The 57671-nt window shown below is 37.7% G+C and carries 56 protein-coding genes, 1 pseudogene and 1 riboswitch; of the genes and pseudogenes, 38 read left to right on the top strand and 19 right to left on the bottom strand.

Annotated elements, in window-relative coordinates; translation table 11 throughout:
* The first annotated feature begins 115 nt into the window (after positions 1-115).
* The 3 genes from AB1284_RS22235 (at position 116) to AB1284_RS22225 (ending at position 3638) form a co-directional block, all read left to right on the top strand.
* A complete protein-coding gene (locus tag AB1284_RS22235; protein WP_429752951.1) occupies positions 116-2191 on the top strand; it encodes a carbon starvation CstA family protein in 2076 nt (691 codons plus the stop codon).
* On the top strand, positions 2184-2387 hold the full coding sequence (locus AB1284_RS22230) for a YbdD/YjiX family protein (protein WP_336482094.1): 204 nt from the start codon (positions 2184-2186) through the stop codon (positions 2385-2387). Before AB1284_RS22235 ends, AB1284_RS22230 begins: the two co-directional genes overlap by 8 nt.
* Before the next feature lie 195 nt (positions 2388-2582).
* Positions 2583-3638, top strand: a complete 1056-nt coding sequence (locus AB1284_RS22225) for a diguanylate cyclase (protein WP_429752952.1) — start codon at positions 2583-2585, stop codon at positions 3636-3638.
* 91 nt (positions 3639-3729) lie between these two features.
* Here AB1284_RS22225 and pdxK read toward each other — a convergent pair whose 3' ends face one another.
* Positions 3730-4554 (bottom strand): pyridoxine/pyridoxal/pyridoxamine kinase, encoded by an 825-nt coding sequence (gene pdxK, locus AB1284_RS22220; RefSeq protein WP_429752953.1) that lies wholly within the window; start codon positions 4552-4554, stop codon positions 3730-3732.
* Positions 4555-4739: 185 nt separating this feature from the next.
* Positions 4740-5984 (bottom strand): chloride channel protein, encoded by a 1245-nt coding sequence (locus tag AB1284_RS22215; RefSeq protein ID WP_429752954.1) that lies wholly within the window; start codon positions 5982-5984, stop codon positions 4740-4742.
* A gap of 414 nt (positions 5985-6398) precedes the next feature.
* Positions 6399-6502: riboswitch (SAM riboswitch) on the top strand.
* An 87-nt stretch (positions 6503-6589) separates the two neighbouring features.
* Between AB1284_RS22215 and AB1284_RS22210 the strand changes: the two genes are divergently transcribed.
* The 5 genes from AB1284_RS22210 (at position 6590) to thrB (ending at position 12185) form a co-directional block, all read left to right on the top strand.
* Positions 6590-7885: a bifunctional O-acetylhomoserine aminocarboxypropyltransferase/cysteine synthase gene (locus tag AB1284_RS22210; protein WP_429752955.1), complete on the top strand. Its 1296-nt coding sequence runs from the start codon at positions 6590-6592 to the stop codon at positions 7883-7885.
* Positions 7866-8771, top strand: coding sequence for a homoserine O-acetyltransferase MetA (gene metA, locus AB1284_RS22205; RefSeq protein WP_429752956.1), 906 nt, complete (start codon positions 7866-7868; stop codon positions 8769-8771). Before AB1284_RS22210 ends, metA begins: the two co-directional genes overlap by 20 nt.
* 140 nt (positions 8772-8911) lie before the next feature.
* Entirely contained in the window at positions 8912-10207 is a 1296-nt protein-coding gene (locus AB1284_RS22200) for a homoserine dehydrogenase (protein ID WP_429752957.1), read from the top strand.
* Positions 10207-11265 (top strand): threonine synthase, encoded by a 1059-nt coding sequence (thrC, locus tag AB1284_RS22195; protein ID WP_429752958.1) that lies wholly within the window; start codon positions 10207-10209, stop codon positions 11263-11265. The genes AB1284_RS22200 and thrC overlap by 1 nt, the downstream gene beginning before the upstream one ends.
* Positions 11262-12185 (top strand): homoserine kinase, encoded by a 924-nt coding sequence (gene thrB, locus AB1284_RS22190; RefSeq protein ID WP_429752959.1) that lies wholly within the window; start codon positions 11262-11264, stop codon positions 12183-12185. Before thrC ends, thrB begins: the two co-directional genes overlap by 4 nt.
* A gap of 3 nt (positions 12186-12188) precedes the next feature.
* Here thrB and AB1284_RS22185 read toward each other — a convergent pair whose 3' ends face one another.
* On the bottom strand, positions 12189-12809 hold the full coding sequence (locus AB1284_RS22185; RefSeq protein WP_429752960.1) for a YczE/YyaS/YitT family protein: 621 nt from the start codon (positions 12807-12809) through the stop codon (positions 12189-12191).
* Between the two features lie 129 nt (positions 12810-12938).
* On the opposite strand from AB1284_RS22185, the gene AB1284_RS22180 reads away from it, so the two are divergent.
* The 5 genes from AB1284_RS22180 (at position 12939) to AB1284_RS22160 (ending at position 17441) form a co-directional block, all read left to right on the top strand.
* A complete protein-coding gene (locus AB1284_RS22180; protein ID WP_429752961.1) occupies positions 12939-13916 on the top strand; it encodes a LacI family DNA-binding transcriptional regulator in 978 nt (325 codons plus the stop codon).
* A 120-nt stretch (positions 13917-14036) separates the two neighbouring features.
* A complete protein-coding gene (locus AB1284_RS22175) occupies positions 14037-14846 on the top strand; it encodes an SGNH/GDSL hydrolase family protein (protein WP_429752962.1) in 810 nt (269 codons plus the stop codon).
* Positions 14843-15760 carry an ABC transporter ATP-binding protein gene (locus tag AB1284_RS22170; protein WP_429752963.1) on the top strand — a complete coding sequence of 306 codons (918 nt, stop codon included), beginning with the start codon at positions 14843-14845 and terminating at the stop codon, positions 15758-15760. The genes AB1284_RS22175 and AB1284_RS22170 overlap by 4 nt, the downstream gene beginning before the upstream one ends.
* Positions 15753-16745, top strand: coding sequence for an ABC transporter permease (locus AB1284_RS22165; protein WP_429752964.1), 993 nt, complete (start codon positions 15753-15755; stop codon positions 16743-16745). The genes AB1284_RS22170 and AB1284_RS22165 overlap by 8 nt, the downstream gene beginning before the upstream one ends.
* Before the next feature lie 18 nt (positions 16746-16763).
* Positions 16764-17441, top strand: a complete 678-nt coding sequence (locus tag AB1284_RS22160; protein WP_429752965.1) for a uracil-DNA glycosylase — start codon at positions 16764-16766, stop codon at positions 17439-17441.
* Positions 17442-17510: 69 nt separating this feature from the next.
* Here the strand turns inward: AB1284_RS22160 and AB1284_RS22155 are convergent, their stop codons facing one another.
* The 3 genes from AB1284_RS22155 to AB1284_RS22145 all read right to left on the bottom strand — a co-directional run bounded on the left by AB1284_RS22155 (position 17511) and on the right by AB1284_RS22145 (position 20387).
* Positions 17511-17810 (bottom strand): DUF3817 domain-containing protein, encoded by a 300-nt coding sequence (locus tag AB1284_RS22155; RefSeq protein ID WP_429752966.1) that lies wholly within the window; start codon positions 17808-17810, stop codon positions 17511-17513.
* 234 nt (positions 17811-18044) lie between these two features.
* Positions 18045-18866, bottom strand: a complete 822-nt coding sequence (locus AB1284_RS22150; RefSeq protein WP_429752967.1) for a Cof-type HAD-IIB family hydrolase — start codon at positions 18864-18866, stop codon at positions 18045-18047.
* Between the two features lie 237 nt (positions 18867-19103).
* Positions 19104-20387, bottom strand: a complete 1284-nt coding sequence (locus AB1284_RS22145; RefSeq protein ID WP_429752968.1) for a purine/pyrimidine permease — start codon at positions 20385-20387, stop codon at positions 19104-19106.
* A gap of 96 nt (positions 20388-20483) precedes the next feature.
* Between AB1284_RS22145 and AB1284_RS22140 the strand changes: the two genes are divergently transcribed.
* The 3 genes from AB1284_RS22140 (at position 20484) to AB1284_RS22130 (ending at position 22195) form a co-directional block, all read left to right on the top strand.
* The gene (locus tag AB1284_RS22140) at positions 20484-21476 is read left to right on the top strand and encodes a potassium channel family protein (RefSeq protein ID WP_429752969.1); all 993 of its coding nucleotides are present in this window, start codon (positions 20484-20486) and stop codon (positions 21474-21476) included.
* A 6-nt stretch (positions 21477-21482) separates the two neighbouring features.
* Positions 21483-21764: a YwdI family protein gene (locus tag AB1284_RS22135; RefSeq protein ID WP_429752970.1), complete on the top strand. Its 282-nt coding sequence runs from the start codon at positions 21483-21485 to the stop codon at positions 21762-21764.
* A 62-nt stretch (positions 21765-21826) separates the two neighbouring features.
* On the top strand, positions 21827-22195 hold the full coding sequence (locus tag AB1284_RS22130) for a DUF423 domain-containing protein (protein WP_429752971.1): 369 nt from the start codon (positions 21827-21829) through the stop codon (positions 22193-22195).
* Between the two features lie 87 nt (positions 22196-22282).
* On the opposite strand, the gene gerQ is transcribed toward AB1284_RS22130, so the two are convergent.
* From gerQ to hemQ, 3 genes are all read right to left on the bottom strand, one after another.
* The gene (gene gerQ / locus AB1284_RS22125; protein ID WP_429752972.1) at positions 22283-22699 is read right to left on the bottom strand and encodes a spore coat protein GerQ; all 417 of its coding nucleotides are present in this window, start codon (positions 22697-22699) and stop codon (positions 22283-22285) included.
* A 26-nt stretch (positions 22700-22725) separates the two neighbouring features.
* Positions 22726-23148, bottom strand: coding sequence for a cell wall hydrolase (locus AB1284_RS22120; RefSeq protein WP_429752973.1), 423 nt, complete (start codon positions 23146-23148; stop codon positions 22726-22728).
* Between the two features lie 202 nt (positions 23149-23350).
* Positions 23351-24094 carry a hydrogen peroxide-dependent heme synthase gene (hemQ, locus tag AB1284_RS22115; RefSeq protein WP_429709746.1) on the bottom strand — a complete coding sequence of 248 codons (744 nt, stop codon included), beginning with the start codon at positions 24092-24094 and terminating at the stop codon, positions 23351-23353.
* 224 nt (positions 24095-24318) lie between these two features.
* Between hemQ and pta the strand changes: the two genes are divergently transcribed.
* On the top strand, positions 24319-25290 hold the full coding sequence (gene pta, locus AB1284_RS22110; RefSeq protein WP_429752974.1) for a phosphate acetyltransferase: 972 nt from the start codon (positions 24319-24321) through the stop codon (positions 25288-25290).
* 32 nt (positions 25291-25322) lie between these two features.
* On the opposite strand, the gene AB1284_RS22105 is transcribed toward pta, so the two are convergent.
* Both AB1284_RS22105 and AB1284_RS22100 read right to left on the bottom strand, forming a co-directional pair.
* Positions 25323-26168 carry a lipoate--protein ligase family protein gene (locus AB1284_RS22105; protein ID WP_429752975.1) on the bottom strand — a complete coding sequence of 282 codons (846 nt, stop codon included), beginning with the start codon at positions 26166-26168 and terminating at the stop codon, positions 25323-25325.
* A gap of 580 nt (positions 26169-26748) precedes the next feature.
* Positions 26749-27438 (bottom strand): RsfA family transcriptional regulator, encoded by a 690-nt coding sequence (locus tag AB1284_RS22100; protein ID WP_429752976.1) that lies wholly within the window; start codon positions 27436-27438, stop codon positions 26749-26751.
* Positions 27439-27708: 270 nt separating this feature from the next.
* Between AB1284_RS22100 and AB1284_RS22095 the strand changes: the two genes are divergently transcribed.
* From AB1284_RS22095 to AB1284_RS22070, 6 genes are all read left to right on the top strand, one after another.
* Positions 27709-27933: a DUF1450 domain-containing protein gene (locus AB1284_RS22095; RefSeq protein WP_429717804.1), complete on the top strand. Its 225-nt coding sequence runs from the start codon at positions 27709-27711 to the stop codon at positions 27931-27933.
* Positions 27934-28168: 235 nt separating this feature from the next.
* Positions 28169-29215, top strand: a complete 1047-nt coding sequence (locus tag AB1284_RS22090; RefSeq protein WP_429752977.1) for a FecCD family ABC transporter permease — start codon at positions 28169-28171, stop codon at positions 29213-29215.
* Positions 29212-30228, top strand: a complete 1017-nt coding sequence (locus AB1284_RS22085) for a FecCD family ABC transporter permease (protein WP_429752978.1) — start codon at positions 29212-29214, stop codon at positions 30226-30228. The genes AB1284_RS22090 and AB1284_RS22085 overlap by 4 nt, the downstream gene beginning before the upstream one ends.
* A 14-nt stretch (positions 30229-30242) precedes the next feature.
* Positions 30243-31031, top strand: a complete 789-nt coding sequence (locus AB1284_RS22080) for an ABC transporter ATP-binding protein (protein WP_429752979.1) — start codon at positions 30243-30245, stop codon at positions 31029-31031.
* Between the two features lie 450 nt (positions 31032-31481).
* Positions 31482-32423, top strand: a complete 942-nt coding sequence (locus AB1284_RS22075; RefSeq protein ID WP_429752980.1) for an ABC transporter substrate-binding protein — start codon at positions 31482-31484, stop codon at positions 32421-32423.
* A gap of 139 nt (positions 32424-32562) precedes the next feature.
* Positions 32563-33867, top strand: a complete 1305-nt coding sequence (locus tag AB1284_RS22070) for an HD domain-containing protein (protein WP_336482125.1) — start codon at positions 32563-32565, stop codon at positions 33865-33867.
* 35 nt (positions 33868-33902) lie between these two features.
* On the opposite strand, the gene AB1284_RS22065 is transcribed toward AB1284_RS22070, so the two are convergent.
* Complete coding sequence (locus tag AB1284_RS22065; RefSeq protein WP_336482126.1) at positions 33903-34091, bottom strand: 2-hydroxymuconate tautomerase; 189 nt, start codon at positions 34089-34091, stop codon at positions 33903-33905.
* A 112-nt stretch (positions 34092-34203) separates the two neighbouring features.
* On the opposite strand from AB1284_RS22065, the gene AB1284_RS22060 reads away from it, so the two are divergent.
* The 3 genes from AB1284_RS22060 (at position 34204) to AB1284_RS22050 (ending at position 36405) form a co-directional block, all read left to right on the top strand.
* The gene (locus AB1284_RS22060; RefSeq protein WP_429752981.1) at positions 34204-34878 is read left to right on the top strand and encodes a site-2 protease family protein; all 675 of its coding nucleotides are present in this window, start codon (positions 34204-34206) and stop codon (positions 34876-34878) included.
* 16 nt (positions 34879-34894) lie between these two features.
* Entirely contained in the window at positions 34895-35401 is a 507-nt protein-coding gene (locus AB1284_RS22055) for a YwhD family protein (RefSeq protein WP_429752982.1), read from the top strand.
* A 458-nt stretch (positions 35402-35859) separates the two neighbouring features.
* A complete protein-coding gene (locus tag AB1284_RS22050; protein WP_429752983.1) occupies positions 35860-36405 on the top strand; it encodes a GNAT family N-acetyltransferase in 546 nt (181 codons plus the stop codon).
* Positions 36406-36481: 76 nt separating this feature from the next.
* Here the strand turns inward: AB1284_RS22050 and AB1284_RS22045 are convergent, their stop codons facing one another.
* On the bottom strand, positions 36482-38539 hold the full coding sequence (locus AB1284_RS22045; RefSeq protein WP_429752984.1) for a transglycosylase domain-containing protein: 2058 nt from the start codon (positions 38537-38539) through the stop codon (positions 36482-36484).
* Positions 38540-38617: 78 nt separating this feature from the next.
* Complete coding sequence (locus AB1284_RS22040; protein ID WP_429752985.1) at positions 38618-39343, bottom strand: glycerophosphodiester phosphodiesterase; 726 nt, start codon at positions 39341-39343, stop codon at positions 38618-38620.
* Between the two features lie 219 nt (positions 39344-39562).
* Here AB1284_RS22040 and AB1284_RS22035 point away from each other — a divergent pair.
* The 6 genes and pseudogenes from AB1284_RS22035 to argS form a co-directional block, all read left to right on the top strand.
* Positions 39563-39688: pseudogene (locus tag AB1284_RS22035) on the top strand (MFS transporter); the annotation flags it as partial.
* 185 nt (positions 39689-39873) lie between these two features.
* Positions 39874-40701, top strand: a complete 828-nt coding sequence (gene speE, locus AB1284_RS22030) for a spermidine synthase (RefSeq protein WP_377880385.1) — start codon at positions 39874-39876, stop codon at positions 40699-40701.
* 324 nt (positions 40702-41025) lie between these two features.
* Complete coding sequence (gene speB / locus AB1284_RS22025) at positions 41026-41901, top strand: agmatinase (protein WP_429752986.1); 876 nt, start codon at positions 41026-41028, stop codon at positions 41899-41901.
* 231 nt (positions 41902-42132) lie between these two features.
* Positions 42133-42492, top strand: a complete 360-nt coding sequence (locus tag AB1284_RS22020; protein ID WP_429752987.1) for a YxeA family protein — start codon at positions 42133-42135, stop codon at positions 42490-42492.
* 351 nt (positions 42493-42843) lie between these two features.
* Positions 42844-43281, top strand: a complete 438-nt coding sequence (locus tag AB1284_RS22015) for a DUF1934 domain-containing protein (RefSeq protein WP_336482137.1) — start codon at positions 42844-42846, stop codon at positions 43279-43281.
* Positions 43281-44951 (top strand): arginine--tRNA ligase, encoded by a 1671-nt coding sequence (gene argS, locus AB1284_RS22010; protein WP_336482138.1) that lies wholly within the window; start codon positions 43281-43283, stop codon positions 44949-44951. The genes AB1284_RS22015 and argS overlap by 1 nt, the downstream gene beginning before the upstream one ends.
* A 128-nt stretch (positions 44952-45079) precedes the next feature.
* Here the strand turns inward: argS and map are convergent, their stop codons facing one another.
* On the bottom strand, positions 45080-45874 hold the full coding sequence (map, locus tag AB1284_RS22005) for a type I methionyl aminopeptidase (RefSeq protein WP_429752988.1): 795 nt from the start codon (positions 45872-45874) through the stop codon (positions 45080-45082).
* A 147-nt stretch (positions 45875-46021) separates the two neighbouring features.
* On the opposite strand from map, the gene AB1284_RS22000 reads away from it, so the two are divergent.
* Genes AB1284_RS22000 through AB1284_RS21985 form a run of 4 tightly spaced genes read left to right on the top strand, consistent with a single transcriptional unit; the run spans position 46022 to position 49383 of the window.
* Positions 46022-46924 carry an ABC transporter ATP-binding protein gene (locus tag AB1284_RS22000; RefSeq protein ID WP_429752989.1) on the top strand — a complete coding sequence of 301 codons (903 nt, stop codon included), beginning with the start codon at positions 46022-46024 and terminating at the stop codon, positions 46922-46924.
* The gene (locus AB1284_RS21995; protein WP_429752990.1) at positions 46921-47655 is read left to right on the top strand and encodes an ABC transporter permease; all 735 of its coding nucleotides are present in this window, start codon (positions 46921-46923) and stop codon (positions 47653-47655) included. The genes AB1284_RS22000 and AB1284_RS21995 overlap by 4 nt, the downstream gene beginning before the upstream one ends.
* A gap of 1 nt (position 47656) precedes the next feature.
* Positions 47657-48784 (top strand): sensor histidine kinase, encoded by a 1128-nt coding sequence (locus tag AB1284_RS21990; RefSeq protein WP_429752991.1) that lies wholly within the window; start codon positions 47657-47659, stop codon positions 48782-48784.
* The gene (locus tag AB1284_RS21985) at positions 48781-49383 is read left to right on the top strand and encodes a response regulator transcription factor (protein WP_429752992.1); all 603 of its coding nucleotides are present in this window, start codon (positions 48781-48783) and stop codon (positions 49381-49383) included. Before AB1284_RS21990 ends, AB1284_RS21985 begins: the two co-directional genes overlap by 4 nt.
* Before the next feature lie 91 nt (positions 49384-49474).
* On the opposite strand, the gene AB1284_RS21980 is transcribed toward AB1284_RS21985, so the two are convergent.
* A complete protein-coding gene (locus tag AB1284_RS21980; protein WP_429752993.1) occupies positions 49475-51235 on the bottom strand; it encodes a M4 family metallopeptidase in 1761 nt (586 codons plus the stop codon).
* A gap of 169 nt (positions 51236-51404) precedes the next feature.
* On the opposite strand from AB1284_RS21980, the gene AB1284_RS21975 reads away from it, so the two are divergent.
* Together AB1284_RS21975 and AB1284_RS21970 are read left to right on the top strand one after the other, a co-directional pair.
* Positions 51405-52262, top strand: coding sequence for a helix-turn-helix domain-containing protein (locus tag AB1284_RS21975; protein WP_429752994.1), 858 nt, complete (start codon positions 51405-51407; stop codon positions 52260-52262).
* A 97-nt stretch (positions 52263-52359) separates the two neighbouring features.
* Complete coding sequence (locus AB1284_RS21970) at positions 52360-52506, top strand: quorum-sensing peptide PapR (RefSeq protein WP_429752995.1); 147 nt, start codon at positions 52360-52362, stop codon at positions 52504-52506.
* Positions 52507-52554: 48 nt separating this feature from the next.
* Here the strand turns inward: AB1284_RS21970 and AB1284_RS21965 are convergent, their stop codons facing one another.
* The 3 genes from AB1284_RS21965 to cls all read right to left on the bottom strand — a co-directional run bounded on the left by AB1284_RS21965 (position 52555) and on the right by cls (position 57500).
* Positions 52555-55245, bottom strand: a complete 2691-nt coding sequence (locus AB1284_RS21965; RefSeq protein ID WP_429752996.1) for a DUF4084 domain-containing protein — start codon at positions 55243-55245, stop codon at positions 52555-52557.
* Positions 55246-55330: 85 nt separating this feature from the next.
* Positions 55331-56284, bottom strand: coding sequence for a UV DNA damage repair endonuclease UvsE (gene uvsE / locus AB1284_RS21960; RefSeq protein ID WP_429752997.1), 954 nt, complete (start codon positions 56282-56284; stop codon positions 55331-55333).
* Between the two features lie 22 nt (positions 56285-56306).
* Positions 56307-57500, bottom strand: coding sequence for a cardiolipin synthase (cls, locus tag AB1284_RS21955; RefSeq protein ID WP_429752998.1), 1194 nt, complete (start codon positions 57498-57500; stop codon positions 56307-56309).
* Between the last annotated feature and the right edge of the window lie 171 nt (positions 57501-57671).

The following is a 57671-nucleotide window of genomic DNA, read 5'->3' as shown; positions in this document are numbered from 1 at the left end:
GGAAGAATTTGGACATGTTAAAATAAAAAACCTTCATCATAAGGAATATTATATTTAACTATTCTGAAAATTTAGTACAATTCCCTCTAAGGCATAACATTAGGGGGGATTTTTGTTGAAAGCATGGAAATCTATTTTACTTTGGGGTGTGATTACGGCTTTAGGAGCAGCTGGATTTGCTGTTTTAGCGTTATCTCGCGGTGAAACAATTAATGCAGTTTGGTTGCTTGTTGCCGCTGTTTCCGTATATGCTGTTGCATATCGCTTTTATAGTAGATTTATCTCCAGAAAAGTTTTTGAATTGGACGACAATCGAAAAACGCCAGCAGAGCTTTTGAATGATGGGAAAGATTATGTTCCGACAAATAAATGGGTTTTATTTGGGCACCACTTTGCTGCAATTGCTGGAGCCGGGCCGTTAGTTGGTCCAATCTTAGCTGCACAAATGGGATATTTACCAGGAACGCTCTGGATTATTGTTGGAGTTGTGTTAGCTGGAGCTGTACAAGATTTCGTGATTTTATTTGCGTCTATGCGTCGCAACGGGAAGTCGCTTGGTGAAATGATTAAAGAAGAGATTGGTCCAGTAACAGGTTTTATCGCGATGATCGGTATTTTGGGAATTATGATTATTTTATTAGCGGTATTAGCTCTTGTTGTGGTGAAAGCTCTTGTAGGAAGCCCATGGGGAATGTTTACGATTGCCGCAACAATTCCAATTGCAATTTTAATGGGTGTATATATGCGTTACATTCGTCCAGGTCGTGTTGGAGAAGGTTCAGTTATCGGTATTATTTTACTTCTTTTATCGCTTGTAGCGGGTCAGTATGTAGCAGAAAATCCAACGCTTGCTACTATGTTTACATTTAAAGGTGAAACAATTGCAATTATGCTTATTATTTATGGATTTATTGCTTCTGCATTGCCTGTTTGGTTATTACTTGCACCGCGTGATTATTTAAGTACGTTTTTAAAGATTGGAACAATTGTTGGCTTAGCGCTTGGGATTGTGATTGTTGCACCAGATTTACAAATGCCGGCAGTTTCAAAATTTATTGATGGAACGGGCCCAGTATTTGCAGGAAATTTATTCCCTTTCTTATTTATTACAATTGCTTGCGGAGCTGTATCTGGCTTCCATGCACTTGTTTCTTCTGGTACGACCCCGAAAATGATAGAAAGGGAAGGACATGCACAGCCAATTGGTTACGGTGCTATGCTTATGGAATCATTTGTTGCAGCGATGGCAATGATTGCAGCTTGTGTACTAACGCCAGGTACATACTTTGCAATTAATAGCCCTCCGGCAGTCATTGGAACGGATGTAACACAGGCAGCACAAGTAATTAGTTCTTGGGGGTTCACTGTGACGCCAAATGAGCTGAAAGAACTAGCTGTAAACGTTGGAGAACAAACGATATTATCTCGTACAGGCGGGGCACCGACGTTCGCGATTGGGATGGCTCATATTTTCTCTCAAGTAATTGGCGGAAAAGCATTAATGGCATTTTGGTATCACTTTGCAATTTTATTTGAAGCGCTCTTCATCTTAACAACTATTGATGCAGGAACACGTGTTGGCCGGTTTATGATTCAAGACATTTTAGGGCACATTTATAAACCATTTGCAAAAACAGATTCTATGCTTTCCAATATTGTTGCAACAACGCTGTGTGTGCTAGGATGGGGATATTTCTTATATCAAGGGGTAATTGATCCGCTTGGTGGCATCAATACGCTATGGCCGCTCTTTGGAATCGCAAATCAAATGTTAGCTGGGATTGCATTATTACTTGGAACGACTATTTTGTTTAAAATGGGAAAAAAGGCATATGTTTGGGTGACGCTCATTCCGACAACGTGGCTATTGATTGTTACAATGACAGCTGGCTATCAAAAGTTATTTCATGAGAATCCGAAAATTGGCTTCCTCTCTCATGCAAAATTGTTCCAAAGTGCACTGGATAAAGGGAAACTATTAGCACCGGCGAAAAACGTAGCACAAATGAAACAAATTATTCTTAATGATTATATTGATGCGGCGCTTTGTGGAATTTTTATGCTTGTTGTAATCGCGGTACTGATATCGGCTATTAGAATATGGATACAAGTATTGAACAATAAAGCAACTCCATTAAAAGAAGCGGCGTATGTTCCACGCGATGAAAGTGAGGTACAGCATTATGCTTAAAACGATAATAAGCATGTGGAGATACCGAAAACAGTTTATTAGTTTGCTTGTTGGTGTACCTAGCTATGAGAAGTATGTTGCTCATATGAAACAACAACATCCCAATGAAATTGTATTATCTCGAAAACAATTTTTTGCTGAAGCGCAAGAAGCAAGATTTAATGCGAAGGGCGGTAAAGTTTCGAGATGCTGTTAAAGAGAATATAGTATAAAAAGGAGCGATATCTCGCTCTTTTTTTTATTCCAAAGTTTCACGTGAAACATATAAAGAAAGGTTTGGGAATTATAGGAATATAATATACAATAGTAAATAGGAAAAGGGTACTCAAAATGGATAGAGATGAAAGTTTTATGTGAACTGTCAAGTTGTAGAAAGGCCGGGTATATTTTTATGCTAAATGATCTATTTATTAATACAACTATTATTCTTTCTTTTATTTTCGTTGGTGCTCAACTTTTTAAAAATATTTCATTAAAAGAGCCGCTATCATTTGAAGTAAAATGTTTTGTTGGTATTGTAATGGGAGCTTTAGGTGCCCTGCTTATGAAGTTTGGTGTTCATATTGAGGATGTGATGCTAGATTTACGATATCTTTCTGTTATATTAGCTGCAGTTATTGGAGGACCTATTGCAAGTTTACTAGCTTCCATCATTATTTTGATTGTACGTTTATTGTTAACGGGTTATTCAATAGGAGCACAAATAGGTGTGTATGTAATTTTGTTAACAGGTATAGGTTGTACGATTATTTCAATGTTTCGTATTTCTGTTTTCAAAAAGTGGATTTGGTTACATGTTTATTGCTTAACAGTTTCATCGATTGGAATTTATATTGTTTTTAAAGATGTTCTTGTCCTAGGTTTATATTTAGTTGTTAGCATTATGACAGGATATATGACTTTTTTAAGTGCACATTATGCTTTGCAGTCAAACGAATTGTTTCGTAAGATGAAACAGTATGCAACAATGGATCCTTTAACTGGATTAGGAAATGTTCGTAAATTTGATACGGAATTGAATAGAAATATTGAGGATAAGAAAAAAAATAACAATCCACTTTGTTTATTGCTGGTAGATATTGATTATTTCAAGGATGTGAATGACAAGTATGGACACCCTGCCGGTGATGAAGTTTTACAGCAATTAGGGGCAATTTTAAAGAATAGTTCTCCATTTCCACACTTAGTATTTCGAAAAGGCGGAGAGGAATTCGCTTTATTATTACCAAAATCAACATTACAATATGCTGTGGATATAGGAGAAAGAATTCGAGCAGCTGTAGAGAAGCATGTGTTTCGATTACCAAATGATATTTGTTTACATATCACGATTTCAGTAGGTGCTTCAATCTATGTAGACTCACCACAGCAATTTATTCAACTTGCAGATGATGCATTATACTCTTCCAAACGAAATGGAAGAAATCAAGTGAATGCTGTTTCATGAAAAATAAAGTCGTCACTATGGACGACTTTATTTTTTGTTCTTATCCCGTTACTTTTGGACAGTAAGACCCCCTACTGGTGGAAGTTTCACTTTATACAAGCTCTTTTCCAGCTCCAAATTTACGGTATGCACCGTGATGGGTTGGTCCCACATATTCGTTCAATTTGAATGAGTGGCAAATTGCAGCAGTAATAAATTCTTTTGCTACTTGTACTGCTTCTTTTACAGATTTTCCTTTTGCTAGCTCTGCTGTAATTGCAGCAGCATATGTACAACCTGCGCCGTGTGTATATGTTGTTTCAATTTTTTCAGATTCTAAAATTTCAAATGTTTCTCCATCGTATAATAAATCAATTGCTTTTTCTGAACCTAGCTTGCTGCCACCTTTAATAAGTACGTATTTTGTACCTAGAGCATGCATTTTTTCAGCAGCTTGCTTCATATCTTCAAGTGAGTTAATTTTTACGCCGCTTAGTTGATACGCTTCAAATAGGTTTGGTGTTACAATCAATGCTTTTGGAACGAGCGTATCGCGTAAGCATTCGTTTGTTTCTGGATGAAGCGCTTCATCTGCCCCTTTACATACCATAACAGGGTCTACTACTACGTTTTGTAGATTATGTTTTTCAATTGTTTCAGCGACAAGCTCAATAATTTCAACAGATCCAAGCATACCTGTTTTTAATGCATCAACGCCAACGCCTTCAATTGTCGTTTCTAATTGTGGTTTTAATGTAGACGCTGGAATTGGGAATACATTATGTGCCCATCCGTTATGTGGATCCATTGTCACGATTGTTGTAAGAGCTGTCATGCCGTATACACCAAGCTCTTGGAACGTTTTTAAATCGGCTTGCATACCAGCACCGCCGCTTGTGTCAGAACCAGCGATTGTAAGTGCTTTGTTTAATGTCATTGTGAAAGCCCCCTCAAGTAATATAATGAAAACTACATTTTTATCCATTATATCAATGTTATGAATAAGTACAAAGCGAAAAAGTTACTTGAACTGCCCGTAAAAGCCCGATTGGTGAGAGCCTTTCATCAGGAGGGAATAAAGAAAAACCCCCATTGATGGGAGTTTCACTTTATTTTACTATTTTATTTTTGTACTAGTTCCTCTTGTTCATTATGATTAGGAAGTGGAAATGCATTACCAATCATTGCAGCTCCAATCATTGGTAACAATAAATTAATTGGGAAGAACATAAGTAATAATAATGTAATAGCGATTGGTTTTCGTACTGCATAGCTTGAAATGGCTGTCGTTACAATAGCTACAGAAGCAACTGGATCTAACGACGGTATGACAGTAGCCACAGCATATCCAATACTTGCACCAGCAAATACAATTGGGAAAATATGTCCGCCACGCCAACCTGTAGTTAAACAAACTGCCGTTATACATAACTTTAAAATCCCTGAAAGAAGCAGTATCCCAAATGATAATTCTGTCCATTCATTTACTAATTCTTTTAATTGGTGTTCTCCTGAAAATAGTGTATACGGAAGTATAGTTCCTGCAATCCCTAAAAGAATACCACCTATAATTGCTAATGTTAGCTTATATTCTTGAAAAGGCCGTACTATTTTTTCTAATATATGTTCCACTTTGAAATAAAAATAGCCTACACCAGCGCCTATGCAAATAAGAGGCAGAAAGGCAATCCATTCATGGAGAGCAAAAGATCCTTCTCCAAATTTAACAATAAAAGATCCTCGATTATCGAACTGACTAAGCAATAAATAAACAGAAAAACCAGCGAAAGTAGTAGCAAGATATACAATAGTCTTTTTCCCTTTAAAAGCTTCAGTGATTTGTGTATCCTCATGTTCGTTTGGAGCTAAATAACCGAATAGCGGTGCATTAAAAATAACACTTAAAGCAGCGCCAATCCCAATTTCTGTTAGTTCATGCATTCCTTTTAAAGTAAACTTAAAGCGATCACCAACCCACGTACAAAGGCCACCTATAATCCCAACAAGTGCTGCTTCTGGTCCTAAGCTTGCGCCAAATACTAAAACAATAACAGCTGTTAACGTAGCTTTATGCACAAATTGGTACTCAATTCTGCCTGTTTTCTTATATTCAGCCATGGTCTCTGGCATTAAACGAGGGTATGTACCGAAGTATTTCTGTGACAGGCCGACAAAAATACCGCCAATTACTGTTACACAAATTGTGTAATAAGGAGGTAATCCCAATTCTTTAGGTAAATATCCCCAAACAAGCTGAATTCCAGCATTTGTGACAACTAAAAATAACCAGACTACAGCACCAACTATAGCACCTAGAAACATACCGTACATGATGAGTAAATAGTGCATGTTTCTCCTAATAGTCATTCTTTATGCCTCCTTTATGTTATATTCTATTATGAAAAAGTAAGAGATTCTAATACGGAAATAGTTGGATAACCAATTCAATATGCGTATTATTTTTTTAAGGGAACTACTTGTTCAAGATACATTATAAAAATTAGCATTATTATTTTATGAACCTGTAAAACATTTGTAAGTGTACTTGCTTTTTTGTATGTGCTTCGATGGCTACTAAAATGCAATGTAACTCTTTAATTTTACATAGTAAGTGGAGTTTTTAAAATGTATTTTTGTCTATTTTTGAAACATTAATGTTATTTTTGTATAATTTGAATATTGTTAATAAATAATTAAATTCATCTATATTTTTCGTGAAGATTCAGAAAAATTGATTGACACTAGGAAATATTTGCTATAAAATCAACGGTAATTGCATAAGTCTTATCAAGAATAGGTGGAGGGACCGGGCCCTATGAAACCTTGGCAACAGCCGTAAAGCGGAATTGTGCCAAATCCTGCAGGTATTTCCTGAACGATAAGAAAGGCTACATGTCGAGCGTTTATCTAAACTGCTTCTTTCTTATTTAGGAAAGAAGCAGTTTTTTTATGTTAAGAAAGGGGATTGAGAGATGAGCGATACAAGGGGAAAAGGAACAATTTGTGTTCAAGGCGGCTATACGCCGAAAAATGGTGAACCGCGTGTTTTACCACTTTATCAAAGCACGACGTATAAATATGATACATTTGATGATTTAGCAGCTCTCTTTAATTTAGAGGCAGAAGGTTATATTTATACTCGTATTGGTAACCCAACGCTTGCAGCATTTGAGCAGAAACTGACAGAGTTAGAAGGCGGCGTCGGTGCGGTTGCAACTGCATCAGGGCAAGCAGCAATTATGTTAGCGATATTAAATATTTGCGGCAGCGGCGATCACCTGCTTTGCTCATCAACAGTATACGGCGGTACGTTTAACTTATTTGCAGTTAGTCTGCGGAAACTTGGCATTGAGGTTACTTTCTTTAATCCAAACTTAACTGCTGATGAAATTGTTGCCCTCGCAAATGAGAAAACAAAGCTTGTGTATGCAGAATCGCTTGGAAATCCAGCGATGAATGTTCTTAATTTTAAAGAGTTTTCTGATGCGGCAAAAGAGCTTGAGGTGCCATTTATCGTCGACAATACGTTAGCGACGCCGTATTTATGTCATGCTTTTGAACATGGTGCAAACATTGTCGTTCATTCTACAACGAAATATATTGATGGTCATGCAAGCTCACTTGGCGGTATTGTCATTGATGGCGGTAATTTCGATTGGAGTAAATTTCCTGAATTTGTTGAACCAGATCCAAGTTATCATGGTGTGAGTTATGTGGAAAGGTTCGGGCAAGCGGCATACATTGTGAAAGCTCGTGTGCAGTTATTAAGAGATTATGGAAATTGTATGAGTCCATTCAATGCGTATGTAAGTAATATTGGCTTAGAAACGTTGCATCTTCGTATGGAGCGTCATAGTCAAAACGCACTAGCTGTTGCACAGTGGTTATCGCAGCATGAACGCGTTGAGTGGGTCAATTACCCAGGACTTAAAGATAATGAAAATTATGCATTAGCACAAAAATATTTACCGAAAGGCGCGAGCGGTGTTTTAACGTTTGGAGTAAAGGGAGGTATTGAATCTGCTAAGCAATTTATTGCAAATGTGAAGCTCGCAGCATTGGTGACGCATGTTGCAGATGCAAGAACTTGTGTGATTCATCCTGCAAGTACAACGCACCGTCAGCTTAGTGAAGAGCAGCAGCGTCTGGCAGGTGTAACGCCTGATTTAATTCGGTTATCTGTTGGTATTGAAGATGCGGCGGATATTATTGTTGATTTAGCAGAAGCACTTTCTGGAGGAAAACAGTATGCCGATCATCATTGCTAAAGATTTACCCGCTCGTAAAGTATTACAAAATGAAAATATTTTCGTAATGACGAAAGAACGAGCAGAAACACAAGATATCCGTGCTTTGAAGATTGCTATTTTAAATTTGATGCCAACAAAGCAAGAAACTGAAACGCAGTTGCTTCGTTTAATTGGAAATACGCCGCTTCAGCTCGATGTACATTTACTTCATATGGAATCTCATACATCAAGAAATGTGGCACAGGAGCATTTAACAAGTTTCTATAAAACATTTCGAGATATTGAAGGGGAAAAATTTGACGGGTTAATCATTACTGGTGCTCCGGTTGAAACACTTCCTTTTGAAGAGGTGGATTATTGGGAAGAATTGAAGCGAATTATGGACTATTCGGAGAAGCATGTTACATCGACGCTTCACATTTGTTGGGGAGCACAAGCAGGGTTGTATTATCACTACGGTGTTCCAAAATATCCGCTTCAGCAAAAGATGTTTGGTGTGTTTGAGCATGAAGTGCAGCAGGAGAATGTGAAACTGTTACGCGGTTTTGATGAAAGCTTTTTTGCGCCGCATTCTCGTCATACGGAAGTCCGTGCATCTGATATTCAAAAAGTACAGGAACTCGATATGTTAGCGATATCTGAAGAAGCTGGTGTTCATCTTGTTATGAATAAAGATGGAAAGCATATTTTTGTTCTTGGTCATAGCGAATACAGCTGTGAGACGTTAAAGCAAGAATATGAGCGAGATCAACAAAAAGGGCTCGATATTGCTATTCCAAAAAACTATTTTAAAGATGACAATCCATTGGAAAAACCGGTGGTAAAGTGGCGTAGCCATGGGAACTTACTATTTTCAAATTGGTTGAATTACTATGTGTATCAAGAAACCCCTTATATTTTGTAAAGAAGCCATATAACACTTGGTAGCGTTTTCTTCGTAAGGAGCAACCTTTATTATTCGGAATGTTCCAAATATATTGTTTTTTTGAATTTTACCTTATATAATGGCACCTAAATACAATTTTTAGAGGGGTGGACAGTATTATGAACGAAATTCGAGTTGGCTTATTAGGTCTTGGAACTGTAGGAAGCGGTGTGGTGCGCATTATTGAAGATCATCAAGATCGTTTAGCGCATCAAATCGGTTGTCCTGTCAAAGTAACAAAAGTGTTAGTACAAAACATAGAAAAAGAACGTGAGGTCCAAGTAACTCCTACATTATTAACGAAAAATCCAGATGATATTATAAATAATCCAGATGTTGACGTTGTGATTGAGGTGATGGGCGGTATAGAAGATACGAAAGCATATATTTTACAATCGCTGCAAAACGGAAAGCACGTTGTAACAGCAAATAAAGATTTAATGGCACTTCACGGTGCAGAACTTCTTACTGTGGCAAAAGAAAATCAAGCTGATTTGTTTTATGAAGCAAGTGTAGCAGGCGGTATTCCGATTTTGCGAAGCATTGTGGAAGGTCTTTCTTCTGATCGAATTACGAAAATGATGGGAATTGTGAACGGGACAACGAATTTTATTTTGACAAAAATGTCTGAAGAAGGGAGAGCATACGAAGACGTGTTAAATGAAGCGCAGCAACTTGGATTTGCAGAGGCAGATCCAACATCAGACGTTGAAGGGTTAGATGCGGCACGAAAGATGACGATCTTAGCAACACTGGGCTTTTCTACAAATGTAGAACTTCATGATGTGACTGTAAAAGGGATTACATCCATTACGGAAGATGATATTACATATAGTAAGAGCTTAGGTTATACAATTAAATTAATCGGCGTAGCGAAGCGTGATGGCGAAAAGTTAGAGGTGACAGTAGAACCAACACTGCTGCCAAATGCGCACCCGCTTGCGGCTGTTCAAAATGAATACAATGCGGTATATGTATATGGCGAAGCGGTAGGAGAAACAATGTTTTATGGACCAGGTGCAGGAAGTTTACCAACAGCAACAGCTGTTGTATCTGACTTAGTTGCGGTTATGAAAAATGTACGTCTTGGTGTAACGGGAAATAGTGCTGTAACTCCGCAATATGAGAAAGTGTTAAAAGAGGAAGATGAAATTTATGTGAAGAAGTTTCTACGCCTTCATGTAAAAGATGAGGTAGGTGTGTTTGCCAAAATTACATCTCTGTTCTCTGAACGCGGTGTAAGCTTCGAAAAGATTATTCAAATGCCATTACAAGAGAAAGGAGCAGCTGAGATTGTCATCGTTACCCATCGCGCATCCCTTGCAGACTATGCGTATATTTTAGAAACGTTAGAAACGTACGAAGAAGTGGATTGCGTAAAAGCGAATTACCGTATTGAAGGAGATGCTCGCTAATGTGGAACGGACTACTTGCTGCTTATAAAGAATATTTACCGATTACTGATCAGACGCCGGCGCTTTCGTTATCAGAAGGAAATACACCACTTATTTTATTAGAAAACCTTTCAGAAAAATGGGGTGTTTCTATTTATGCGAAAGTAGAAGGAGCAAACCCGACAGGCTCCTTTAAAGACCGCGGGATGGTTATGGCGGTAGCAAAGGCAAAAGAAGCTGGCAGCAAAACAGTTATTTGCGCTTCAACAGGAAATACATCTGCGTCTGCGGCTGCTTATGCAGCGCGCGCAGGTTTATCTTGCATTGTTATGATTCCGAACGGAAAAATTGCATATGGTAAGTTAGCTCAGGCAGTCATGTACGGAGCTGAGATTATTAGTATTGACGGGAATTTTGATCATGCTTTGCAAATGGTGCGGAAGTTAAGTGATTCATCGCCCATTACACTTGTAAATTCAGTGAATCCGTATCGTATTGAAGGGCAAAAAACAGCAGCATTTGAAATTTGTGATGCACTCGGAAAAGCGCCTGATATTTTAGCCATTCCAGTTGGGAATGCGGGCAATATTACAGCATACTGGAAAGGGTTTACGGAGTATAACGAAAAGCATGGTACAGGTTTACCGGAAATGCGCGGTTTTGAAGCGGAAGGAGCAGCGGCGATTGTACGCGGATATAAAATTGAAGATCCTGAGACAGTTGCCACTGCAATACGCATCGGTAACCCTGCAAGCTGGGATAAAGCCGTTACTGCTGCCCATGATTCAAATGGAAAAATTGATGAGGTAACAGATGCAGAAATTCTTCAGGCTTATGAATGGCTTGCCAAGTATGAAGGAATTTTTGCAGAGCCTGCTTCTTGTGCGTCGCTTGCTGGTATTTATAAGCAAGTACAAACAGGAGAAATAACAAAAGGAAGTAAAATCGTCGCTGTTTTAACAGGAAATGGTTTAAAAGATCCTAACATTGCAATTGATACAAAAAAAATTCAGCCGCTTGTTTTGCCAAATGATGAAAAAGTTGTATTTGAACACATTCAAGGAGCTGTCCTGCGATGAAGGCGGCTCCCCTGTTTACAATTCGTGTGCCTGCCAGTACAGCAAATCTTGGACCAGGCTTTGATTCAATTGGTCTTGCGGTAAGTAAGTATTTAACGGTAGATGTATGTTCGCATTACAGATGGGAGTGCAAGGCGAAAACACCACTTCTTCAAGGTGTTCCAGAAGATGAGAATAATTTACTGATTGAGACTGCTAGGGGAATAGCCGCTCGTTATAATAAGGAGCTTCCATATTGTAGTCTCTATCTCGATAGTGATATTCCATTAGCAAGGGGACTTGGAAGCAGTGCCTCGGCAATTATTGCCGGAATTGAACTTGCCGATCAGCTCTGTGAATTGCATTTATCTAGAAGAGAAAAGTTATTAATTGCAACGGAAATAGAAGGACATATCGATAATGTTGGAGCGGCATTATATGGTGGACTTATAGTAGGAACATATGATGGAAAAGATATTTCATTTGTTTCACAACCCATTCATGACATAGAACTTGTTGCAGTTATTCCTTCATATGAACTAAAAACAGTTCATGCAAGAGATGTGCTTCCGAGTAGGTTGTTATATATGGACGGTATTCGCGGCAGCGGTGTTGCCAATGTGCTTGTAGCTGCTTTATGTAAAGAGGATTGGGTGCTTGCTGGGGAAATGATGAAACGGGATGTGTTTCATGAACCTCACCGTAAGCAGCTCGTTCCTGAATTACAAAAACTTCATGAATTAGAGCATGAGAATGTATATGGTGTTTCTTTAAGCGGTGCCGGGCCAACTGTGCTTTGTTATGTGAAAAAAGGAAGTGCTGACGAAGTGAAGGTATGGCTGCAATCTATTTTTAGTCATTGCGTGGTAGAAACGCTTCAAGTTGTCAACGAAGGGGTTCATATTATACATGAACAACAAAAGCCCATTGAAAGTATATAACTTTCAATGGGCTTCTTGCGTACGATAACTTTGTAATACCTTTGAGCCGATTTGAATAAATGCTTGAATGATCCAGCCTGTTGTAAAAGATAGAATAATGGTACCGAAATAAATGGGACCATGTAGCATGAAACTACCAACTAAAAATAGACAAGCTAGAGAAATTTCTGTTTTTCGAAAGGACCACTTTGTTTTTTCAGAGATTGTTAAAACAAATGCTTCTTGCGGCGCAGTGCCAAGCTGTGATGAAACATAGATACCGATACCTGATCCAACAAATAAATTTCCGCATACAAGTGTTATATACTTCGGAAGAGCTCGAATGCCATCCATTATAAATGCAACTGAGCCAATCATATCAACAAAAACGGAGATTAGCACCATCGTCACGATTGTACCAATTGTAATGCGCTTTCGGTTCATAGATAGTACGATAAGGGTAAAGATGAAATTAATAATAAACATCCAAGAGCCGATGCTTAAACCAAAATTTTGATATAAGGCAATGAAAAGGGAATCATACGGACTAAGACCAAATGAAGTAATCGTTGTCATCATATTGATACCTAGAGAAAGTAATAGTAATCCACCTATGAAAAATATGTGCTCTAATTTTAAAATCATAATAAAATATAAATCCTTTCTTATTTAGTTTGCTATCACAGGTTATAATGTGGAAAGCTTACCAGGTCAAGGAGACATTTATAAAATTTTTTGTATGCGTTAATATGTAGTGGGAAGGGAGAGAGTATGATGCCAAATATAAAAAAAATCGCAGAAATGGCGAGGGTCTCGGTTTCTACTGTTTCTCGTGTTTTAAATAATCATCCGTATGTAAATGAACAAAAACGAAAAGAGATATTAGCAATTATCGAAAAGTTAAATTACACGCAAAATTCGAATGCGATTCATTTAGTACGAGGAAAAACGAATGTTATCGGTGTGCTTCTTCCATTTGTAAATAATCAATATTACAGTGCAATTATAGAAGGTATTTCAAGAGAGGCTGCAAAACATAATTACAATATAATGCTCTGCCAAACGGGTTATAGCGCGGATAAAGAAATAGAGATTTTGAATATGTTAAAGATGAAAAAATTAGACGGAGTCATTATATGTTCGAAAGTCAATGCCTGTCAGGAGATTGAAAAGTACACAAAATTTGGTCCAATTGTGACGTGTGAAGATACAGCATCAGGCACAATTTCTAGCATTCATATTGATCATTACAAAACGTTTGCACTAGGAATGGAATATTTAATAGAAAAGGGACATACACGAATTGGTTACTGCGTTGGACGAAGTAATAGCTTCAACAGTCAAAATCGAAAACAGGCGTACCAGGACGCTTTATCCTCTATTCATGTTAGGCCGAAAGAAGAGTGGGAGTTTGTAGACTGCTTTACAATAGAGGACGGGACACGTGTTGTTCAATCACTGCTTCATATGAAAGAGCGTCCAACAGCCCTTCTCGTATCTTGTAATCATATTGCAGCGGGTATTGTAACTGCCGCCAAAAAAAGCGGACTTTCTATTCCAGGTGATATCACGATTATTGGTTGTGATGATCAGCAAGTTGCAGAGATACTAGATATTACAACAATTGCTCATTCGAGTGTGGAGGTTGGTGCAGGTGCATTTACAATTTTGCATGACCAAATTGCGAGTAGAGAAAAAGAAGGAAAAAGAATTGAGTTATTTGCGAAATTAACGGAAAGACTGACAACATAAGGAGTAAAGCACAATCTTCATTAAAGTGATTGTGCTTTTTTCGTAGGCTGATGAAAATCGCTTTTCGAATTTTCGTTTGGTATAATATGGTCAATCTATAAGGGGATAAGGGGTTTTAGCATGAGACAGAAATTTGTGAAAGTTATTTTATTCGTTACACTTGCATCTTTTTGTTTATTTGCTTACGGCTTTATTGTCGGTGCAAATGATGTTCTAAATCCGAAAGCTTCTAAGTTAACTCCGGCCGTGCAAAAAGAAGCAAAAGGGAAACAACAAAAAGGAACGTTACAAATTGTTAGTTTAGGTGATTCTTTAACGCGCGGTGTTGGAGATAAAGAAGGTATTGGATATATTGGACGTATGAAGAATGAATTGCAAACAAAATACAAACAAAAGGTGGCGCTTACAAACTTAGCGGTGAGTGGAGCGAAAATGCCTGATTTACTGAAACAAATGGAAAGCGGCGGTGCCGAGTATGCAATTAAGCAAGCTGATGTGCTTGTTCTGACAATTGGAGGAAACGACTTATTTCCGGGATGGGAATCGCTTGGGAATCTTGATTTAACTATATATCATCCTGATACAGTAACATTTCAAAATAATGCTAAGCAAATTTTATCCAAGCTGCGACAGTTAAATCCAAACAGCCCAATTTTCTGGATTGGTTTGTATAATCCATTTGAAGATGTGGAAGAGTTAAAAGGCTCGTCTTCGATTGTTGTTGATTGGAATGCGTCATTAGAAAAAATTGCACTCGATTATCAAAACGTATATGTTGTCCCGACATTTGATATGTTCCAACATCGCGGCAAGGATTTATTGTATTCTGATCACTTTCACCCGAATGAAACAGGCTATACATTCATAGCGGATCGTTTATTACAAAATGTTGTGAGTCAATTAAAGCTTGCTGGGGGTGAAGAGAAATGACGATAGTGTTGTCTGTACGAAATTTAAAAAAAGTAATCAAGAAAAAAACGCTTGTTGAAAATGTGTCGTTTGATATACAGCAAGGAGAAGTATTTGGTTTTTTGGGGCCGAACGGGGCGGGGAAAACAACAACGATTCGTATGCTTGTCGGTCTTATTCAAGCAACAGAGGGAACAATTTCAATCGGTGGTTATGATATAAAAGAAAATTTTCGCGGAGCGATGAGGCAAATTGGAAGTATTGTTGAAAACCCAGAACTGTATACATATTTGACTGGCTTTGAAAATTTAAAGCAATTCGCTCGCATGCTAGGCGGGATTTCTGATGGGCGTATTATAGAAATTGCAAAAATGGTACATCTTGATGAACGCATTCATGATAAGGTGAAAACATATTCACTTGGAATGAAGCAACGCCTTGGGATTGCGCAGGCCCTTCTTGGGAATCCGAAACTTCTTATATTAGATGAACCGACAAATGGACTTGATCCAGCTGGTATTCGAGAACTTCGTGAATTTGTGCATACGCTTGTGAAAGAGGAAAACATTAGTGTATTCATCTCTAGCCACTTGTTAAGTGAAGTGCAAATGATTTGTGACCGCGTTGCGATTATTAATAAAGGGAAAGTGATTACGGTAGCAAGGGTTGAAGAATTAGTGAAGCAAGCGAGTGGCCGTATGGAATGGGTTGTGACACCGCTTGAAAAAGCAAAGGCATTGCTTGAAAAATCTGATGAAGTGACAGAACTTGTAGTAGAAGAAGGGCGATTATTATGCCGTATGAATCAAGAACGTGTAAGCTTTTATAATAAAAAATTAGTAGAACATGATGTAGACGTTCATAGTGTAAAAGAAATTGTATTTACATTGGAAGATTTATTTATGGAACTGACAAAGGGGGAGCAGCATGCGTGAATTTGCGAACCTCGTCTATAATGAGGCGGAGAAAATATATCGAAAGAAACGTATTGTAGTAGTCATGCTCATTTTGGCAATTTTAATTCCAATTTTTGTTTATGCACAGTATCGGGAAGTACAGACGACCATAAAACGTCTTGGTACAAGTGATTGGAAAGTATCATTGCAGCAGCAAATTGTTGATTCACAAAATCGTTTAAATAATTCGCGTCTTCCCGAAGAATGGAAAGCGTGGTTAAAGGTAAAAGTGGAACAGCAGCAATATTATTTGGAGCATAATATTAATCCAAGCTCGCCAGGAGCACCGACATTTGTACGCGCGTTTATTGAACAAGGAATTACATTATTTATTCCGCTTCTCGTCATGATTATAGCAATTGATATTGTATCGGGAGAGCGAAGTGACGGAACGATGAAAATGCTCCTTACTCGGCCAATTCGGCGCTGGAAAATTCTTTTAAGTAAATACGTAACGATGGTGCTGTTTATTTCGCTCATTTTATTGCTTGTTGGTATTCTTTCTTACGTAATATCAGGAATTGTATTTGGTTATTCAGGGTGGAACCTACCAATGCTGACAGGGTTTGTAACTGAAAAGGATACACTAAACACAAACTTTGTTCATCTTATTCCGCAGTGGCAATATATTATTATGGCTTACGGGCTTGCTTGGTTTGTTGCGGTTGTCGTCGGCACAATCTCATTTATGGTTTCCGTACTGATTCGCAATACACCAGCTGGCATGGGGGTTATGCTGGCAGCGTTAATTGCTGGAGGTATCTTAAATAATTTTGCAACATCTTGGGAAGGTGCAAAATATATTTTTAGTGTTAATTTATCATTAACAGATTATTTATCAGGACAGCTCCCCGCGTTGCAGGGATTATCAATGAGCTTTTCATTACTTAATCTAACAATATGGGCAGTTGTATCGCTTATTATTGCTTTTGCGGTATTTACAAAACAAGATATGGTCAATTAATCGATAGGAAGTGAAAGAATGGAACAAATGCTGAAGAATGATTGGGCACCCTTACTGGCACCTGAATTTGAGAAACCATACTATCAACAATTACAATCATTTTTAAAAGAAGAATATCATACACATGTTGTGTATCCGAAGCAGGAAGATATTTTTAATGCTTTGCATTATACAAGCTATCAAGATACGAAGGTACTTATTTTAGGACAAGATCCATATCATGGACCAAATCAAGCACACGGTTTAAGTTTTTCAGTGCAACCTGGCGTACGCACGCCGCCGTCACTGCAAAATATGTACAAAGAGCTACAGGATGATCTAGGTTACCCAATACCGAATAACGGCTATTTAGTAAAATGGGCAGAACAAGGTGTGCTTTTACTAAATACTGTATTAACTGTACGTCAAGGAGAAGCCAATTCTCACAAAGGAAAGGGATGGGAAATTTTCACGGATCGGATTATTGAGTTGTTAAATGAACGGGAAAAGCCAGTTATCTTTGTGTTATGGGGACGACCTGCTCAGGCAAAGAAAAAGCTCATTACAAATCCAAATCATTATATTATCGAATCCGTTCATCCAAGCCCATTATCAGCACGCAGAGGGTTCTTTGGCAGCAAACCATTTTCAAAAATAAACAACTTCTTAGTAGAACAAGGAGAGCAGGAGATTGATTGGCAAATTCCAAATATCTAAATAAGAGTTCTTTCATTTAGATATCTATACGTGCAAAAGCAGATCACTACATATGTAGTGATCTGCTTTTTATTTATTTTCTTCTTCTTTTTTTAATTTCGCATCTAGTACGAACGTACCAAATGGAATAACAGATGCAACAAGTGCACCAAATGTCCATGACTTTGATTTATGATGAATAGTGGTTACTTGAAAGACAGCGTAGATGAATAGTATAAACAAGACACCATGTGCCATACCTGCTACAGTAACGGCTTTTGAAAAGCCCGCAAAATATTTCAGCGGCATTGCGATGAATAGAAGGATTAGAAAAGAAATTCCTTCAAGTAATCCAATGACTCTCAAACGCCCAATCGGTGTTGATAACATAAAATGACCTCCTTATATAAGCTTGTCTATAGTAAATTTGTATTCTTTTTATGAATAAAATAGTCTATTTTGTCCCATTATAAACCAAAATAAACTTTACACTATGAAAATAGTGTAAAGTTCAAAATATCTTCACAAGCTGGTAAAAATAAAAAATAAATCCAGCTGAAATATTTGACTTCAGCTGGATTTTATAGATGGTTCGTTCAACTAATCCTCAACAAGCAAGCTGTTCTATACAAGCACTTCACTGTTTAAAACAAATTGTTCTACGACTTTTGCAACACCGTCATTCATGTTTGTGTCTGTTACATAATTAGCAATGGCTTTAATGTCATCAGGTGCATTGCCCATTGCAACGCCAAGACCAGCAAATTCAATCATTGCTAGATCATTATAACTATCGCCCATTGCGATAACCTCTTCACGTTTAATACCCAGCTTTTGGATGAGTTGGTTTAAGCTTGTACCCTTTGTTACGCCAGCTTCTGTGAATTCTAAGAAGAATGGCTTTGAGCGCATAACACTTAATTGGCCGTCAAGTTCTTGTTGTAATTTTTTTTCAACTTCTGCAAGGCGTTCTGGTGCTTCCATCATTAATACTTTTACAACAGGTTCTTTCACTGCATCTACAAAACTATCAACTTCAATAATTGGCATACCCGTAATATGAGCTTCAACTTCTGTATATTCATTATTTTCCTCTGTTACAATGTTATCACCGATGTACGTATGAATCCAAACGTCCTCGTTTTGGCTTGTTTTATATAAATTATGAACGATTTCAGGTGATAGTGTACTGCTAAATAATTCTTCGTTTGTTTTGCAATTAATAATTTTTGCACCGTTAAACGATAAAATAAAACTTCCGTATTCTTCTAAATTAAGTTCTTTTGCAACCGCCCACATCGCAAATGTTGGACGGCCAGAAGCTAGTACAACTTTCACGCCGCGCCCTTGTGCTTTCATCAGAGCTTCTTTTGTACGCGGTGAAATGGTATGGTCATCACGAAGTAATGTATCATCTAAGTCTAGTACAATCATTTTATAAGGCATTTGAATGGTCCTTCCTATATGAATTTAACATAAATTATAAGGCATCGAATTTCTTTGTAAATGGAATCGATTCCGTATGAATCCATATACGAGCAGAAGAATCTTGTCTGCTCATATATGTCTCTATTATCGTAACAACACTTAAAATAGACTGCAATGCTTGAAGTTTACCAATTTAGTTTACATTTCGTGTCGATTTATTTAATTAACCTAGGCAGGAAGGGTGTTTGTTAAGATTTATGATGCCTGTTTGCCCGTTGAACGAGAAAATAAAACTTCTAGTATAATGGCCATTACAGAACCGAGTACAAGGCCGTTGCTTAAAAAGGATGCAAGAAACGGTGGAAGTGAAGAAAAGGATCCTGATGGGATAAACATGACACCAATCCCGGTAAATAGAGCGAGACCGGAAACTTTGAATAAGCGCTCTTTATCTTTCACAGTTTCATATTCTCGAAAAGCTAGCCCAATCATGCTTGCAAATACAGGATAAATAGCTGCATAACCAACAGCTACTGGAATTGCTGCAAAGAAAGATGTAACTTTCGGAAATAAGCTAATAAGAATAATAAAGGTTGAACCTAGAATAAACGGTAATCGTTTATAAATATTTGTTGTTGAAATAAAACCAGCTGATCCAGAAATAGCAACAGGCCCAATTGCTGAAAAAAGGCCCCCTAGAATCTGGTTGATGCCGGTAATAATCCCTGCTTGTTTAAAACGATTTTGCATTGCGGTTTCTTCATGTTTTGAAACGACTTGTTGCACAACGCGAATACTTGCAAGCATGTTTGTAAGCAATAGTAGTGTTACGAAAATAACAGTAATAACCATATTCCATTCAGCGCGTGGCATACCGAAAACAAAGATAGAAGGAAGATGGACGATATCATTTACTGGTGTAATCGGATTAGAGAGCCCGAAGTAAGCAAATAGTACCCAACCGATTACGATACTACATAAAACAGAATATTGTCCGATAACAGGTAGCTTCATAATAAAGAATGATAGTAAAATAATAATGAGAGAAAGAAGAAGTACTTTTCCTTGTATTTCTTTATGTTGTCCATCAAGACCAAACATCCCTTTCAAAAAGGAGCCGCTTAGCTGGGCAACGAGAAGAAATAAATATGTTCCGACGACAGTTGGTGTAAAATAGCGTACGAGCTTATCGATAAGTCCCAATACACTAAGAAGGATACAAATGAGACCACTTAGTAAAAAGGAATATTGCAGTACACGAAGTGTTTCACCACTTGATCCAAATAACACAATTCCGAGGCTTGCGTATAACGAAAATATACCCCACCAAAGTCCAGCAGGCCCCTCTTGAATTGGTAAGCGGTGTCCAAATACAGCTTGTAATATGCCGGCAAAGCCAAGAACAAATAATGTTCGTTGTACAAAAGCGATAGCCTCTGCCCCTTCAAGTCCGTAACTAGCAGCAACACTAATCGGGACAATAAGACTACCGGCTAAAATAAATAATGCCCATTGTAAGGCAGACAGCAATGTTTTCATCTTATCGACCTCTTTCTTGTATTCCGTTTCTAGTATATATGTATTTGATTTGTTGTGGCAAAGATTGAACATAGAGAAAAGAGATGAAAGAATATCATGAGTGCACGTAAACAATTGACTATTGCAATTATATGTATGTGTTTCGTTGTAATTGTTGGAACAATCGGGTTTATGATAATAGAAGAGATTAGTATGTTTCAAGCATTTTGGATGACAATGATTACTGTATTAACAGTTGGATATGGAGATGCCGTTCCATTAACGAAAGCAGGGAAGATTTTTGCTCTTTTAATTATTCCGCTTGGCGTTGGTATTGTGACGTATGCGATCGGGGTAGTAGCGGCTATGATTGTTGAAGGGAATTTATTTCAGGCGGTGCGGAGGAAGCAGATGGAGAAACAAATTGCAGAAATAAAAGATCATATTATTGTGTGCGGATGTGGCAGGGTTGGCTTGCAAGTTGTGCAAGAATTACGGGAAAAAAACATGCCTTTTATTGTTGTCGATAGAGAAGAGTCCGTATTAACGGAACAAAAGCTTTTATATGTACACGGAGATGCGACAGATGATGAAGTGTTACATAAGGCTGGTATTACGAGGGCAGCTGGTTTAGTGGCAATCGTTGCGAGTGACGCAGAAAATGTGTTTATTACATTAACCGCAAGAGGCCTAAACCCGAATATTAAAATTATAGCTCGGGCAGAAAAACAAGAGTCAGAAGAGAAATTACGCCGCGCTGGTGCGAATAAAGTCATTAATCCTTCTAGTATGGCGGGAATTCATATTGCAAAAGGAATTGCGAACCCGTTCACTGTCCATTATATAGATACGGTGTTATATGGAACGGACCAGAATTTTGCTATTGAAGAAATTGAAATAGCTGCAGGGTCATCCTTAATTGGAAAAACATTAATGGAAGAAAATATAAGGAATCGTTTTGATGTTACGATTTTAGCGATTTTACGAGATGGACATATTATTCATAACCCAACAGGGGCGGAAAAATTAGCAGAACGTGATATGATAATAGTATTTGGTCCAGTAGAGAAATTGGAGCAATTTGAGAAAGAATTACAAAACACGAGGTGATAAAGAATGCAAATATCTAGTGATAAGATTTTGAATAAAATGGCAAGCGAAATTGCAAAAGCGAAAGGAAGCGAATCACATAAAACGAAAGAACATCTTCTAGTCGTTCGCGCATTATGCGATTTATTGCTCGAAGAACAGACGGAAGCTCCTGCGTATGTTGAGACGAAAATACAAACGCATGTTATATCGCCGCAAATGCCGATTCAACCAACTGCTACATTTTCAGGAGAGCCTGTATATATAAAAGAAGAGGATGCAAACGGAAACTCTCTTTTTGATTTTTAAAAGTTAAATAGTTGGATTGTGTGTAAAAATTTTTTATTATAAAAATAAAAAGGGGAATTCCAATGAAAATTTTCTTCTTATTAGGTTGTATTGCAGCTGCATTATCTGTTGCGCTTGGTGCATTTGGAGCGCACGGACTTGAAGGGAAAATCTCTGCGAAAATGTTAGAAGTTTGGAAAACAGGTGTTACGTATCAAATGTTTCATGCAGTTGGATTATTTGTTGTAGCTTTGTTAATGGACAAGATTCAATCTTCTCTTGTAAGCGCAGCAGGCTGGTGTATGGTGGCAGGTATTATTCTGTTTTCCGGAAGCCTATATGCATTAAGTACAACTGGCATGAAATTTTTTGGCCCAATCACTCCGCTTGGCGGCGTAGCGTTTATTGTAGGCTGGATTTTACTAGGAACTGCGGTTGTAAAAGGTTTATAAAGTGAAACTTCCATCAGTGGGGGAACACCGCCCGCAAATAGCGGGATAAAAATAAAACAAAAGCTGGCATTTGCCAGCTTTTTCTTATTATCTTGGAGGATAAGTTGCTGGTTGTTGTCCTGGGAAGTAGGTGATTTCTCCAGGGAATTCTACATAATCAAGATAGATCATAAGCAGTAAATAACGTTTTCCCGACTTAGGTTCACTTACAATGATATGATCGCGTCCTGCGGCCTCAATGATGCCTGTATAGGATTGTGTACCAAGTGTGCTGCCGCGCTCATATGTCATGAAAAAAGTCGCTGGTTTTCCTTTGTTTAAACGAAGGATATTTTCAATATACGATTGCTCAAGTGGAAGCATGCCTTGAGAAGCGGCAAGTTGTGCTTGAGCAGTTTGTTGTGTTTGCTGTGTTGGCATTTGCTGCCCTGGTTGCGGCTGCATATATCCGCCAGATGGTTGATAAAATCCTCCCCCATAGTATGGGTTTTGTTGCTGTGCCATACAAAATCCCTCCTCTTTTCAGTTCACTAATATACACCTGGACAGTTTTCACCAGTTGGTTGAAAAAAGCAATGGTTTTTAAAACGACCAGAATTTTCTTGATTAAACCAAGTTGGTGGACAATCACCTACCGGCCGGAAAAACCATAAAGAAAAATTAGCAGGCCAGAAGCGTTCACCTTGAACTGTACGCCTTGCTAAGGCGAGATCACTTTCACGGGCACGCTGATAGAAGTAACCTTTTTGTGTAGCCTCAAATCCACCAGGACTTTGAAATACCATTTGACGAAGGTTTCGAATCTTTTTAAAGTCTAAGCAATTCCCTCTTACGCGATTGACGCCGACATTTCCAACCATAAGCATTCCTTTAGGTCCTTCTCCTTCTGCTTCTGCTCGCATTAACCTTGCGAGTAGTTTTAAGTGTTCTTCTGTGTAGGCAATAACACCCATCTGTGTCACCTCTCTTATTACTCTGCTAGAGAAAAGAAAGTGTAGAACAATCACTAATTCATACGTATGAAAAAAAGAGGGCAGATATGACAACTAAGCCATGTTTTGTGATGAGGGATAATCTTTAGTTTTGTTAGGAGGTTATTCAACCGGGAGTGTTAGTAGGGTATAAAAAAAGGAACGAAAATCGTTCCTTTTTAGCTTACACGTGTAAAAATTTTGCGACCTTCTCGCTTGGTAAAATGTTTCCAACGAAAAATGTTCCAAATTCACCGTAACGTGCACTTACTTCATCAAAGCGCATTTCGTATACAAGTTTCTTAAATTGAAGAACATCATCAGCGAATAATGTTACGCCCCATTCATAATCATCAAAACCTACAGAACCAGTAATGATTTGACGTACTTTTCCTGCATATTGACGACCGATTTTGCCGTGGCTATACATTAATTTTTTGCGCTCTTCCATCGGTAACATGTACCAGTTATCATCACCTTGGCGGCGCTTGTCCATCGGATAGAAGCAAACGTGATTTGCTTTTGGTAATGTTGGGTATAGACGCGCAAGAATTTGTGGATTTTGGTACGGATCTTCTTCAGCAGGAAGATAGTTACTTAACTCCACAACAGATACGTAAGAGTATGTAGGAAGCATATACTCTGCTAGTGTTGTTTTATTGAATTCTGCTTCAATTTCATTTAATTCTTCCATTGTTGGACGTAAAATCATGAACATGATATCAGCCTTTTGCCCAACGATTGTATACATTGCATGGCTACCTTGTTTTGCAGTTTCTGTTTTGTTCCATTTTTCAACGATGTTTAAAAATTCGAACATTGCTTGCTGACGCTCGTCACTAGATAATGTTTTCCAAGCCGCCCAGTCCATAGAACGGAAATCGTGTAAACAATACCAACCATCTAACGTTTTTGCTGCTTCACTCATTAGGTTCACCTCAAATAATCAAGTTTTACACGTTAACTATATCATATATAGATGAAAAAGCATGTATCGGAATCTTGGGAGCACAAAATTGTCACATTTCATGGCGGAATTTTAAGAAAATATAATCATTTTCATTTTACCTATTTTTTAGAAGCAATAAGTTTAAAATATAGATAAAAAGCGGTATTCTTAAATATGGATTTGAATTTGTAGGAGGGTTATTGGTGAGCGATTTATTTACAACAGTAAAAGAAAAAGTTCAAGGTAAAGGCATTTCTATCGTACTTCCTGAAGGAACTGATGAAAGAATTTTAGGCGCTGCAGAGCGTTTAGCAAAAGAAGAATTAGTAAAACCAATCTTAGTTGGTAATAAAGAAGAAATTAGCGCGAAAGCTGCTAGCATGAACTTAACATTAGCAGGCGTTGATATTTACGATCCAGCTACATATGAAGAAATGGATGCAATGGTAGCATCTTTTATTGAACGCCGTAAAGGTAAAGCAACAGAAGATGCTGCTCGTGAAATCCTAAAAGACGAAAACTATTTCGGTACAATGCTTGTATACATGGGCAAAGCACACGGTTTAGTAAGTGGTGCAGCTCATTCTACGGCTGATACAGTTCGTCCAGCACTTCAAATTATCAAGACAAAACCAGGCGTTACAAAAACTTCTGGCGTATTTATCATGGTACGTGAAGAAGAGAAATACGTATTCGCTGACTGCGCAATCAATATTGCACCAAACAGCCAAGATTTAGCTGAAATTGGTATTGAAAGTGCAAAAACAGCTGAATTATTCGGTATTGATCCACGCGTTGCAATGTTAAGCTTCTCTACAAAAGGATCTGCAAAATCTTCAGAAACAGAAAAAGTTGTAGAAGCAACTCGCATCGCGAAAGAAATGGCTCCTGAATTAACATTAGACGGTGAGTTCCAATTTGACGCTGCATTTGTACCATCTGTAGCTGAAAAGAAAGCACCAGGTTCTGTTATTAAAGGTGACGCGAATGTATTCGTATTCCCAAGCTTAGAAGCTGGAAATATCGGTTACAAAATTGCACAGCGCTTAGGTAACTTCGAAGCAGTAGGACCAATCTTACAAGGCTTAAATATGCCAGTAAATGATTTATCTCGTGGTTGTAACGAAGAAGAAGTGTACAAGCTTGCTTTAATTACAGCAGCTCAAGCATTATAATCATGAAAAAAGCCCCGCATTTGCGGGGTTTTTTAGTTTTCTAATATAAGTGATTTGTTGTTTCGATCAATAATGCGCTGTAAGTGATGCTCGTATAGTGGTATCTCGTCTATTGTAAGCTGAGATGGCATTAACTGCGGTGTAAAGTGTTGTAATGTTTGTAAAAGGCGCATCATTAAATCTTGAACGGTAATGTTTTTACCAAGTAATTCTGATAATGAAGCCATCGTACTTGGAATAATTTCAGGATAGGTAAACTTTGTTTCCTCTCCTTGAATAGCCAAGTTATAAAAATCACGAACAAGTGCAGCACGTTCTGAACCGCTATTTGTAGCACATAAGTAAATTTGTACAGCAACACCTCCGCGAATACGACGCTGTGAAATACCCGCAAATTTTTTATCGTTAATGCTTAAATCATAGCTGCCGGGACAGTAAGAGCCGACGATTTCTTTTGCTTCAATATTAACATCGTAATCTTTTAGCATTTCTTTAATTAAATGCCACATTGTATCATAGCCAAGATCGATGTCAATGCCTTTTTCCGTTTCTTGGAATAGAAGAGAGACGTTCAAAACACCCTCATCTAATACAACAGCGAGCCCGCCTGAATTACGAACAATAACATGGAAGTCTTTACTCTTTAAAAATTCAATTCCCTGTTTTAAATAAGGTAATCGTGTATCTTGAATGCCAAGAACAATTGTATTGTGATGAACCCAAGAGCGCATTGTTGCAGCGGATGTACCGTTTCCAACTGTTGTACATAACGTATCATCCATTGCGAAAGACTGCAGCGCGTGGAATTGTGGACCTAAGCTTGATTGGTCAACAATGCGCCACTCTGGTTGAGATAAAATCGAACGAGAATCGCTCATGTAAATAACCCCTTATCTATAAAATAACAATATTTATCCCGCTATTCGTGGGCAGTAAAACCCCCACCTCAAGATTCAGAGAAAAGCATTTTCTAGCTCTAGCGGCTAGAATCTCCGGCCGTTTCGACCCCTCGGACGAGGCAAAAAGCACCTCTCTGCCGGGTGCTCCAACGTCCTGCGATTCTGAGCGAGCCGCTTCCGCTTTTCTTAAGAAGCTAGGTGGGGGATAACTGCCCGTAAAAGCCCGATTGGTGAGAGCTTTCCATCAGTGGGAGATGAAAAAACCCCCACTGATGGAAGTTTCACTTTATTATAGCAAAAAAGAGAGAGTAGAGAGGAATGTTGTCAAAAAGAACCTGAAGGGATTGAAAATGGTGTGAAGAAACTAGAGTTAAAAGAAAATCTGAAAAAAGAGAGTTATCGCGATCTTAGTAGAGAATCTAAGATGAAAGAATTTCAAACGGTGAGCCAATCCTGCATATGTTAGCAGCTATCACTCACGTTTCTCTGTAACTCTTGAGGTAGAGGGCCTTACTGTGATAAAAGCAATAATAAAAAGGATGCTATAATGGCATCCTTTTCATTCTGCAATCTTCTCTAAATTTCCATTTCGATCCATGCGAAACGAGGTTTGTGTACGCTCTTCATCGTCCATTAATGCAAGTTTACGCGCACGGTTCATAATTTTCATCAGTGTCTCGTAATCTTCTTGAACTGTAGTTGATTGTTGTTCTAGTTTTTCCACTTTCTTTTCTAATTCAGCATTTATTCGCATATACTCGGCAATTTCTTGTTTCAATCTCTCATTCTCTCTTTCAAGCGCGGATACTTTTACATTAGAAGTTCCAAGTGACTGTAGAAAATGGATAACGTCGTGCATAGCAATGGAAGAAGTTGTTGACGTTACTTGTGCAGTTTGAACAGGCTGCATAGGTTGAATAGGTTGCTCAATTTCAATAGTTATGTTCTCATCAGTTGTTACAGTAGATGAAATCGGCGGTGTATATAGAAGGCGTTTTTTCGCCTGTTCGCCGCCATTTGCACGCATTTTATCCTTACGATGTTTTTTCGCAAGTTGTAATGCTTGATCATAACTATAGCGCACAACAGCATTCCAACGAAATCCACAAGCTGCTGAGGTACGATTTAATTTATCACCAACTTCTTCAAAGGCATTTAATTGTGTACTTCCTTCGCGAACATGGCGCAAAACAGTTTCAGCAAGAAGTAAATCGTCTTCTTCAGTCCAAGCATCTTGTCTTACTTTCATAGATTCATCTCCCTTTCTTTTTATCAATATCTTATTTTTAGAATGGACAAAATAAATCGCTTTTATACAAAGCTTTTAAAATTATGGTAGATTTTGAGCGGGAGTGTGCTTATAGGTTATATATGCTGTGCGAAAAAGCGAGAGTATGTGATTGATTTGGTGGCAGGAAGAAAACTTGCATCGCATCGAAAAGAAAGGTAAAATACCATTTAGTGTTTATTGTTATATGTACTTGGGAAAAGTTTCAAAATAGAGGAAGTGTTATATAAAATGGGAAACGAATTTCGTGTGTGTGATGATTGTCAGGCAACGAATATTAAGACGTTAGTACCGCGTTTAAAAAAAATAGATGAATGTGCAGATATTCAAATTGGATGTCAATCGTATTGCGGTCCTGGTCGTAAGAAATCATTTGCATTTGTAAATAACCGTCCAGTTGCAGCACCAAATGAAGATGAGTTAATTAAAAAAATTGAAACAAAATTAAACAAGTAAAAAGATACGATGTCGTATCTTTTTTTTGTACATTAAAGTTTTGTAGAGCGTAAAAAAGTTTTGTATAACGAAATTAGTGGTTGACAAATTTTAGTGTAAATTTATAAAATGATATTGATAATCATTATCGAAATCAAGAGTTGTTCTTGGTTTTCTTTTTTTACCATGTGATGAGAATGAATTTCATTATTGTTTATGTATATTAAAAGTTAGGATGTTGTAGATGGAAGCGAGTATGAAAAAGCCTTACGAAGAAGAATTGGTGGACGTAAAAGAGATAAAAAGTCGTCCCTTTATTGCCTTAATGATTTTAATTGTTGGGACTGCTTTATTAGCTTTAAGTATGGCAACTTCTATATCGTTTGGTGCTGCCGATATTAGTTTGAAAACAGTATGGCAAGCTGTGTTTCAGTTTGATGAATCGATTACATACCATAATGTTATTCAAGAGTTGCGGCTTCCAAGAGCGATTGGAGGAGCAGTTGTTGGAGCATTTTTAGCGGTATCGGGTGCGATTATGCAAGGAATGACACGAAATCCTCTTGCATCTCCGTCACTTATGGGGATTACAGATGGTGCTGTATTTGGAATTGCGATTATGTTTGCATTCTTTCCGAATTCGCCATATTTTATGTTCGTAATTGCTTCCTTTATTGGTGCAGCATTTGGTGCGAGTATCGTGTATGGAATTGGTGCAGCATCTCCGGGGGGATTAACGCCAATTAAGTTAGCGTTGTCAGGTGCGGCGATTAGTGCTTTATTAGGCGCAATTTCATCTGGGATTGCATTATATTTTAACTTAGCGCAAGAAGTTAGTATGTGGCATGCAGGCGGTGTTGCTGGTGTAAAATGGACAAGTTTACACATGTTACTTCCAATCGGTCTCGTTTGTCTTATGATTGCTATTATGCTAGCAAGGTATATTACCATTTTAAGTTTCGGTGAAGACATTGCTATTGGGCTGGGGCAAAATACGAAGCTCATTAAGTTTATCGGAACCATCCTTGTACTTGTATTAACAGGTTGTGCAGTTTCGATGGCCGGATCTGTTGGGTTTGTTGGTCTTGTTATCCCGCACTTAACGCGCTTTCTTGTAGGTTCAGATTATCGTTGGGTGATTCCATGCTCTGCTGTCTTAGGCGGTTTGCTTATTGAGTGCACCGACATGATCTCCCGCGTTATAAATCCGCCATTTGAAACGCCAATTGGTGCTGTAACAGCGATGGTTGGCGTACCATTCTTTCTTTACTTAGCGCGTAAAGAAGGGAGAGGGAAAATGTGAATCAAGGAATTGTAACGAAAAAAAATATTTCAATTTTATCTAGTATTAGCATTTTAATTTGTACAGTATTTTTTATTAGTTTACATACAGGTACATTCAAAATGTCACCAGTTGAAGTATTGAAAACACTCGTTGGGCTTGGAGCAGAAGATCAAACAACAATTTTATTTGATTTTCGTATGCCGAGAATGATTGTTGCTCTTTTAGTAGGATCAGCATTAGCGGTATCTGGTGCAATTATGCAAGGATTATCGCGAAACCCACTTGCTGATCCAGGGATTATGGGGATTAATGCCGGAGCAGGATTATCAGTTGTAGTCTTTGTTTATTTTTTCTTTGGAAAAGTAACGATGCATTCCATTTTATCTGTATTTATTTTGCCGTTTTTTGCTTTAGTTGGTGCAATATTGGCGGCGGTTATTATTTATGCGCTCGCTTGGAAGGACGGGGTTTCTCCGATTCGTTTAATTCTTGTCGGGATTGCCGTAGCAGCTGGGTTTGGCGCCGTGAATCTAGTATTCTCGATGAAAATGACATCGAATGATTTTCGTTTTGCTACGATTTGGTTATCGGGAAGTTTATGGGGGACAGATTGGAAGTTTGTATTAAGTGTTTTGCCGTGGATGCTTATTTTCTTACCGATTGCCTTTATGAAGGCACATGCATTAAATGTGATGAATTTAGGAGATGCGGCTGCCATTGGTCTCGGTTTGAACGTTGAGAAGGAACGCCGCAAGTTACTATTTATTGCTGTTTGTTTAGCTGGTGCCTCTGTTGCAGTAGCAGGGGGAATTAGTTTTATTGGATTAATGGCTCCCCATCTTGCGCGCCGCTTAGTAGGTGGAAAGCATCAAATCATGTTACCAACTGCTGCGTTAATTGGAACATTATTGCTATTGTTTTCTGATCTTCTTTCACGCAGTTTACTTACAACATCAGAAATACCAGTTGGTCTTGTCATTTCAGTGATAGGCGCACCGTATTTTATTTATTTACTTGTAAAAACAAGATAAGGGGGACGATCTATATGCCATCTTTATCGGTTGAGTCGATATCTGTTGGATATAACGAAAATTTCATTATTGATGGGTTATCTGTTGAAATACCTGAAGGGAAAATTACGACAATTATTGGTCCGAATGGGTGCGGGAAATCCACGCTTCTTAAAACAGCTTCCCGTGTTTTAAAAGCAAGACGAGGCACTGTTTATTTGGACGGGAAAGCAATTGAGAAACAGCCGACGAAAGAAATTGCGAAAAAGATGGCAATCTTGCCGCAGACGGCAGAAGTGCCAACAGGTTTGACTGTATTTGAGCTTGTTTCATATGGACGTTTCCCGCATCAAAAAGGGTTCGGTACATTATCAGAAGAAGACTATCGTTACATTCGCTGGGCGCTTGATGTGACTGGCATGAGAGAGTTTGTAAATCGGCCAGCCGAGGCACTCTCAGGAGGACAACGTCAACGTGTTTGGATTGCGATGGCGCTAGCACAAGGAACAGATTTGCTTGTGCTAGATGAGCCGACAACATATCTTGATATGGCACATCAACTTGAAGTACTGAACCTATTAAAAAAGTTAAATGAAGAAGAAGGACGGACGATTGTAATGGTTATTCATGATTTGAATCACGCTTCCCGTTTTTCTGATTATATGATCGCGTTAAAAGATGGGAGCTTGATGAAACAAGGAACGCCTGATGAGGTAATGACATCTGAAACGCTTCGCGAAGTGTTTGAAATTGAAGCACAAATGGTTCGGTGTCCTGTCAATGGCAAACCAATTTGTCTTACTTACAATTTAACAAGTGCGTAAGCAGGCTTAAGTTGGTTCTAGCGGGCAGTAAATGGCTGACGATAGAGTGGGAGATTTACTGCCCGTAAGAGCCCGATTGGTTCAACTAACCATCAGTGGGGGATAAAGAAAACCCCCGCTAATGGAAGTTTCACTTTATAGAAATGGTTATTTTGGGTTCGTTATCGCAACTTGGGGTTGATTTTTTGAAAATGAATCATTTTTAATACACGGAACGGAGAGTGGCGACTCTTGCGGGAATAGCGAGGAAAGTGAGACCCCGCAGGCTTGCCGAGGAGGCTTGCTCTCGCCCGCGGAAAGTGTCCACTCGGAGTGGAGTGTACATCTATCTATAGTCACCCTCGTCTTTTGGTGATGAATCTTATTTTGACAAAATAACTTTTGTAAGGAAGAGTTTCGTAGCACTGTCTATTTAGAATGAGAATTACAATAAGGTAAGGAGAGGGAATCATGAAGAAAATCAAAGTAACTCTACTAGTTTTCTTGTTAGCTATTACTTCTGTATTATTCGCTGCATGTTCTTCTGATAAGAAAGAAGAAAAGAAAGCAGATGCAAAAGGTGAAGAACGCGTTGTGAAACATGCAAAAGGAGAAATTAAAATTCCTGCAAACCCAAAGAGAATTGCTGATTTAAGCGGATCAACAGAAGAATTATTAATCTTTGGTATGAAGCCTGTTATTACAGCAAATACGACGCAAGAGAAAATTGATGCACATATTGCAAATCAATTAAAAGATGTGAAAGCAGTTGGTTCTGCTTGGGGCGATAAAATTAATATCGAAGCAGTAGCTGCTGCAAAACCAGATGTAATTTTGGTGAACAATCGTCAAGAAAAAATCTATGATCAATTATCTAAAATTGCACCAACAGTCATGTTAAGTACGCCATTAGATCAGTGGCGTCCAAAGTTTGAAGAGGTAGGTAAAATCTTCGGTAAAGAAAAAGAAACAGCTGCATGGCTGAAGAAATATGATGAAAAAGCAGGCCAATTACATGATAAAATCGTTGCAAAAACTGGTGATGCGAAATTCATGGTAATGGCTGCATATCCGAATGCATTCCGTGTATACGGTGATTACGGTTACGGTAGTATTCTATTTAAAGATTTAAAATTACCAGCAGTTAATGGTACACCAACAGACAAGCCGTTAGTACAATTGCAAAAAGAAGCATTAATTGATTATAATCCAGACTTTTTATTTGTGTTTACAACAGGTGATGGAGCACAGCGTCTAAAAGAATTCCAAGAAGAAGCAATTTGGAAAAACATGAATGCTGTGAAAAACAATCATGTGTATATGATTAAAAACGAAGACCTCAATAAAGCATATTTCCCACTTGGTAAAGAGATGTTATTAGATGAATTATCTAATTTTATTTTAGAAAAATAATGATGATAGAGCAAATCACCTTCGTTTTTTGAAGGTGATTTGCTTTTTATGCAAGTAATATGCCGTCTTTCATTTCTTTCTGTTTCGCCTTTCGTTTATAATAGAGATAAGAATGTATAATGGAGGGCGGTGAATTTTAATGGCATATGTAAGTGACAAATTAAATGAAACGAAAGTGTTTAAAGACCCAGTGCATAAATATGTGCATGTACGTGACCGCGTGATTTGGGATTTAATCGGGACGAAAGAGTTTCAACGTCTGCGCCGCATTAAGCAGCTAGGGACGACATTTTTTACATTTCACGGTGCGGAGCATAGTCGCTTTACTCATTCATTAGGTGTCTATGAAATTATCCGCCGTATGATTGACGATGTGTTTGATGGAAGGCCGGATTGGAACGCTGAAGATCGTTTGTTGTGCTTATGTGCAGCACTTCTGCATGATGTAGGACATGGTCCTTTTTCTCATTCATTTGAAAAAGTCTTTGAGTTAAACCATGAAAAATTTACACAAGCAATTATTGTCGGTGACACAGAAATTCATGATGTATTAAGCCGTGTTGATCATGAGTTTCCGCAAAAGGTAGCGGATGTCATTGCGAAAACTTCTACTAATAAATTAGCAATCAGTATGATTTCTAGTCAAATTGACGCAGATCGCATGGACTATTTATTACGAGATGCGTATTTCACAGGTGTGAAATATGGGAACTTTGATATGGAACGGATATTACGAGTAATGCGTCCGTTTAACAATCAAGTTGTGATTAAATATAGCGGGATGCATGCTGTCGAGCATTATATTATGAGTCGTTATCAAATGTACTGGCAAGTGTATTTTCATCCGGTAACGCGCAGTGCTGAAGTAATTTTAACGAAAATTTTGCACCGGGCGAAAGCGTTGCATGAACAGTACTATACATTTAAATATCATCCGGTTCATTTCTACTCTTTATTCGAAGGAGAAGTAACGGTGGAGGATTATTTAAAGTTAGACGAGAATGTGATGTATTATTACTTCCAAGTATGGCAAGAAGAAGAGGATGCCATTTTAAGTGATTTATGTCGCCGGTTTATGAACCGTAACTTGTTCAAATGTGTAGATTTCACAGAAAAGCACGGACTAAACAATTGGGTAGAATTAAATAGTTTATTTAAGAAGATTGGACTTGATCCAGAGTATTATTTAGTAGTAGATTCCACATCAGACTTGCCGTATGACTTTTACCGTGCAGGTGAAGAGGAAGAACGTCTGCCAATTTTACTCCTTATGCCAAATGGAGAGCTGCGTGAATTATCTCGTGAGTCGGATATTGTTGAGGCAATTACAGGTAAAAAGAGAACAGATCAAAAGCTATTCTATCCGCATGATTTACTGTATGAAGACGGACGAAAAGGAAAAGTAAAAGAAAAGATTATTCGTCTATTAGAAGGAAAAGAGTAGGAGAAGCAGCAGAGCTGTTTCTCCTGTATCAAATATTATTTTTGGTCGCTTAAGCGTTTGCCGCCAACTGCATAATGATTTTTAGACATTTCTTCGATGAAAACAACGATGTTTTCTTCAGGAGCACCAGTTGTTTCGCTTACTGCTGCAGTTACTTTCTCAGCAAGGGCTTTCTTTTGTTCTTCTGTGCGTCCTTCTAGCATTTTTACTGTTACGTATGGCATATGTATCGCTCCTTTTATGTAGATTACAGTACTATTATAACGGATTCTTGAACAGAACAATCAGAAAAAGAAATTTTTTTCTTTTTTAACATAATGAAGAGGGAGAGGAAGTATGGAACACTTTTTTGCATATCCGCTGTACCAATTACCGTTATTGGCAATGGCTGTTGTGATAGCTTTGTCAGTACATGAATTTGCACATGCTTATGTTGCGTATAAATTTGGAGATGATACAGCAAAAAGACAAGGCCGTTTAACATTATCTCCAATGGCGCATTTAGATATAATCGGGATTATTGCTGTATTATTAATCGGATTTGGTTGGGCACGTCCAGTACCGGTCAATCCTTATAATTTTAAAAGACCGCGTCTTGCTGGTATTCTTGTATCAATTGCTGGACCACTTAGTAACTTACTATTAGGAGCCCTTGGGCTTATTGCTTGGTATAGTTTGTTGAAGTTTGGAGTTATTGATGCACTCCCAATAGCAGTAGGAGAAACACTATTTCAGTTCTTTCAAATTTTTATCGGGATTAATATAGTTTTATTTATTTTCAATTTGTTACCAATTCCGCCGTTAGATGGTTACCGTGTTGTGGAAGATTTAGCACCGACAAATGTACGTGCGAAAATGACGCAATATGAAAAATACGGCGCAATCTTTTTATTAATTCTTGTAATTACACCGTTAGATCGATATACGATTCAGCCAATTTTCCAAGTTGTTATTCCGTATGTTTTAGGTATGCTGCATAGTATAATTGGACCATTATTTGGATTGTATTAGAAGAGGAGGATTTCCTATGGCAGAGAAGAAACAAATCGGCTTTAATATTATTAAAAATGACTCTACAGATGGACATGGTGGTTTTGGGGTAGGTGCATTAAGTCTAGAAAATATTTCTCCTGTTATTATTGATGTAACAGAAGGAACGGCAGTTGTTGATATCGGTGCGATGCATGCACGCAGTGCTGCTGAAAAAGGAATTAAATTTTTAACTAATAAGGAAGAAGTACCAAATGCAAAACCATATTGGCTCGTTTGGGTAACAATTGAGCGCACTGCAAATGGTGCATATTATGCTGGCGTAACAGCATGCGAAATGACAATAGACCGTGAAATTCGCCGCGGCTATAAATCATTACCTGAGCACGTAAATAAAATGGATAAATCATTAAAGCGTCACATTATGGTTGATCATATGGATGAACCTTCTAAAAAAGTGCTTGGTACATTCTTAAAAGAGCATAATGAGGAGCTATGGAATCTTTCTAGTGAGAAATTACGTAGTGAATTGTTAGGAGAATAATAGGAAATCCCTTTCGTGTTGAAAGGGATTTTTTGTTTGCTCTGAAATAGGTGAAATGTTGGTAACGGTATTTTCTCCCGCATTAACGGGCAGTAAGTCCCAATATTAAGGTGCAGAGAAAAGCGCTGTCTAGCTCTAGCGGCTAGAATCTCCAGTCGTTTCCCCCCCTCGGACGAGGCAAAAAGCGCCTCTCTGTCGGGTGCTCCAACGTCCTGCGATTCTGGGCGAGCCGCTTCCGCTTTTTTACAGAAGCTAGGTGGGGGATAACTGCCCGTAAAAGCCCGATTGGTGAGAGCTTTCCATCAGTGGGGGATGAAAAGAACCCCCACTGATGGAAGTTTCACTTTATCCCGCTATTTGCGGGCAATGTCACCTTATATGCAGGAAATAAAAGATTTTGTCAGAAAACATATTTTATATGAAAATTTTTATGAAGGGTATAAGGGGGAGGACGCATCTTGGAATTAAAGGGAAGTCGTGTTTTAGTAAAGATTCTGGAAGATAATGATGCAGAAAAATTGTTAGATTTGGAATTGAAAAACCGAGATTTTTTTCAAACGTATACACCGTTAAGAGAGCGTGATTTTTATACGTTAGAAGGTCAACTGGATCGAATTAGGAAGAACAAGGAAAAGAAAGATCTTGATGAGCTGTACTCATTTGGTATTTATGTAATCGAAACAGAAGAACTAATTGGGAATATTACACTGACAGAGGTGCTGCGCGGCCCCTTACAAAGTTGCTATATTGGATATTATCTAGATAAAAACCATAATGGAAAAGGATATATGACAGAGGCTGTTCGCCTGGTTGTATCGTATGCGTTTAATGAGCTGAAACTCCATCGATTAGAAGCAGGAGTTATGCCGCATAATACAGGATCAATAAAAGTTTTAGAGAAATCAGGGTTTCATAAAGAGGGCATTGCAAAGCAAAATGTAAAGATAAATGGAAGATGGGAAGACCATCAAGTGTTAGCTATTGTAAATGATAACGATGAATAGGAGCACTTTTTAAGAAAGAAAAGGGAGCAGGAGAATCACTGCACCCTTTTTGCAATGCAACCTTTGCGCGATTTCATTACCAAGGAAAATACTTTTTCCACCAGCTTTCTTTTCCTTTTTTCTTCTCTTTTAGCACTGCTTCAAATTCATCTTTCTCATCTATATGATCCATACAATACTCCGTCGGCTCGGTACCTTTTACAAAATACATTTTGACAGAAATAGGGCAACCTTTCGTTGCGATCTTTCCGTTTTCAGGGTTAATGTTTAATGCGACAACATTGGCTGGTTGTTTAAAGTCTTTTTTCGGGCTGTCCTCTAATCCTTGCTCCATAATGGTTGCCCACATATTTTTCGCATAAGATTGCTCAGCAGGGTTAGAGATTGTCTTTTGTTTATCGTAGCCGACCCAAACACCTGTCACGAGCTGCGGTGTAAAGCCAATCATCCAGCTATCTGTCTCGGTTGAACCTGATTTTCCAGCATATGTGCGGGATAATTTTGGAATAAGGTTTTGTCCAGTGACAGAGGCGTAGCTGCTTAATTTTTTATTAAACATGCCCGTCATCATCTCTTCCATTACAAAGGCATTATTTTCGTCAAGAATTTGTTTCTTTTCTAAATGGGCATCATACAAAATGTTTCCATCATGATCGACGACGCGCCGAATAAATGTTGGTTTGACTTGTTTGCCGCCGTTAGCAAGCATACTGTAAGCATTCACCATTTCAAGCGGTTTTACAGGAGATGTTCCGAGCGCAAGTGATGGAACATCTTTTAATGCGCTTGTAATCCCAAATTGCTTCGCCGTTTTTACAAGTGATTCTTCACCTAAGAAAAGATGTGTTTTCACAGCGTACACATTATCAGAGACAGCAAGTGCTTGCATCATCGTTATAAAGTCATCTGCATAATAGCCTTTATAATTCGTTGGGTTATATTTTGAAACACCATCACCTAATGTGAATACAGTATCCTCACTTTTTAAGCGAGTTACTGGTGTAAAGCCTTGCTCAAGAGCAGCGTAATATAAAAAGGGTTTAAATGTTGAACCTGGCTGCCGGTACGCTTGCGTCGCTCGGTTGAATTGACTTTTCTTATAATCACGTCCACCGACAAGGGACATTACTTCTCCTGTTTTTGGATTCATGGATACAATAGCCGTTTCGATCTCCGTTGTACTTGGAATGGTTTCGTTTACTGTACTTTCCGCAATTGTTTGTAGCTTTGGATCTAGCGTCGTGTATACACGCAGACCGCCGCGTGCTACCGTTTGTTCATCGAGACCAGCATCATTGATGAGAGAAGCTCGTACAGCATCTTGAAAATAAGGTGCCATTTCTGCTACTTCTTCTTTTTCAAGAGGTGCCAAGTCGAGTTTTTCTTTTTTGGCCGCTGCTGCTTCTTTCTTTGTGATATACCTCTGTTCTACCATTTCATCTAAAATAAGAGCTTGTCTTTCTTTGGCCCGGTTTGCATGTAAGTAGGGAGAATACAAACTTGGGCCTTTTGGAATGCCTGCTAGCATACTTGCTTCTGCTAAATTTAAATCTTTAGCATTTTTATTAAAGTAGAGATGGGCTGCTGCTTCAATGCCATACGCACCATGCCCGTAGTAAATTGTATTTAAATACCCTTGTAAAATATCATTTTTATTGTAATTAACTTCTAGGCGAACGGTGTACATCGCTTCTAACAGTTTTCGTTTCCATGTTTTATCATGATCCAAATATAAATTTCGGGCGTATTGCTGTGTAATTGTACTTGCGCCTTGTACCTTTGCCCTCGCTTTAATGTCAGCAATAACTGCCCCGCCGATGCGCTTTATATCAAAACCATGATGTTTATAAAAGCGCTGATCTTCAATAGAAAGGGTTGCCTCTCTCACGTAAGATGAAATATGGTCGAGTGACACATTATAGCGTTCCTGCGCTCCGTGACTTTGCCCCATAACAGAGTCGTCATTTGCATAAAAGATAGTGGTTTGCGGAACTGCAACAGGTGGTGGTCCTGCAATTTTTGCAACAAGTAAGACAATGAATATAGTAAAAACAAAGAAAATAACACATGATAACAGTGCAGTGAGGAAAAAGCGTTTATATTTTGCTTGTTTTTCATTTGTTGTAAGTTCCATTTTTTTGTCACCCCTCATAGCATACTTTTACTAGTATTGAGGGTTTTGGCTGTTTTTAAACAAAAAAAGAGCTTCTTATTAAGAAAGAAGCTCAAAAGCACGTGTTGGCCAGTCGGTAATGATTACATCGACACCGTAATCTATCATCTTTTGTAAGTCTTTGTATTCATTAATTGTATAAGGGCGGAATATGTATCCTTGCTGTTGAGCCGTTTGTACAAACTCTTTTGTGAGTAATTCAAAGTTTGGGTGAAGACCATGTGCCTGTCTTTTCTTTGCTTCAGCAATTGGATCCACAAGCGGTTCATCATATAAAATCGCGCGGGGGATCTCTGATGCTAAATCTGCAAGCAGTGCAACCGATTCATGATTAAACGAAGAAAATATAATTTGATTAGATAGATGATATTCACGAACAAGGTCGACGACTTTTTCTTCTATACGAGGATAACGAATAACATCCGTTTTTAATTCAATATTTAATTGCATTGTTGTTGTAGAGAGCCAAATAAGCACTTCGCGTAGCGTTGGGATTTTTGCTTCATGAAAAGAAGGATCTTTGTAACTGCCGGCATCGAGTGCTTGCAATTGCTGGACTGTTTGTTCATATACAAGACCTGTTCCATTTGTAGTTCGGTCCACCGTTTCATCGTGAATGACAACAATTTCCCCATCTTTTGATATATGTACGTCAAGCTCAATGCCATGTGCGCCAACACGCTCTGCCTCTTGAAAAGCAATCATTGTATTTTCTGGGTGCGTACTTCTTACACCGCGATGCGCAAAAATAAGTGGTTGTTTCATAACAAATTCTCCTTATAATTCATTTTTATCCCGCTATTCGCGGGTAGTAAGCTCCTACCTCAAGATTAAGAGAGAACCGAAGAAGATAGGTGGAAGGTGAAAAAATCCCGATTGCTAGAACTTTCACTTTGCTTCAATTATGAAACTGAGCAATCAAAAACGCAATGCTGGTAGAAAAAATTTACAAAAGCGTAATGGATCTCCCACCTTATGAAAAATCTATCACATCTGGTTTCACCGCAAAGCCCGTTTTTAGTAGGTGGAATTGTTGCATTAGTTGAATGTGTGATGATTTGTCTACCGATTCGAGCAAATGAAAAAATTGAGAGCAAAACCCTTTCCTAGGAAAGGATTTTTTTACTGTTTTATACATAATTGACTAAATATACGAACGAAAACGACTCGTTTGAAATATATTTACGTTCTTTTTACTATTTTTAACTATACATTTTACATGTTTTGTTTTATTTTTGTTAGGGGACATTAATGGTGTCCACATTATAATTTGCAACGAAAGGCGTGATTGTACAATGGAACTATGGTTCACTGAGAAACAAACAAAGCATTTTGGAATTACAGCGCGTATTAACCGCACTTTACATACGGAGCAAACAGAATTTCAAAAGCTAGATATGGTTGAAACTGAAGAATTCGGTAATATGCTTATTTTAGATGGCATGGTTATGACAACGCAAAAGGATGAATTCGTATATCATGAAATGGTAGCGCACGTACCATTATTCACACATCCAAACCCTGAAAACGTTCTAGTTGTTGGCGGCGGAGATGGCGGCGTTATCCGTGAAGTATTAAAACACCCAAGCGTGAAAAAAGCTACGCTTGTTGAAATCGATGGAAAAGTAATCGAGTACTCTAAAAAATACTTACCAGAAATTGCTGGCGAATTAGAAAACCCACGCGTAGACGTAAAAGTAGGCGATGGTTTCATGCACATTGCTGAAAGCGAAAACGTTTATGACGTAATTATGGTTGACTCTACAGAGCCAGTAGGTCCAGCTGTAAACTTATTTACAAAAGGATTCTATGCTGGAATCTCTAAAGCGTTAAAAGAAGATGGAATTTTCGTAGCGCAAACAGATAACCCTTGGTTCACACCAGAATTAATTTCAAACGTGTTTAAAGACGTAAAAGAAATTTTCCCAATTACACGTCTATATACAGCAAACATTCCAACGTACCCAAGCGGACTTTGGACATTCACAATCGGATCTAAGAAGCATGATCCACTAGAAGTAAGTGAAGAGCGTTTCCACGAAATCGAAACGAAATACTACACAAAAGAGCTTCACAAAGCAGCATTCGTATTACCGAAATTCGTTGGGGACTTAATTAAGTAAGAAAAGCGGAAATGCCCCGTTTAGGACCGACTGACTAAAGTTCTTTCGCACAGAAAGTGATTTTTACTTTCTCGTGCGGAGGTTTTTAGACACGAGGTCCTGGGCATTGGAGCTAGACAATAAGAAAAGCGAAAGCAGCTCGCTTAAGGTGTACGGTATAAAAAGACAGAATAAGCTAGCTGCTTACGCTGTTATAAGTAAAAAAATCTTCTTAGCAGTGTAAGAAGAGCGTGGTAAATCGATAAAGAGGAGCAAAACAGCTCCAAATTTGAGACAAAATGAAAGGTTGGGATACCTTCAGTTCCAGATAGGAGGAAAAAGAATATGCGTTTTGATGAAGCTTATTCAGGTAAAGTATTTATTAAAAGTCATCCAAGTTTTGAAGATGCTGAGGTTGTTATCTATGGGATGCCGATGGATTGGACAGTAAGTTATCGTCCTGGTTCTCGTTTCGGCCCAGCACGTATTCGTGAAGTATCGATTGGGCTAGAAGAATATAGCCCGTATTTAGATCGTGAATTAGAGGAAGTTAAATATTTTGATGCAGGTGATATTCCGCTTCCTTTCGGTAATGCACAGCGCAGCTTAGACATGATCGAAGAATATGTAACAAAACTATTAGATGCTGGTAAGTTTCCACTAGGTCTTGGTGGTGAGCACCTAGTGTCTTGGCCAATTTTTAAGGCGATGGCCAAAAAATATCCAGATTTAGCAATTATCCATATGGATGCTCATACAGATTTACGTGAGTCGTATGAAGGTGAGCCTTTATCTCACTCTACACCAATTCGTAAAGTGTGTGATTTAATTGGCCCAGAAAACGTATATTCTTTCGGTATTCGTTCTGGTATGAAGGAAGAATTCGAGTGGGCAAAAGAAGTTGGCATGAACTTATACAAATTTGATGTGTTAGAACCATTAAAGAAAGTATTGCCAACACTTGCAGGACGCCCAGTCTATGTCACAATTGATATCGACGTATTAGACCCAGCTCATGCTCCTGGTACAGGAACGTTAGAAGCTGGTGGTATCACATCAAAAGAACTATTAGATTCCATTGTTGCAATTGCAAATTCAAATATAAACGTAGTGGGAGCAGACTTAGTAGAAGTAGCTCCTGTATATGATCACAGCGACCAAACACCAGTCGCAGCAAGTAAATTTGTGCGTGAAATGTTACTTGGATGGGTGCAAAAATAAAGTTAGGCTACCGGTCATTCTAGTCACTAGGGCTAGATGAACAGTAAGCAAAATAAAAAGGCTATTTCGAATTATATCGAAATAGCCTTTTTATTTTTACTAAATATTCCAGTTTACTTTCCTTACAATGATGTAAGAGAAATGTAAGGGAAATCGATAGAGACTATTTTTGGTAGATTTTATACTTAATGAAGCATTATACAAGGATACATGTTAGAGGTGGAAAGATTCATGCGTATGATATTAAAAGTTACAGCAGTACTTGCTATTTTAGGCGGTGCAGGTGCCTTTTACTTACAATCAAAAACAGAGGGTATGCAAGCCTTTGTAGATAATTTTTTCTCAAGTAAGGAAGTAAAGGAATATTATACCGTAACAAGTCAAGGTGAGAAAAAAGGCGATAAGTATTTGTATACATTTACTGCGTATGATAGGGACGGAAATGAGCAAGTTGTGAAAAAAATGATAAATCGTGAACTTCGTCAAGGAGTCTATTTGAAAATTTATGCAAAAGGCAGCCAAGGGAAAGGGTGGGCAGAACTGCGAGAGAATGAAGTGCCCGCGGAAGTGTTAGAAAAACTGAAAAACTAAAGTGAAACTCCCGTCAGTGGGGGCCTACTGACGGAAAGCTCTCACCAATCGGGCGCATGCCAGCATTTATCCCCCACCTATCTTCTTTGATTCTCTCTGATTTTTGAGGTGGGGGTGTTATTGCCCGCGAATAGCGGGATAGTGAAAAACCCAAGTTCAGTATGAACTTGGGTTTTAATGTTTTACAAAGATAATACCAACGCTTTTATAAATTATTTTTTGGAACGACATCTTTCAATAGGTTTCCTAATATTTCAGCAGACAGACACCGCTGTTTTTTGATATGATAGGAAAAGTGATTTATTATAAACTATATTTAATATCTATAACATTTCGAAAGGTGTGCAAGACGTGGAGAAGCAACTTGCAGGCTTACCAGTACAGGTTCACTTTGTAACGGAAATTCGTGAAGGGGCGCGAAAGGAAACTATTGCTTTTGACGCAAATGGTCTATACTATGTAAAAGGTCAAAGTACATATGTAACGTTTCAAGAGCCGAACGAACAAGGCGAAGTGAAGACAATTATTAAAATCCAAGATGATCAAGTTCTCATTATGCGTTCAGGTGCTGTTTCTATGCGTCAAACTCATAAAAAAGGTGAATGGACAACAGGAACGTATACGAGTGAACTTGGAACGTTTGCATTGCAAACGAAAACAGATAACGTCCTTTTTAAATGGTCGGAAGAAAAGAAAAAGGGACAACTCTTTTTAACGTATGCATTGCTTCTAAGTGAACAAGAAGCAGGCCGATATACAATTACCATTAATCTCAAGGAGGCAAAATAATGAACTCTTTAGAACAAGTAAAAGAACTCATTAAAGAGGAAATTAAAGCTGCTGTAGTAAAAGCAGAATTAGCAACAGAAGAACAAATCCCAAACGTTGTATTAGAAACGCCAAAAGATAAAACACACGGTGATTTCTCTACAAACATGGCGATGCAACTTGCACGCGTAGCGAAAAAAGCACCTCGCATGATTGCAGAGGAATTAATTGCAAACTTTGATAAAGCAAAAGCTTCTATTGAAAAAATCGAAATTGCTGGACCTGGCTTCATTAACTTCTACATGGATAACAGCTACTTAACAGATTTAATCCCAACAATTATTACAGCTGGCGAAGCTTATGGTGAAACAAACACTGGTAAAGGTGAGAAAGTACAAGTTGAGTTCGTATCTGCAAACCCAACAGGTGACCTTCACTTAGGGCATGCGCGCGGCGCAGCAGTTGGTGATACGTTATGTAACGTATTAGCAAAAGCAGGATACGATGTATCTCGTGAATATTACATTAACGATGCTGGTAACCAAATTCATAACTTAGCGCTTTCTGTGGAAGCTCGTTATATGCAAGCGTTAGGGTTAGATAAAGAAATGCCAGAAGACGGTTACCATGGTGCAGATATTATTGGTATCGGGAAGCGTTTAGCAGAAGAGTTTGGTGATCGTTATGCAAAAGCTGACGCAAAAGAAAGCTATGAATTCTACCGTGAGTACGGTTTGAAATATGAATTAGCAAAACTTCAAAAAGACTTAGAAAGCTTCCGCGTTAAATTTGATGTGTGGTTCTCTGAAACATCACTATACAAAAACGGAAAAATTGACGAAGCTCTTGCAGCGTTAAAAGAGCGCGAAGAAGTATTTGAAGAAGAGGGCGCAACATGGTTCCGTTCTACAACTTACGGCGATGATAAAGACCGCGTATTAATTAAAAACGATGGTTCTTACACATACTTAACGCCAGATATTGCGTATCACCGTGATAAATTAGAGCGTGGCTTTGAGAAATTAATTAACATTTGGGGTGCTGACCACCACGGTTACATTCCGCGTATGAAAGCAGCAATTCAAGCGCTTGGATACGATAAAGATACATTAGAAGTAGAAATCATTCAAATGGTACAACTATACCAAAACGGTGAAAAAGTAAAAATGAGTAAACGTACAGGTAAAGCTGTTACACTTCGTGAGCTTATGGAAGAAGTAGGCGTGGACGCAATGCGTTACTTCTTTGCAATGCGCAGCGGTGACTCTCATTTAGACTTTGATATGGACTTAGCGGTATCAAAATCAAATGAAAACCCTGTATACTATGCACAATATGCACATGCACGTGTATGCAGCATCCTTCGCCAAGGTGAAGAGCTTGGATTAACTGCAGGCGGCGACGTTAACTATAAACTTGTTACTTCTGAGAAAGAAGTAGACTTACTAAAGAAACTGGGTGAATTCCCAGCAGCAGTTGCAGAAGCAGCGCAAAAAAGGCTGCCACACCGCATTACAAGCTATGCATTTGACCTAGCAGCGGCGCTTCATAGCTTCTACAATGCAGAAAAAGTACTAAACCAAGATAACTTAGAGTTAAGTAAAGCTCGTTACGACCTAATGCGTGCAGTACGCATTACACTTCAAAATGCATTAGCATTAGTTGGAGTATCTGCACCAGAGAAGATGTAATAAAGAAAAGCGGAAGCGGCTCGTTTAGAATGGGAGGAAGGCGCGAAGCCACCGAGCATTCTAGCCGCTGGAGCTAGACAATAAAAAAGCAGGATGTACGGAAATATTTCCGTGCATCCTGCTTTTTCTTATAGTTGTGTTAAAATGATTGGTTCACCGCGTGTAACGACAACTGTATGCTCACATTGAGCAACAAGGCTTTTATCTGGTGTTACAAATGTCCAGCCATCATCACCGCGTTCGATAATATGATCTGCACCCATGGATACGAATGGTTCTACTGCTAAGACAAGTCCGTCTTTTAATAGAGCACTATCCATTGGATCGAAATAGTTTAAAATGTGATTTGGTGCTTCGTGTAAGCTAAGTCCAATGCCGTGCCCTGTTAAGTTTTGAATAACTGTAAAACCGTTTTTACGAGCATCATTGGCAACCGCACGACCAATTTGATTTTGTTTTGCGCCAGCTTTTACTTTTTTCATAGCTGCCCAAAATGCACTTTCAGCAGCAGCGCAAAGTTTTTCTTTTGCTTCGTCTTGTCCAAGAACGAACGAAATACCTGTATCTGCGTAGTAACCGTCAAGTGCTGCAGATACATCTACATTTACTAAGTCACCTTCTTTTAAGACACGATCTCCTGGAATACCGTGGGCAACTTCTTCATTGACACTAATGCAAGTTACGCCTGGAAAATCATATTCTTTTTCAGGTGCAGAAATGGCACCGTGCTCATCTAATACTTTCTTACCGATTAAATCAAGCTCTTTCGTTGTCATGCCTGGCTTCGCTTGTTTCTTCATTTCCTCGCGAGCAAGCGCAACGATGCGGCCGATTTTTCGTAAGCCTTCTAAATCTTTTTCATTACGAATAATCATGAAAACCACTGTCCTTCCTCGAATGTACATCTTACATGATTGTATCACGTTTGTTTTTGTCCTGCTACTTGCGTGGTAAGCCTCTCATTTTAAGATTTCCTGACATTTGTCATATTCATGTCATGACGTCTTTTACTGTTTTCCATCTCTTCCAATTTATACAATATAAATATAAGTAACGACGGAGGTGGAGAAATGGAACAAGTAATTGAAGTGAATGGTGTTTCAAAAACATTTAAACATAAAAAAGCAGTAAATAACGTTTCATTTACAGTAACGAAGGGGCAAATTGTTGCACTTCTTGGGCCAAACGGAGCTGGGAAAACGACAACGATTTCGATGATGCTTGGATTAAGGGATCCTTCAGAAGGAAATGTTTCTATATTTGGCAAGAGCCCAAAGCACCGAGATGTTCGCAATCGTCTTGGGGCAATGCTGCAAGAAGTAAGTGTAATTGATAGTATCTCTGTGGAAGAGGCAATTGATTTGTTCCGTAGTTATTATACGAATCCAATCAAAAAACAAACACTACTTCAGCTATCGAATTTAGAATCAGAAAGAAAGCAAAGGTGTGAAAAGTTATCCGGCGGTCAAAAAAGACGTTTAAATTTTGCACTTGCACTTGCTGGAAACCCAGATTTGCTATTCTTGGATGAACCAACAGTAGGAATGGATATTACGTCTAGAAAAAGCTTTTGGGATACAATTCGGAATTTAGCAAGTGAAGGGAAAACAATTATTTTAACAACTCATTATTTAGAAGAGGCAGATGCACTAGCAGATCGAATTTTATTATTCGCAAATGGAAAAGTAATTGCTGATGGAACACCAGATGAGATGAAAGCAACAATTTCTCAAAAAACAATTTCATTTTATGCAAAAGAGGAAATGCCAACAAGTCTGCTTCGAAGTTTATCCCATGTTACAAGTGTTCAGTGGCATGAAAAACGTGTGGTGCTGACAACAGATGATACAGATGCTACGCTCCGAGAAATTTTTAACAAAAACTTACCAGTCATGGATATTGCTGTTGAGCGCGGCAGCTTGGATGAAGCTTTTGAACAGTTTGTTGCAAATCAGAAGGAGGAAATCGCATGAGAGCGTTTTGGATGCAATGTAAAATAGAAATCTTACGTACGTTTCGCAATAAATTATTTATCTTTTTCTCGTTATTAATGCCAGTTATGTTTTATTACATTTTTACAAATGTCGTGTCAGTGCCGGACAACGGAGATGCATGGAAAGCACACTATTTAATTTCAATGGCTACTTTTAGTATTGTAGGAACAGCACTTTTTAGTTTTGGCGTTCGTCTTTCACAAGAAAGAGGGCAAGGATGGACACAGCTTTTACAAATTACACCGTTGCCAGAAGGGGCGTATTTATCTGCAAAAATTGTTGCGCAAACACTTGTAAATGCTTTTTCGATTGTAGTTATTTTTATCGCGGGAATATTAATTAATGATGTACAGTTAACGATTGGACAGTGGATTGGCACTGGATTATGGTTGTTAATTGGTGTTACGCCATTTTTAGCGCTGGGAACGGTAATTGGTTCGATTAAGAAAGCTGATGCGGCTGCTGGGCTAGCAAATATTTTAAATATGTGTTTAGCCATTCTAGGTGGTTTATGGATGCCAATTGAAGTATTACCAAAGATGTTAAGAAGCATCGGGGAGTGGACACCAACATATCGCTTCGGAAGCGGGGCTTGGGATATTGTCGCTGGTAAGGCAATTGGCTGGGAAAATGCTGCAGTGTTAGGAGGTTATTTCATCGCTTTTGTTGTATTATCAATATATATTAGAAAGAGACAGGAAGCGATATAAAATGATCGAAAAGAAGCAGTTTGAAATTTTTCCAAAACATATGGGGTTGTTCCCTTATATATGGCTCATTTACTTGTTGTTTCCCCTTTATTACTTAATAGGGCAATCAAGTTGGAAATTGATACTAGGAGGCGGGATGCTTGTACTCTTTGTTATTGCATACCGCCAGCTTTATTTTGTACCAAAGACATTTATGATGTGGGCTTGTATTCAACTTGTAATTACATTCTTGTTTAGTACGCTTTATAACCCATATATGATTTTCTTTGGATTTTATACAGCAAATGCAATGGGATTTGCACCGACAAAAAAACAATTTCGCTTGTTATTTTTCCTTTTGATCGTAATGATTGGTTCCTTTGTGTTGGTGAACATGCGCGAGTTTACAAACACGTCTGCTATAACTGCCATCCCGATGTTTATTTTAATGATTGTTACACCATTTGCTATGCGGAATTTTAATCAGAAGAAAATATTAAGAACGCAGTTAAGTGAAGCGAATGAACAAATTCGTGATCTAGTGAAGCGAGAAGAACGCCAGCGCATTGCAAGAGATTTACATGATACATTAGGACATACGTTATCGCTTATTACGCTAAAAAGTCAGCTTGTTGAGAAGCTTATTGTGAAAAATCCAGAACGTGCTTGTCTAGAGGCGAAGGAAATTACGCAAACATCAAGAAATGCGTTAAAACAATTACGGGAATTAATTTCTGATATGCGTATGATTACAGTAGAGGAAGAGCTAGAACAGGTGAAGGTAATTCTCCAAGCAGCCAATATATCATTAGAAGTGAAGCAGGAGATAAGTACGAATGTATTATCACCGCTAGAACAAAACATTGTCGGAATGTGTTTACGTGAAGCGGTAACAAATGTTGTTAAGCATAGTAAGGCAACAAAGTGCGTGATTATTTTATTTGAAGCACAAGGGAAATTGATTGTGCAAGTAAAGGATAATGGAATCGGACTACAAAAAAATCATGATGGGAATGGCATTCTTGGGATAAGGGAACGACTGGCTCTTATTGATGGAGTACTTGAGTTAGATGATATTCATGATGGAACGATGTTAACAATACATGTACCAATTGTTATAAGAACAGGTAAAGATGAGGTGAGGGCATGATTCGAATCATCATTGCGGAAGATCAGCGTATGCTTCGCGGAGCGTTAGGAGCTTTGCTTGATTTAGAAGATGATATTGAAGTTGTTGGGCAGGCGGAAAATGGAGAAGAAGCTTTGAAGCTGATTGAAACATTGCAGCCAGATGTTAGTATTATGGACATTGAAATGCCGATTCAGAGCGGGTTAGATGTGGCTGAAACGTTACAAAAGCAACAGTCACAGTGCAGAGTTATGATTTTGACAACATTTGCCCGTCCTGGTTATTTCGAGCGAGCGATGAAAGCAAATGTGCATGGGTATTTATTAAAAGATAGTCCAAGTGAAGATCTTGCAGCAGCAATTCGAAATGTAATGGATGGAAAACGAGAAATTTCCCCTGAGCTCATGTTTGGGCTTTGGCAAGAACAAAATCCGTTAACAGATAGGGAAAAAGAGGTTCTCTTGTTAGCGAAAGAAGGAAAAACGGCAAATGAAATTGCAAAAACACTATACTTGTCATCTGGAACAGTTCGAAACTATATTTCTGATGTGTTAACGAAATTAAATGCAAAAAATCGGATTGAGGCCATTACAATTGCTGAAGAAAAGGGATGGATATAAAGTGAAACTTCCGTCAGTGGAGGTCTTACTGCCCGCCAATAGCGGGATGAAAAAAAGATGTTTACCAATGTGAATCGGTAAACATCTTTTTTTAGTTTCCTTTTTGTACTTCAATTACTTTATTTGTTTGTGGTAAGGCTTTGTAACCGTGAGCTAGAAATGCTTTGTCAACTTCTTTTGCAGCTGTGCTACCATATAAATCTTTTGTAGCTTGTACAATGTGCGAGTGAAGAGACTCGAAATCCTCTGCTGATGTTGCATAGTTTTGCAATGCGCGCATAACAATTTTACTTATTTTATCGTTACCTTGTTTTGTGACGGTTACACCGTTATATGTTTTTCCTTCTGCTAATTGATAAAGAACGTGGCTAATAATACCTGAGTTTACGTGAGATTCTTGGCTATTTCCATCTTTATAAAAGTCTTGTAAATTTGTGTATAGTTTTTGACCACCATCACCAATTTCATTTGGAATATCACGAATTGTTAGGCCACCTAGTGTGTCCCCCATAATCCAATTTCCTTTGTCTTTCTTTACATAAAACTCTATTTGCGTTCCCCAGAAGTCAGCAAGACCTTCGTTTAATGCGTTTGTTTCATCGCTTGGATATTTTACAACGTTATTTTTTGTTGTTCCGCTAAATACGGCGTGTCCAAATTCGTGTGCTGTTACATCGATAGCGGATGTCAATTTTCCATTTAAGCCATCACCAAACACCATTTGGTTCCAGGCTGGGTGCCAAAATGCATTTACATAGTCTGTCTTTACACCGTCACTTACCTCTGTAGAATCGAATCCGTGCACACTTGCAACAATTTTTGTATTTTTATTATCATAACTTTTTAGATTGTGCTGTGTTTTAAAGTAATCATAAATAGCACTCATGTTTTTCATAACACCAGCGGCTTCTTTATCAGCAAATGTAGTCGTTTTACTAGAAACTAGTGTGCCGGGATAGCCTGCTTGATTATCCCCGCCTTTTGAATCTGCATAGTTTGCATCATAAATATAAATACCGTTACCACGCGTTAAATCAGCTAAATAAAATTTTCCATCAGATCCTTTCGCGATATTAAATAATACATTTTCTAGTAGTGCGTTTACGCCAGTTCCTTGTTCTTTTGCTAGGGATAACTGTGGAGCAGCAGCTTGTTTAACAGGTTGCTGTTCCTTATTTTTTATCATCTTTTCTTGGAACAACATTTCACCATGGATTAAATCAATAATTGCGTGACCGCTAATGATTTGATCATTATTTTCGTATGTAAATGTAATAACATCTGCATATGTGTAGCTGCTGTCTTGTTTTTTATAAATAACAGTTTCGCTAGCGAATTCTTTTTCTAATGCATCGTTTGGAATTTGGAGAGCGCTTCGTAAGGAAGATTTTACTTCATTTTTCGACAAAAAATTTGTTATAGTAAGATTAGGTTGTTTTTCTAAATTTTGGGCAACTTTACCACTGACAGTTGTAATGACTCCATTTTTATCTACTTTTACAATGAGGTCTTGTCCATATACTTTATAACTTTTATATGTTTGAGTAAGGCGTACTTCTGTTTGATTTTCTTTTGTTTCTTTGTTTGTAAGTTGGAAATCAACACTTTTTTCAGTGGTAACTTGTTCTTGCTGTGCTTTGGCACCTTGTACTTCACCTTTTAAGTACTTTTTTGCGATATTTTCTTTCGTATCGTTTTGAGGTTCTGTTAATTTTCCGATTGTTAGACCGGGCTGAGCAACTTCAACTTGTACTTGATTTTTATCAATTTCTTGAGCATGAATTGCTTCAGTTGATAATGGACAGAGCAGGCCGAAAGCAAGAAGGGCACTAGTAATTTTTTTGTAATTCATCTCTAACACTCCTAATCTAGTATTTGTATGAGATGAATTGTAAGGGGAATTTGCCGAATTTTGTATAAATTATGCAATATTTCATACCGGAAATTGTCGAAATGGCATTATTGTAGTGGTATGACCTATTTTAAAAATAGATTGTTATAAAACAGGATGGTGAGCTAACATGCATGCACAAAAACTGGGAGCCGAAATTAAAAAGATTAGAATGATGAGAGGTTTAACACAAAAGCAGTTAGCTGATAACATATGTCATCAATCGGAAGTAAGTAGAATTGAATCGGGGGTAGTATATCCAAGCATGGACATACTTCAGGGAATTGCAGCGAAGTTACAAGTACCTATCATTCATTTTTATGAAGTACTCGCTTATTCTGATATTGAACGAAAAAAACAATTTAAAGATCAAATTCAAATGTTATGCAAAAAAAAGAAATACGAAGAAATTTATAAGAAGGTATGGGATGAACTAAAGAAAGAGGAAGATCATCCAGAATTTCAACAGTTTCTTCTTTGGCACTATCACTTATCGGCGTATGTGTTAAAAAAAGTGAATTATGAATACTGCATTTTGGAATTAAAAAAATTAATACATAAGCAGTTGATAGGTATAGATGTATTTCAAAATTTATATATAGAAAATTCAATTGCAAGTATTTATGCGGAAAATAAATACTTCCAAAAAAGTATTAAACTTTATCAACATATTTTAAAACAGCTGGAGTCGTTACATAGTAACGAGGAATTTGCTATAAAAGTTGGCTATAATTATGCAAAGGCATTGTATTTAGATGAACAGTATAAGAAAGCGCTTCACCAAGTTGAAATAGCAATTGAAACATCATGCCGCACTAGTAACATGACACTTATCGGTCAGCTATACTATCAAAAAGGAGAATGCCTTGAAAAACTAGGGTACTCGGAAAATGAAAGTAGGGTAGCTTATGAAAAAGCTTTTTTCTTTTTTGAACTTTTAGATTTACACACTTATAAGGACATTCTTCTAAAAAAGGTGAATATGTGAAAAGGGTGAAACTGAATAGTATCGAATATGCATAATTGCATTTTATAAGGATAATTTCCTATGTTATATTAAAATAAAAAGATATGGGGATGGAATTATGAAAAAAATTATTATTGGTAGTTTATTGACATTAGCAATGTTAGCGGGTATTTCGTTTGGAGATGCGTTAGTAGATCAAAATCAAGCAGTAACAAATCATGGTGAAGTAGTACAGCTAGCTTCTGACTTACCATTTGAACATTAAAATAAAAAGAAACAATCGTCCTGGTTAGACGATTGTTTTTTTAGTAGATTAGATTTTTTGAACTTGTGTTTCTTTTTGTAACAATCTCCATACTTCTTCGGCATAGATAGGTTTACTAATTAAGAAGCCTTGAATTTGGTCGCACTGTTTATCACCTAAAAACGACCATTGCTCGGTGGTCTCTACTCCTTCAGCGATTACGGTTAATTGTAAATTCTTTGCTAGTGTAATAATTGAAGACATAATTGCTTCTTCAAGTGGATTATTTTCAATTTCTTTAATAAATTCACGTGCGATTTTCAATGTATGAATTGGATATTTTGTTAAATAAGATAGTGAGCTGTATCCAGTGCCAAAATCATCAATTGAAATTTTGACACCTAGTTGTTGCATTTGTTCTAACTTTTCAATTACCGTTTGCTCTTTATTAATCGCAATACTTTCTGTAATTTCTAAGTCGAGTGCTTCTGGAGGCAATTGTGTTTCCTTCAGAACTTGGGAGATTGTTGAGATTAAATCTTCATGATTAAACTGAGCCGGCGATAAATTGACACCTACTTTTAGATGGGAAAATCCGTTTTGATGCCATTCTTTTGCTTGTTTACAAGCAGTGCGCAGAACCCATTCCCCGAGACGGATAATAAATCCAGTTTCCTCAGCGATTGGAATAAACTCTGCAGGGGAAACGATACCAAGTTTTGGATGCTTCCACCGAACGAGTGCTTCAAATCCAATAATTTTTTTTGATTTTGTATTTACTTGTGGCTGATATTGTAAGTAAAACTCATTATGCTCTAGCGCTTTCATAAGTTCATTTTCAAGAAAGTATTCCTTATGTTCAATAGTGCTCATTTCCTGTGAGAAGAAAGTGAATTTGTTTTTTCCAGCTGCTTTTGCACGGTACATGGCGATATCAGCATGTTTCATCAATTCTGTAGCATTTGTTCCATCAAACGGATAAGTTGCAATACCGATACTTGGTGTTATTGTGAATTCGTATTCTTTAATAGAAATCGGTTTGTTTAATTCCTGTAATAAGCGATTTGCTACGAGAGAAGCTTCTTGTTTTGAGAAAGTATCCGGTAAGAAGATTGTAAATTCATCTCCGCCTTGACGAGCAACAACATCTTTTTGTCGTAAACAGCTCTGAAGTCGATTGGCTACTTCAATTAAGAGTAAATCACCCACGTCATGACCGAGTCGATCGTTAATTTTCTTAAATCGATCTAAGTCTAAAAATAGGACAGAAACAGTAGTATCCCGTTTACGTGCATCTTGCAAAGCTTCTAATAATTCTTTTTCAAATTTCCTACGGTTTGGAAGCCCAGTTAGTGCATCATGAAATGCCATGTGTTCGACTTGTTGTTGCTTTATTTTCAGCTCAGTAATATCACGAGCAATCCCAAACATACCAATAATTTTTTCTTCAACAGTTGTTGGTATTAATGTGATATGCAAATGATGATATATCCCCTTTTTTGTGTATGTTCGTACTTCGAATGTTTGGGGAAGTCCCTTTTTTGCAATGTGCAGGGCAGTCTGTGCTTCAAAACGATCTTCATCTACAATGAACTGTAAGAAAGAATGCCCAATAAATTCGTTATAGTAAGATTCGAATAAGTTTGTACAGGCCCAGTTCGCATGTTGAAAATTCCCGTCCATATCGAGTGAGAAAACAGCATCTGGATGTTCTTCAAATAACGACTTATATTGTTGTTCGCTCTTGGAAAGCGCCTGAATTCCTTCTTTTACTTTTACTTCTAGTTGTTCGTTTAAACTCTGATATGTGTATAACAATTTTTTATTTTCTTTCCACATAAGCATTTGCCGAAAGAGCAATAATGTAAGGGGAATGGCTAATCCTGCGAATAGCTCTTTTCCTTTCACATTATTAGATAACGTAAGAAATAGGGTTGCAAGAATGCTTACATAAGGAAGAAATAAACGAGCATAATTGAAACGATCGTATTTCTCGCTATTTACTTGTAGTGTTGTATCTTTTGGTTTATATAGAAGACTAGATAATCCAATTAATAAAAGAGAAGTAGTATGAACAAAGTAGGTTAATTCATGTGAAGGATAAACTCCTCTAACATTTTGATATAAACATATATATCCGTATACAAGGGCGATTAGAAACGCTCCGATTAATATCTTTCTACTAGCTGTGTATCGCGGTTCGCTTTTGCAAAAGCTAATTAGGGCATACACAAAGAGAGATTGTACAATGAAATAAAAGGTCATCATCCGCATATTTAGAGACAAATTATCTATAGTTTCGATATCTAATATAATGTTAAACATAAAGTAGATGGTTATTATGATAATAAACACACTATCAAATAGAAATCGTAAAAATGTAGTTATTGGTTGCTTATGTATAAGTTCATAGCTGAAAGCGACAAATAATAAAGCATATTGCAAAAGAAAGAAGGGTACAACATCGTAAGAAAAAACTTCTTGTTCATAAATAGATAAGGTTTTTAAAAATAAGGTGATTTCCATTATGAAGCCGGATATACCTGTACATAGAATGAGTATCCAAAATGTTTTTGTTGGCCTTTTACTAATATAAATTGCCTTTAATAGTCCCAAAAAGGAAATTATAGCAGCAAAATAAAAAAAGAAAAGAATCCCCAATTCTTTACTAGAAGTATGTGAAGGAACTATTAAAATCCATATGAGAAATATAAGAATATACATAGAAACAAAAGTGATATATATTTTCTGCTGTCGCATGACATAACTCCGTTTCAACTATAAGTGTTATATATAAATAATAACATATAATTTATTTGAGAGATTATAAAGATACGATAAAAAGTCACCATTCGAGTGTAGCGCTGCCCCGTCGTTTTATTCCTCTCATAGCTGAAAGATCCTCTGTTAATTTGAAAAGTGCTAAATCTTTCTGTTTACTTTCAATCATAATATCGAAGTCTTGATTCAGTTCTTTTGCTATGGATAGAAAGCTTTGAATAAATGGAACATCAATATAGTTAGAATGTGCCCGGAATTCTTTTTCTGATTTTGGGGAAGAGATATGAACTTTTGGAACGGTATTTGTATGGTTCCACGTTGCAAAAATAGATGGGAGTAATACTTCTAATGAATCTTCACATGAATTTGCCACATGATGGTGATAATCGAAGACAAAAGGAATTTGTTCTCGTTTGCAAACAGTTAATGTTTCAGCCGCTGTATATGTTTTATCATCATTTTCAAGTGTCATTTGCTTTTTAATATGAGCAGGAAGCTTTTTGATATTATCATGAAAACGCAGTAAAGCCTGTTCCTTATTTCCGTATGCTCCTCCAACATGAATGTTTATGTAAGAAGAATCTGCAATGTTCATTGCATCTAGTAAATTGTAGTGATACGTCATATCGTGAACAGCATTTGTTGTAATATGCGGCTTATCGCTCGTAAATAATGTAAATTGATTTGGATGAAAACTTACGCGCAAATGATGTTTTTTGATAAGGTTCCCCATTTCTTCCCATAAGTTTTTAAACGTATAGATGTAATCGAATTTTACTTCAGGGTGTGTTGCCAATGGAACAATAGAAGAGGATAGACGATATAATTTAATTTCATGTGCGATATTGTAGTGCAAGATGCGTAATGTATGCAAAATATTTTGTTTTGTTACTTCATATAACTTTTCATCGCGTTCTTGTTTGTTCATTTGTTTCCATCTTGTAAATGTCATCGTTTTTGCAGGAGAACAGTCCCACAATGCAAGTGCATGTGAGACATAACCCAATCTTATTTTCATACGTATCTCGCCTTTCATGTATTTATAGAAAAAAAGCAAGGACCGTTCCAATCCATTCTTTTCCCTTGCCTAAAAGAGAGTGAGGAGAAACATCTTGAATTGAAAGTAAAACGGAAGCTTCTAAATCTTGATTAATTTCTTTCTTCACTTCTTCTAAAAATGGTGAGCCATATAATATACAATTGATTTCATGGTTCAGATATAGGCTTCTCAAATCAAAATTCGCAGTTCCAATATCACAAATACAACCATCTATCATTACAATTTTGGCATGAAAAAATCCATCTTGAAATTCGTAAATATGGCAGCCAGCTTTAATAAGCTGCCGGCAATACGGGAGTTTCGCTTCACGAACAAATGGATGATCAGCTTTTTTAGGTACGAGAATGGTAATACGAACGCCTCGTTTTTTTGCGCGTAGCAATGCATTCATTAACTTTTTCCCAGGGATAAAATAGGGCGTACCGATATACAGCTCTTTTGTTGCATTTTCAATTAAATCGAGAAATGTTTGCTGTAAATAAGCGCCATCAGTTGGTACGAATTGATGAGAAGTTTCTCCTTTTTTGAGTATCGGAAAGTAATGATTTTTATGCAATAAGTCTTCATTTGTATCATCGCGCCAATCGTGTAGAAATTGCGTTTGTAAGTCTTGTACGCCTTCTCCAGTAAGGCGTAAATGGTAATCACGCCACGGACCGAGTGCAGTATTATGCCCTAAGTATTCTTCGCCGATATTAAATCCTCCGATATAGCCAATTTTTCCGTCAATAATCGTAATTTTTCTATGGTTCCGTTGATTAGCGGAAAAAAAGAGAAATGGGAGCCGGATTTTATGACAAAATGAAAAATGTATGCCATGTTGTTTTAATTTATGAACCGTTTGTTTTGATAAATGATGGCTGCCAATCCGATCAAGGAGAAGGCGAACTTCAATACCTTGCTGTGCTTTTTCCATTAGAAGTTGTAAAAATGTATGGCTAATCTCATCGTTTTTTACGATAAAAAATAAAATATGTACGTGCTGCTTCGCCTGTTGTATATCAGTAAATAGCTCCTTATATAATGTTTGGCCATATGTATGGAGTTTAAAGTTACTATGGCGCAAAGGAAATGAACGAGGTTTAAGTTGTTTTAAATGAAGCTTTCTTCCATATATAAAGTCGAAAGTTAACCACAGTAAGATAAGTACAAGGAAGAGAAATAAAAAGTTCATGTATTCATTCCCTCCGCTATATTCATTTTTATTTCAACATTCGCGAGCGGTAAGAGTAGGGCTCATGTTGTTTTAGAAATAGTACTTATATTGTAGGCAAAAGCATGGAAAGCGATTCTATTCTGGGAAGACTTTTTATTTTCATGAGCTGGAGGTGAAGAAGAGAAGGGA

The sequence above is a fragment of the Bacillus sp. S2(2024) genome (assembly GCF_050474045.1).
Classification (GTDB): domain Bacteria; phylum Bacillota; class Bacilli; order Bacillales; family Bacillaceae_G; genus Bacillus_A; species Bacillus_A yunxiaonensis.
Note: the sequence above shows the minus strand (reverse complement) of the source record. Positions and strands in the feature narration are given on the sequence as shown.

Excerpts from the sequence above, each read along its gene's own strand:
- AB1284_RS22230 (WP_336482094.1), top strand. The coding sequence starts at position 2,184 with ATGCTTAAAACGATAATAAGCATGTGGAGATACCGAAAACAGTTTATT.
- AB1284_RS22225 (WP_429752952.1), top strand. The coding sequence starts at position 2,583 with ATGCTAAATGATCTATTTATTAATACAACTATTATTCTTTCTTTTATT.
- pdxK (WP_429752953.1), bottom strand. The coding sequence starts at position 4,554 with ATGACATTAAACAAAGCACTTACAATCGCTGGTTCTGACACAAGCGGC.
- AB1284_RS22215 (WP_429752954.1), bottom strand. The coding sequence starts at position 5,984 with ATGACTATTAGGAGAAACATGCACTATTTACTCATCATGTACGGTATG.
- AB1284_RS22210 (WP_429752955.1), top strand. The coding sequence starts at position 6,590 with ATGAGCGATACAAGGGGAAAAGGAACAATTTGTGTTCAAGGCGGCTAT.
- metA (WP_429752956.1), top strand. The coding sequence starts at position 7,866 with ATGCCGATCATCATTGCTAAAGATTTACCCGCTCGTAAAGTATTACAA.
- AB1284_RS22200 (WP_429752957.1), top strand. The coding sequence starts at position 8,912 with ATGAACGAAATTCGAGTTGGCTTATTAGGTCTTGGAACTGTAGGAAGC.
- thrC (WP_429752958.1), top strand. The coding sequence starts at position 10,207 with ATGTGGAACGGACTACTTGCTGCTTATAAAGAATATTTACCGATTACT.
- thrB (WP_429752959.1), top strand. The coding sequence starts at position 11,262 with ATGAAGGCGGCTCCCCTGTTTACAATTCGTGTGCCTGCCAGTACAGCA.
- AB1284_RS22185 (WP_429752960.1), bottom strand. The coding sequence starts at position 12,809 with ATGATTTTAAAATTAGAGCACATATTTTTCATAGGTGGATTACTATTA.
- AB1284_RS22180 (WP_429752961.1), top strand. The coding sequence starts at position 12,939 with ATGCCAAATATAAAAAAAATCGCAGAAATGGCGAGGGTCTCGGTTTCT.
- AB1284_RS22175 (WP_429752962.1), top strand. The coding sequence starts at position 14,037 with ATGAGACAGAAATTTGTGAAAGTTATTTTATTCGTTACACTTGCATCT.
- AB1284_RS22170 (WP_429752963.1), top strand. The coding sequence starts at position 14,843 with ATGACGATAGTGTTGTCTGTACGAAATTTAAAAAAAGTAATCAAGAAA.
- AB1284_RS22165 (WP_429752964.1), top strand. The coding sequence starts at position 15,753 with ATGCGTGAATTTGCGAACCTCGTCTATAATGAGGCGGAGAAAATATAT.
- AB1284_RS22160 (WP_429752965.1), top strand. The coding sequence starts at position 16,764 with ATGGAACAAATGCTGAAGAATGATTGGGCACCCTTACTGGCACCTGAA.
- AB1284_RS22155 (WP_429752966.1), bottom strand. The coding sequence starts at position 17,810 with ATGTTATCAACACCGATTGGGCGTTTGAGAGTCATTGGATTACTTGAA.
- AB1284_RS22150 (WP_429752967.1), bottom strand. The coding sequence starts at position 18,866 with ATGCCTTATAAAATGATTGTACTAGACTTAGATGATACATTACTTCGT.
- AB1284_RS22145 (WP_429752968.1), bottom strand. The coding sequence starts at position 20,387 with ATGAAAACATTGCTGTCTGCCTTACAATGGGCATTATTTATTTTAGCC.
- AB1284_RS22140 (WP_429752969.1), top strand. The coding sequence starts at position 20,484 with ATGAGTGCACGTAAACAATTGACTATTGCAATTATATGTATGTGTTTC.
- AB1284_RS22135 (WP_429752970.1), top strand. The coding sequence starts at position 21,483 with ATGCAAATATCTAGTGATAAGATTTTGAATAAAATGGCAAGCGAAATT.
- AB1284_RS22130 (WP_429752971.1), top strand. The coding sequence starts at position 21,827 with ATGAAAATTTTCTTCTTATTAGGTTGTATTGCAGCTGCATTATCTGTT.
- gerQ (WP_429752972.1), bottom strand. The coding sequence starts at position 22,699 with ATGGCACAGCAACAAAACCCATACTATGGGGGAGGATTTTATCAACCA.
- AB1284_RS22120 (WP_429752973.1), bottom strand. The coding sequence starts at position 23,148 with ATGGGTGTTATTGCCTACACAGAAGAACACTTAAAACTACTCGCAAGG.
- hemQ (WP_429709746.1), bottom strand. The coding sequence starts at position 24,094 with ATGAGTGAAGCAGCAAAAACGTTAGATGGTTGGTATTGTTTACACGAT.
- AB1284_RS22105 (WP_429752975.1), bottom strand. The coding sequence starts at position 26,168 with ATGAGCGATTCTCGTTCGATTTTATCTCAACCAGAGTGGCGCATTGTT.
- AB1284_RS22100 (WP_429752976.1), bottom strand. The coding sequence starts at position 27,438 with ATGAAAGTAAGACAAGATGCTTGGACTGAAGAAGACGATTTACTTCTT.
- AB1284_RS22095 (WP_429717804.1), top strand. The coding sequence starts at position 27,709 with ATGGGAAACGAATTTCGTGTGTGTGATGATTGTCAGGCAACGAATATT.
- AB1284_RS22090 (WP_429752977.1), top strand. The coding sequence starts at position 28,169 with ATGAAAAAGCCTTACGAAGAAGAATTGGTGGACGTAAAAGAGATAAAA.
- AB1284_RS22080 (WP_429752979.1), top strand. The coding sequence starts at position 30,243 with ATGCCATCTTTATCGGTTGAGTCGATATCTGTTGGATATAACGAAAAT.
- AB1284_RS22075 (WP_429752980.1), top strand. The coding sequence starts at position 31,482 with ATGAAGAAAATCAAAGTAACTCTACTAGTTTTCTTGTTAGCTATTACT.
- AB1284_RS22070 (WP_336482125.1), top strand. The coding sequence starts at position 32,563 with ATGGCATATGTAAGTGACAAATTAAATGAAACGAAAGTGTTTAAAGAC.
- AB1284_RS22065 (WP_336482126.1), bottom strand. The coding sequence starts at position 34,091 with ATGCCATACGTAACAGTAAAAATGCTAGAAGGACGCACAGAAGAACAA.
- AB1284_RS22060 (WP_429752981.1), top strand. The coding sequence starts at position 34,204 with ATGGAACACTTTTTTGCATATCCGCTGTACCAATTACCGTTATTGGCA.
- AB1284_RS22055 (WP_429752982.1), top strand. The coding sequence starts at position 34,895 with ATGGCAGAGAAGAAACAAATCGGCTTTAATATTATTAAAAATGACTCT.
- AB1284_RS22045 (WP_429752984.1), bottom strand. The coding sequence starts at position 38,539 with ATGGAACTTACAACAAATGAAAAACAAGCAAAATATAAACGCTTTTTC.
- AB1284_RS22040 (WP_429752985.1), bottom strand. The coding sequence starts at position 39,343 with ATGAAACAACCACTTATTTTTGCGCATCGCGGTGTAAGAAGTACGCAC.
- speE (WP_377880385.1), top strand. The coding sequence starts at position 39,874 with ATGGAACTATGGTTCACTGAGAAACAAACAAAGCATTTTGGAATTACA.
- speB (WP_429752986.1), top strand. The coding sequence starts at position 41,026 with ATGCGTTTTGATGAAGCTTATTCAGGTAAAGTATTTATTAAAAGTCAT.
- AB1284_RS22020 (WP_429752987.1), top strand. The coding sequence starts at position 42,133 with ATGCGTATGATATTAAAAGTTACAGCAGTACTTGCTATTTTAGGCGGT.
- argS (WP_336482138.1), top strand. The coding sequence starts at position 43,281 with ATGAACTCTTTAGAACAAGTAAAAGAACTCATTAAAGAGGAAATTAAA.
- AB1284_RS22000 (WP_429752989.1), top strand. The coding sequence starts at position 46,022 with ATGGAACAAGTAATTGAAGTGAATGGTGTTTCAAAAACATTTAAACAT.
- AB1284_RS21995 (WP_429752990.1), top strand. The coding sequence starts at position 46,921 with ATGAGAGCGTTTTGGATGCAATGTAAAATAGAAATCTTACGTACGTTT.
- AB1284_RS21990 (WP_429752991.1), top strand. The coding sequence starts at position 47,657 with ATGATCGAAAAGAAGCAGTTTGAAATTTTTCCAAAACATATGGGGTTG.
- AB1284_RS21985 (WP_429752992.1), top strand. The coding sequence starts at position 48,781 with ATGATTCGAATCATCATTGCGGAAGATCAGCGTATGCTTCGCGGAGCG.
- AB1284_RS21980 (WP_429752993.1), bottom strand. The coding sequence starts at position 51,235 with ATGAATTACAAAAAAATTACTAGTGCCCTTCTTGCTTTCGGCCTGCTC.
- AB1284_RS21975 (WP_429752994.1), top strand. The coding sequence starts at position 51,405 with ATGCATGCACAAAAACTGGGAGCCGAAATTAAAAAGATTAGAATGATG.
- AB1284_RS21970 (WP_429752995.1), top strand. The coding sequence starts at position 52,360 with ATGAAAAAAATTATTATTGGTAGTTTATTGACATTAGCAATGTTAGCG.
- AB1284_RS21965 (WP_429752996.1), bottom strand. The coding sequence starts at position 55,245 with ATGCGACAGCAGAAAATATATATCACTTTTGTTTCTATGTATATTCTT.
- uvsE (WP_429752997.1), bottom strand. The coding sequence starts at position 56,284 with ATGAAAATAAGATTGGGTTATGTCTCACATGCACTTGCATTGTGGGAC.
- cls (WP_429752998.1), bottom strand. The coding sequence starts at position 57,500 with ATGAACTTTTTATTTCTCTTCCTTGTACTTATCTTACTGTGGTTAACT.